At 53.4% G+C, this 57,671-nt stretch carries 34 protein-coding genes (2 of these 34 only partly in view); 22 read left to right on the top strand and 12 right to left on the bottom strand.

All coding sequences use genetic code 11. The annotated features are described in order from the left end of the window. Positions 1-775: the 5' portion of a methionine adenosyltransferase gene (metK, locus tag ACVLVH_RS20105; protein WP_061720231.1), read on the bottom strand. It extends 380 nt beyond the left edge of the window; the window shows 775 of its 1,155 coding nt (coding positions 1-775); its start codon is at positions 773-775; the stop codon falls past the left edge of the window. Between the two features lie 782 nt (positions 776-1,557). On the opposite strand from metK, the gene speA reads away from it, so the two are divergent. The 10 genes from speA (at position 1,558) to ACVLVH_RS20055 (ending at position 32,872) form a co-directional block, all read left to right on the top strand. Beyond that, on the top strand, positions 1,558-3,537 hold the full coding sequence (gene speA / locus ACVLVH_RS20100; protein WP_101761914.1) for a biosynthetic arginine decarboxylase: 1,980 nt from the start codon (positions 1,558-1,560) through the stop codon (positions 3,535-3,537). Between the two features lie 714 nt (positions 3,538-4,251). Further along, positions 4,252-4,941 (top strand): EAL domain-containing protein, encoded by a 690-nt coding sequence (locus tag ACVLVH_RS20095; protein ID WP_222234740.1) that lies wholly within the window; start codon positions 4,252-4,254, stop codon positions 4,939-4,941. Positions 4,942-5,248: 307 nt separating this feature from the next. Further along, positions 5,249-21,343, top strand: coding sequence for an Ig-like domain-containing protein (locus ACVLVH_RS20090; protein ID WP_498949996.1), 16,095 nt, complete (start codon positions 5,249-5,251; stop codon positions 21,341-21,343). 74 nt (positions 21,344-21,417) lie between these two features. After that, positions 21,418-22,869 carry a TolC family outer membrane protein gene (locus ACVLVH_RS20085; RefSeq protein WP_192412061.1) on the top strand — a complete coding sequence of 484 codons (1,452 nt, stop codon included), beginning with the start codon at positions 21,418-21,420 and terminating at the stop codon, positions 22,867-22,869. Next, entirely contained in the window at positions 22,866-25,037 is a 2,172-nt protein-coding gene (locus ACVLVH_RS20080; RefSeq protein WP_192412060.1) for a type I secretion system permease/ATPase, read from the top strand. The genes ACVLVH_RS20085 and ACVLVH_RS20080 overlap by 4 nt, the downstream gene beginning before the upstream one ends. Next, positions 25,034-26,260, top strand: coding sequence for an HlyD family type I secretion periplasmic adaptor subunit (locus ACVLVH_RS20075; RefSeq protein WP_192412059.1), 1,227 nt, complete (start codon positions 25,034-25,036; stop codon positions 26,258-26,260). The genes ACVLVH_RS20080 and ACVLVH_RS20075 overlap by 4 nt, the downstream gene beginning before the upstream one ends. A 490-nt stretch (positions 26,261-26,750) precedes the next feature. Next, positions 26,751-27,899, top strand: a complete 1,149-nt coding sequence (locus tag ACVLVH_RS20070) for a capsule biosynthesis protein (RefSeq protein ID WP_192412058.1) — start codon at positions 26,751-26,753, stop codon at positions 27,897-27,899. Between the two features lie 23 nt (positions 27,900-27,922). Beyond that, positions 27,923-29,599, top strand: a complete 1,677-nt coding sequence (locus ACVLVH_RS20065; protein WP_498949995.1) for a polysaccharide biosynthesis/export family protein — start codon at positions 27,923-27,925, stop codon at positions 29,597-29,599. Between the two features lie 12 nt (positions 29,600-29,611). Beyond that, positions 29,612-31,642, top strand: a complete 2,031-nt coding sequence (locus ACVLVH_RS20060) for a capsule polysaccharide biogenesis protein (protein WP_192412308.1) — start codon at positions 29,612-29,614, stop codon at positions 31,640-31,642. Positions 31,643-31,645: 3 nt separating this feature from the next. After that, positions 31,646-32,872: a capsule polysaccharide biogenesis protein gene (locus tag ACVLVH_RS20055; RefSeq protein ID WP_498949994.1), complete on the top strand. Its 1,227-nt coding sequence runs from the start codon at positions 31,646-31,648 to the stop codon at positions 32,870-32,872. A 98-nt stretch (positions 32,873-32,970) separates the two neighbouring features. On the opposite strand, the gene ACVLVH_RS20050 is transcribed toward ACVLVH_RS20055, so the two are convergent. The 7 genes from ACVLVH_RS20050 to ACVLVH_RS20020 all read right to left on the bottom strand — a co-directional run bounded on the left by ACVLVH_RS20050 (position 32,971) and on the right by ACVLVH_RS20020 (position 39,697). Further along, a complete protein-coding gene (locus ACVLVH_RS20050) occupies positions 32,971-33,612 on the bottom strand; it encodes an acyltransferase (RefSeq protein WP_498949993.1) in 642 nt (213 codons plus the stop codon). A gap of 86 nt (positions 33,613-33,698) precedes the next feature. Continuing rightward, positions 33,699-34,493 (bottom strand): stealth conserved region 3 domain-containing protein, encoded by a 795-nt coding sequence (locus ACVLVH_RS20045; RefSeq protein WP_498949992.1) that lies wholly within the window; start codon positions 34,491-34,493, stop codon positions 33,699-33,701. Beyond that, positions 34,420-34,647, bottom strand: coding sequence for a Stealth CR1 domain-containing protein (locus tag ACVLVH_RS20040; protein WP_498949999.1), 228 nt, complete (start codon positions 34,645-34,647; stop codon positions 34,420-34,422). Before ACVLVH_RS20040 ends, ACVLVH_RS20045 begins: the two co-directional genes overlap by 74 nt. 227 nt (positions 34,648-34,874) lie before the next feature. Continuing rightward, entirely contained in the window at positions 34,875-35,795 is a 921-nt protein-coding gene (locus ACVLVH_RS20035) for a hypothetical protein (RefSeq protein ID WP_498949991.1), read from the bottom strand. Continuing rightward, positions 35,792-38,194: a glycosyltransferase gene (locus ACVLVH_RS20030; protein ID WP_498949990.1), complete on the bottom strand. Its 2,403-nt coding sequence runs from the start codon at positions 38,192-38,194 to the stop codon at positions 35,792-35,794. Before ACVLVH_RS20030 ends, ACVLVH_RS20035 begins: the two co-directional genes overlap by 4 nt. A 46-nt stretch (positions 38,195-38,240) precedes the next feature. Further along, positions 38,241-38,924, bottom strand: coding sequence for an ABC transporter ATP-binding protein (locus tag ACVLVH_RS20025; RefSeq protein WP_309833396.1), 684 nt, complete (start codon positions 38,922-38,924; stop codon positions 38,241-38,243). Then, positions 38,921-39,697 carry an ABC transporter permease gene (locus ACVLVH_RS20020; RefSeq protein ID WP_137386407.1) on the bottom strand — a complete coding sequence of 259 codons (777 nt, stop codon included), beginning with the start codon at positions 39,695-39,697 and terminating at the stop codon, positions 38,921-38,923. The genes ACVLVH_RS20025 and ACVLVH_RS20020 overlap by 4 nt, the downstream gene beginning before the upstream one ends. A 488-nt stretch (positions 39,698-40,185) precedes the next feature. On the opposite strand from ACVLVH_RS20020, the gene speB reads away from it, so the two are divergent. Both speB and ACVLVH_RS20010 read left to right on the top strand, forming a co-directional pair. Next, positions 40,186-41,106: an agmatinase gene (gene speB, locus ACVLVH_RS20015; protein WP_101761932.1), complete on the top strand. Its 921-nt coding sequence runs from the start codon at positions 40,186-40,188 to the stop codon at positions 41,104-41,106. Positions 41,107-41,160: 54 nt separating this feature from the next. Continuing rightward, a complete protein-coding gene (locus ACVLVH_RS20010) occupies positions 41,161-41,565 on the top strand; it encodes a YidB family protein (RefSeq protein ID WP_192236431.1) in 405 nt (134 codons plus the stop codon). A 161-nt stretch (positions 41,566-41,726) separates the two neighbouring features. On the opposite strand, the gene loiP is transcribed toward ACVLVH_RS20010, so the two are convergent. Next, complete coding sequence (gene loiP / locus ACVLVH_RS20005) at positions 41,727-42,479, bottom strand: metalloprotease LoiP (protein ID WP_101761934.1); 753 nt, start codon at positions 42,477-42,479, stop codon at positions 41,727-41,729. Positions 42,480-42,752: 273 nt separating this feature from the next. On the opposite strand from loiP, the gene tkt reads away from it, so the two are divergent. The 6 genes from tkt to argO all read left to right on the top strand — a co-directional run bounded on the left by tkt (position 42,753) and on the right by argO (position 50,322). After that, the gene (tkt, locus tag ACVLVH_RS20000) at positions 42,753-44,744 is read left to right on the top strand and encodes a transketolase (protein ID WP_498949989.1); all 1,992 of its coding nucleotides are present in this window, start codon (positions 42,753-42,755) and stop codon (positions 44,742-44,744) included. A 343-nt stretch (positions 44,745-45,087) separates the two neighbouring features. Then, positions 45,088-46,107 (top strand): erythrose-4-phosphate dehydrogenase, encoded by a 1,020-nt coding sequence (gene epd, locus ACVLVH_RS19995; RefSeq protein ID WP_277974056.1) that lies wholly within the window; start codon positions 45,088-45,090, stop codon positions 46,105-46,107. 51 nt (positions 46,108-46,158) lie between these two features. Continuing rightward, positions 46,159-47,322, top strand: coding sequence for a phosphoglycerate kinase (gene pgk / locus ACVLVH_RS19990; protein ID WP_101761937.1), 1,164 nt, complete (start codon positions 46,159-46,161; stop codon positions 47,320-47,322). 104 nt (positions 47,323-47,426) lie between these two features. After that, positions 47,427-48,506, top strand: coding sequence for a class II fructose-bisphosphate aldolase (gene fbaA / locus ACVLVH_RS19985; RefSeq protein ID WP_110868001.1), 1,080 nt, complete (start codon positions 47,427-47,429; stop codon positions 48,504-48,506). 188 nt (positions 48,507-48,694) lie between these two features. After that, a complete protein-coding gene (gene mscS / locus ACVLVH_RS19980) occupies positions 48,695-49,570 on the top strand; it encodes a small-conductance mechanosensitive channel MscS (protein ID WP_277974055.1) in 876 nt (291 codons plus the stop codon). Between the two features lie 128 nt (positions 49,571-49,698). Continuing rightward, the gene (gene argO / locus ACVLVH_RS19975; protein ID WP_110868000.1) at positions 49,699-50,322 is read left to right on the top strand and encodes an arginine exporter ArgO; all 624 of its coding nucleotides are present in this window, start codon (positions 49,699-49,701) and stop codon (positions 50,320-50,322) included. On the opposite strand, the gene ACVLVH_RS19970 is transcribed toward argO, so the two are convergent. After that, positions 50,319-52,577: an FAD-dependent oxidoreductase gene (locus ACVLVH_RS19970; protein ID WP_498949998.1), complete on the bottom strand. Its 2,259-nt coding sequence runs from the start codon at positions 52,575-52,577 to the stop codon at positions 50,319-50,321. The genes argO and ACVLVH_RS19970 overlap by 4 nt on opposite strands. Before the next feature lie 57 nt (positions 52,578-52,634). Here ACVLVH_RS19970 and ACVLVH_RS19965 point away from each other — a divergent pair, with 57 nt between their 5' ends. Further along, a complete protein-coding gene (locus ACVLVH_RS19965; RefSeq protein WP_101761942.1) occupies positions 52,635-53,333 on the top strand; it encodes an IclR family transcriptional regulator in 699 nt (232 codons plus the stop codon). On the opposite strand, the gene ACVLVH_RS19960 is transcribed toward ACVLVH_RS19965, so the two are convergent. Further along, on the bottom strand, positions 53,320-54,627 hold the full coding sequence (locus ACVLVH_RS19960; RefSeq protein ID WP_280172037.1) for an MFS transporter: 1,308 nt from the start codon (positions 54,625-54,627) through the stop codon (positions 53,320-53,322). The two genes, ACVLVH_RS19965 and ACVLVH_RS19960, sit on opposite strands and share 14 nt — an antisense overlap. 217 nt (positions 54,628-54,844) lie before the next feature. Here ACVLVH_RS19960 and ACVLVH_RS19955 point away from each other — a divergent pair, with 217 nt between their 5' ends. Beyond that, complete coding sequence (locus ACVLVH_RS19955; protein WP_101761944.1) at positions 54,845-55,573, top strand: oxidative stress defense protein; 729 nt, start codon at positions 54,845-54,847, stop codon at positions 55,571-55,573. A gap of 38 nt (positions 55,574-55,611) precedes the next feature. Here ACVLVH_RS19955 and ACVLVH_RS19950 read toward each other — a convergent pair whose 3' ends face one another. Continuing rightward, positions 55,612-56,517 carry a LysR family transcriptional regulator ArgP gene (locus tag ACVLVH_RS19950; protein ID WP_007890292.1) on the bottom strand — a complete coding sequence of 302 codons (906 nt, stop codon included), beginning with the start codon at positions 56,515-56,517 and terminating at the stop codon, positions 55,612-55,614. A gap of 181 nt (positions 56,518-56,698) precedes the next feature. On the opposite strand from ACVLVH_RS19950, the gene rpiA reads away from it, so the two are divergent. Both rpiA and serA read left to right on the top strand, forming a co-directional pair. Continuing rightward, on the top strand, positions 56,699-57,358 hold the full coding sequence (gene rpiA, locus ACVLVH_RS19945) for a ribose-5-phosphate isomerase RpiA (protein WP_280172036.1): 660 nt from the start codon (positions 56,699-56,701) through the stop codon (positions 57,356-57,358). Positions 57,359-57,637: 279 nt separating this feature from the next. After that, positions 57,638-57,671, top strand: the start of a protein-coding gene (gene serA / locus ACVLVH_RS19940; RefSeq protein ID WP_137386397.1) for a phosphoglycerate dehydrogenase. It continues 1,205 nt past the right edge of the window; 34 of the gene's 1,239 nt are visible here — the first part of the coding sequence; its start codon is at positions 57,638-57,640; the stop codon falls past the right edge of the window.

The raw sequence follows: 57,671 nt of genomic DNA, 5'->3' as shown, positions 1-57,671 counted from the left end.
CGTGACGCGCCATGCCGCCGTAGGTATCAACGATGATTTTACGACCGGTCAGACCGCAGTCGCCCATTGGACCACCGATGACAAAACGGCCAGTTGGGTTGATGTGGTATTTGGTGCTGGCGGTGATCCACTCAGTCGGCAGAACCGGCTTGATGATCTCTTCCATCACCGCTTCACGCAGATCGGCGGTGGTCACATCTTCAGCATGCTGGGTCGAGAGTACAACTGCATCGATACCGACAATTTTGCCGTCATCGTACTGGAAGGTGATCTGGCTTTTTGCATCCGGACGCAGCCACGGCAGTGAACCACTTTTACGCACTTCAGCCTGACGCTGCACCAGACGGTGCGCGTAGGTGACCGGCGCTGGCATCAGCACATCGGTTTCGTTGCTGGCGTAGCCGAACATCAGGCCCTGATCGCCCGCGCCTTGTTCCAGCGGATCGGTACGGTCAACGCCCTGATTGATGTCTGGAGATTGCTTACCAATCGCGCTCAGCACTGCGCAAGAGTTCGCATCAAAGCCCATATCGGAATGGACATAGCCGATTTCACGTACGGTATTACGGGTGATCTCTTCGATATCCACCCATGCGCTGGTGGTGATTTCACCGCCAACCAGCACCATACCGGTCTTCACGTAAGTTTCGCAGGCCACGCGCGCTTTAGGATCCTGCTCGAGGATCGCATCCAGCACGGCATCGGAAATTTGGTCAGCGATTTTATCAGGATGTCCTTCTGATACGGACTCAGATGTAAAAAGGTGTTTAGCCATTCTGTTCTTTACCTTAAAAATGGTTTGAATACGACTGCATAGCGTAAGCGGGATCAGACCGACTCGACGCCCCTTCAGGCAAAGCCGCAAGCAGTGGCAGCGAGAGCATTAACTCACACCGCCTGAATGTTAATCAGTTTAGATGGAAAACCATCTGGACGGCTATTCTAGGTTACTCAGTGAGCACTTTTCCAGTGCTTTTTCCGATCCCGCATTTTCCGCAACATCCTAAGTGGAATCATTTCCTGACACCGCGCGCAGTTACTGACAAAGATTTTGCAATTTACCCCGCGTGGCTGTATAAAACGCCGCTGCTGTTGACCACAGCCGCAAAGGATGACGCCGCCGTGCGTCGCGCTGTCAGATGCCATTTAATCTGACCTTCACCCAAGCCGTTTCTCGCATGCTTTAAGCAGGCGATGGAGGTGATTAAAGTAATGAACCACTCTTTCTCTCGCTTTGGTTCACTGCGCTGTTCCGGCGCGCTGGCACTCCTTTCACACTCCAAACCCGTTCTTTTCTCTTATCGACGTTGTGTTCATTCTCCCGACACGCGCGCCGGTTAACATTTCTCTGCATCTATTACTCTATTTCGCTGTCTACTGACCGTGGAAGTCTCAGGCTATTTGCCCCGACTTTGGCGCGGTGTTTTACACTTAGAGTCAGCATTGCACAGTGCAACCTTACAGAGGCAGCAAGCAGGATGAGGCAATTTTTACCTGGCGCCACCATGACAAAACTCGGTAACAAATTCATATTTCAACGGAAAATTGAGGTTCGCGATGTCTGACGACATGAAGAATATCAAGGGTTCGTCAGCTGGCGAACAAGGTGTACTCCGCTCCATGCAGGAGGTGGCGATGAACGATCAGGAAGCGAGCAGAATGCTGCGTACCTACAACATTGCCTGGTGGGGAAACAACTATTACGACGTCAACGAGCTGGGGCACATCAGCGTGTGTCCCGATCCGGATCAGCCGGAAGTGCGCGTTGACTTAGCGAAGCTGGTGAAAGAGCGCGAAGCCGACGGTCAACGTCTGCCGGCGCTGTTCTGCTTCCCGCAGATTCTCCAGCATCGTCTGCGTTCGATTAATGCCGCCTTCAAACGCGCGCGTGAATCTTACGGCTATAAAGGTGATTACTTCCTGGTTTACCCAATCAAGGTGAATCAGCATAAGCGCGTGATTGAGTCGCTGGTCAACTCTGGCGAACCGCTAGGCTTGGAAGCCGGTTCGAAAGCCGAGCTGATGGCTGTGCTGGCCCACGCCGGCAAAACCCGTTCGGTGATTGTCTGCAACGGCTATAAAGACCGCGAATACATTCGTCTGGCGCTGATCGGTGAAAAGCTCGGCCACAAAGTCTATCTGGTGATCGAGAAGATGACCGAGGTGCGTCTGGTGCTGGAAGAGGCCGAGCGTCTGAATGTGATTCCACGTCTCGGTATCCGTGCGCGTCTGGCGTCGCAGGGCTCAGGCAAGTGGCAGTCAAGCGGCGGTGAAAAATCGAAGTTTGGTCTGGCAGCATCGCAGGTGTTACAGCTGGTCGATATCATGCGCAAAGCGGGCCGTCTCGATAGCCTGCAACTGCTGCACTTCCATCTCGGTTCGCAAATGTCCAACATCCGCGACATCGCGACCGGCGTGCGTGAGTCGGCGCGTTTCTACGTGGAGCTGGCGAAGCTGGGCGTTAACATCAAATGCTTCGATGTGGGCGGCGGTTTGGGCGTGGATTATGAAGGAACCCGCTCGCAGTCAGACTGCTCGGTCAACTACGGTCTGAACGAATACGCCAACAACGTGATTTGGGCGATTGGCGATGCCTGTGAAGAGAACGGGCTGGAACATCCAACCGTGATCACCGAGTCAGGTCGTGCGGTGACGGCGCACCACACCGTGCTGGTGTCCAACATCATTGGTGTTGAGCGTAACGAGTTCAGCACGCCGGTGGCACCGGATGCCGATTCACCGCGTCCGATTCAGAGCCTGTGGGATACGTGGCAGGAGATGCACGAACCCGACGTGCGTCGTTCGCTGCGCGAATGGCTGCACGATAGCCAAATGGATCTGTTCGACATCCATACCGGTTATTCATCAGGCACCTACGATCTCGGCCAGCGCGCCTGGGCAGAGCAGCTTTATCTGAGCATCTGCCACTACATTCAGCAGCATCTCGATCCCAGCAACCGCGCGCATCGCCCGATCATTGATGAGCTGCAGGAGCGCATGGCGGATAAGATTTACGTCAACTTCTCGCTGTTCCAGTCAATGCCGGATGCGTGGGGTATCGATCAGCTGTTCCCGGTGCTGCCGCTGGAAGGGCTGAATAAAATGCCGAAGCGTCGCGCGGTGTTGCTCGACATCACCTGTGACTCCGATGGCACCATCGATCACTACGTCGATGGCGATGGCATTGCCACCACCATGCCGATGCCGGAATACGACATCGACAATCCACCGATGCTCGGCTTTTTTATGGTGGGCGCGTATCAGGAAATTCTCGGCAACATGCATAACCTGTTCGGTGATACCGAAGCGGTTGATGTGTTTGCGTTCCCGGATGGCAGCGTGGAAGTTCAGCTGTCGGATGAGGGCGATACCGTAGCGGATATGCTTGAGTACGTGCAGCTGAATCCTAACGATTTGATGACGCTGTTCCGCGATCAGGTAACGCAACAAACGGATATAGATGAAGAGCTGCGCGCGCAATTCTTGTCTGAATTCGAGAGTGGCTTGTACGGTTATACCTATTTAGAAGATGAGTAATTAATTGCTCTTAAACCGAGCTCGCAAGGGCTCGGTTTTCGCTTTTCCTGCTATATCCGCGCCTGGCAACAATAATTTAATTTGATTTGTGAAGACGATCACCTTTGGCTTATTTGTAACCCGCCACGTAAATCCCACATTTACCTCCCCAAATGCTATCTCCTTCTTTTCTCTAATAAAGCGAGTCGGCAACGCTGATTATTTTCTTAATATCCTTACCTTACTTACTGATTCATCATGGATTAAGCAGTTATTCTGTTATGTATTCTTTGCAATGCATAATAAAAATTTAAACATTAAGATTTTAATAGTCACTATGGAAATTAGTGGTTATTGGCGCTTTTTGGAATCATAGATGCCAGATAAAACATTTTGCAATTTGAGTTAAGGAGAGCCATCAAATCGTGCAGAATCTTTTTTTATCATTATTTTTCAATTCGATAATGTTTTTACAGATCTATTAAAGTAAAAGATAAGTTAAATTAGATTAAGAATTTTCTGAGCTTTTGTGAATTTTAGAGAAATTTACTTACGTTATTGATTGATTTAAACGATTGAAGTTACCTAAAGTGTTTACTGAAATCTATTTCTCAAAGTGTAAGTAGTACGTTAACCTTCAGTTAAGACATTAAGTTTTATCAATGTTTACCTTACTTCTTACATGAGAAATCCTGACATTTTAAGGCTATCAGGCAGTTGCAGTAAGGATATGAAATGAGCAATCAACCGAAGACAGTGTTCTTGTTGGAGCCGGTTTACGATTTATCCGGCCAGGTGATTGCCAGGGAATTGTTAACGCGTCTTGCAGACGACGCAGATATCAATAATAAGCGTAACCCTGAAAGGGATGTTGGGTTCTTCAGTCAGCTTTCTGCTGACGTTAAATGGCAGTTATTCCTCCACCAGATCGAAAAACTTATTCAGCTATACCAGAAAGGGTTCGACCAGATTGTCAGTGTCAATGTTGATAGAGATATCGTAGCCAGCATTTTTAAAGATGCTGAAATGCAAGAAAAACTGGCTCAACTGACGCTGTTGCGTCTGGAAATATCAGCATTCTTCACCGCGCGATTTAATAGCGCCGATCTGTTGATTTTAAAAGGTGTCGCGAAAGTGACGCCGGCCCCTTTATGGCTCGATGACTTTGGTCCGGGTTATTCCAACCTTTCCATGTTTGATAGCGGAATATTTGAAATCGTCAAGATTGACAAAGAATTTTTTTGGCAATTTGGCGACGGTCGCACCTTTGACATTCTGCTCGACCATCTCAACGAATTATGCAACGGCGTCATCGTTGAGGGTGTTGAAAATCAACAACAGGTCGACCTGCTGTCGCATAAAGCAATTTATGGCATGCAGGGCTATTTGTGGCAGAGCGTCTATCTCGATGATTTATTAGCTTAATCCTGAAATTATTGAGTTGGTTTCATCCCTCGGGGAAGTGAAAAAATGTCAAAGCCTGGGCTTTATGCGTTTCACGTCATGTGTGCCCGGCCGCTTGAGAACAAATATATTTTTCCCGTGGTGATTTTAAGAAATAAAACCAATCAGTTATCAGGATGGCGGCTAAACAAAACTCAACGCGATTTCATTCTTAGCCTGTATGAAATCGATCAAGAGAAGAAGTGAATAATCGTCGCGATTATTCGCTGTAAAAGCCGGTGTCTGCTGATGCCGGGCGTGATTATGGAAACTGCGGGATCTCGATAACATGAATAATATCTCAGTAACCCCAAAAGGTGGGACCGTTGCTTCTGAGCTGAGTGGAAATCAAGTTAATTTGACCGCTCCGAGTTTGGTGAAGCTGCATCTTAATCAGTCTGATATTAAGTCTTTCACACGCAATGGTAATGATTTAGTCGTCACCACGAAGTCTGGTGAAGTGGTTGTTATTCATAATTTTTACAGCCCGAATGGCGATAGCGATCTGGTTCTGCAGGACGATCGCGGCGCCATGTGGTGGGTTGAAGATCCCGGTACAGAAGGTTTCCAGTACGTTTCAATCGACAGCACCGAAGGGCTGTTAGCGGAAAACACCACCAATAACGGCACCATTGCTGCCTTTGGTATCGGTGGTGCGGCCCTGGCGGGCTTAGGTGCGCTGTTTGCCGGTTCAGGTGGTGGTGGCGGTAATGCCTCGCCGACCAATCCCGATGACGGTAACAACGGCGGCAATCCCACCAACCCAACTAATCCTACCAACCCAACCAATCCCACCGATCCCGGTGAAAACGACACTACGCCGCCAACCGCCATCACGGATTTGGTGATCAACGACGCCGTAGGTCCGTATCAGGGCGCGATTGGCGCGGGTGCCATTACCGATGACAACACACCCACGCTGAGCGGCACCGCTGAAGCGGGCGCGATTGTCAGCATTTACGATGGCAGCACGCTGCTCGGCACTGTCACCGTTGGCGCTGATGGCCGCTGGAGCTTTACCACGCCAGCGCTGGCGGAGGGTCAGCATAGTTTGACCGCTACCGTCACCGACGCGGCGGGGAACACCAGCCCAGCGACCAATCCGGTGGATTTCACCGTGGATACCGTGGCGCCCGCAACGGTTGGCGACCTGAGCGTCATTAACAACAGCGGCTCGACTGCGCAGCCCATCACCAACGGCGGCGCGACCAAAGACACCACGCCAGTGCTGAGCGGAACGGCGGAAGCGGGCTCGATTATCACCATCCGCGATGGCGATACGGTGCTCGGCAGTGTCACCGTGGGCAGCAACGGCACATGGAGCTTTACCAGCCCAACGCTGGGCGAGGGCAGCCATACGTTGAGCATCACCGCCACCGATGCGGCGGGCAATGTCAGCACGCCAGCGACCATCACCTTCACCGTGGATACGCAAGCGCCAGCAGCAGTCATCGACCTGCAGGTTAACGATAATTCAGGCGGCAGCGGCGGCACAGTAAATAACGGTGGGACGACCGATGACAACACGCCGACGCTTACCGGCAGCGGTGAAGTGGGCGCGATTGTCAGCGTTTATGATGGGCAAACGCTGCTGGGTACGGCGGTCGTGGGTTCCGATGGCAGCTGGAGTTACACCACCAGCGCCCTGAGTAACGGCAGCCATAGCCTGACGGTGACCGTGACCGATGCGGCTGGCAACGTCAGCGCGCCATCAGCCCCTTATGAAATCACCGTGCAGGCCGCTATTCCGCCGGCCACAACGTCGCTGGAAATCACCGATGACTCCGGCAACACGCTGGTGCAACTCAGCAACGGCGCCAGCACTCAGGATAACACGCCAACGCTGAGCGGCCTGGCGACGGCGGGTGCGCTGATCACGCTGTATAACGGCACCTCGGTGCTGGGTAGCGTGGTTGCGGGCAGCGATGGTCAGTGGACCTTTACCCCAACTGCGTTGGCTGACGGTGCCTACGCGCTGCACGCCACCGTCGATAACAACGCGGGCAGCGTGACGCAAACGCCAACTATCACCATCACGGTGGATACCGTCGCACCTGCTGCGGCCGGTGGCGTAACGCTGAGCGATAACGATGGCAGCACGCTACAACCGATTGCCGCCGGTGGCGCGACCAATAACACCACGCCGGTGCTGAGCGGCACCGCTGAACCGGGTAGCACCGTCATCGTGCGTGATGGCGATAGCGTGCTCGGCACGGCAATCGTGGGCAGCAATGGGTCATGGAGCTTCACTGCGCCGACCTTAACCGAAGGCGGTCACAGCCTGACCGCCACGGTCACCGACGCGGCAGGTAATGTGGGTCCAACCTCGACGCCGATCGCCTTCACCGTGGATACTCAGGCACCTGCGGGTGCCAGCAATGTGGTGATCAGCGATAACGTCGGTGCTGCAACCGGCCCAATCACCGCGGGCGGCACCACCGACGACAGCACACCCACGCTATCCGGTAACGGTGAAGCCAACGCCATCGTCAAAATTTATGATGGCAGCACGCTGCTCGGCAGCGTCACCGTTGGCAACGACGGCACCTGGAGCTTTACCACGCCAACGTTGAGCAACGGTAGCCATTCGCTCAGCGTAACGGTGACCGATGCGGCAGGTAACGTCAGCCCGGCGACAACCGGTGTTGGCTTCACCGTCAACGCTGGCGTACCGCCAACCACCAGCACGCTGGAAATCACCGATGACAGCGGCAGCACACTTCGCCTGTTGCCAGAAGGTTCCAGCACGCAGGACACCACGCCAACCTTGAGCGGTCTGGCCTCGGCGGGCGCGCTCATCGAGTTATATAACGGCACCACGCTGCTCGGCAGCACCGTCGCGGGTGCGGATGGGCAATGGAGCTTTACGCCAGCTACCGCGCTGGCTGACGGGACTTATGCCTTCCACGCCACGGCCACTGATACCAATGGCAATGTGACTGATTCCGGCACCCTTAACATCACTATTGATAACACCGCGCCGGCAGCGGCTGGCGACTTGCAATTGAGCGATAACAGCGGCAGCACTGTGGTACCCATTGCCTCTGGCGGCACCAGCAATGACAACACGCCAACCTTGAGCGGCACCGCAGAACCGGGCAGCACCGTTACCGTGCTGGATGGCACCAACGTGATCGGCAGCGCAACGGTGGGCAGCGACGGCAGCTGGAGCTTCACCTCGCCAACCCTGAGTGACGGCAACCACAGCTTGACCACCACCGTCACCGATCCGGCTGGCAACACCGGTCCGGCGTCGCCAGCCGTTACTTTAACAGTGGATACCACGCCGCCAGCCGTTATTGCCGATCTGGTGATCGAAGATAGCGTCGGCGCGGTTCAAGGGCCGTTAACGTCCGGCGATACCACCGATGACCGCGCACCAACCCTGAGCGGCACCGGCGAGCCGAATGCCACCATCAGTATTTACGATGGCACCACGCTGCTGGGTAACACCACCGTGGACACCGACGGCACATGGCGTTTCACCACGCCAGCGTTGAGCAATGGCAGCCATACCCTCACCGTCACCGCCACGGACAGCGCCGGTAACGTCGGCCCAGCCAGTCCGCCGATTGTGATCAACGTTGATGCGGCTATTCCGCCAGCCACATCGTCGCTGGAAGTGACGGATGAAAACGGCAATACCGTGGGTCAGCTGACTGACGGCGGCAGCACCAACAATGACAGCCCGGTATTAACCGGTTTGGCGGGGCCCGGCAATATCATAACCCTGTATGACGGCACCACCGTGCTGGGCAGCACCACGGCGGGCAGTAACGGTCAGTGGATTTTCTATGTCACCGGTTTAGGCAATGGTCCGCATGCGTTGCACGGCACCATTACCGATGCCAACGGCAACGTCACTGATACCGCAACCATTAACATCACCGTGGATACCATCGCGCCCGATGCCGCAACCGACGTGGAACTCACCAACGATGCGGGCAGCATTACGCAGCCAGTTACCGCCGGCGGGGCCAGCAATGATGCGACACCAGTCTTAAGCGGCAGCGCGGAAGCGGGCAGCACCGTTACTATCCTTGATGGCACCACCGTGTTGGGTACCGTGACGGTCGGCAGCGACGGTAACTGGAGCTTTACCACACCGAAGCTGGCGGAGGGCAATCACAGCCTGAGCACCACCGTGACCGATGCGGCGGGCAATGTTAGCCCGGCGACCACACCGATCGCCTTCAGCGTAGATACCACCGCGCCAGCGCCGGTCAGCGGTTTGGTGGTCAATGATAACGTCGGCGGCAGCACCGGTCCGTTGACTTCGGGCACCATCACCGACGACAGCACGCCAACCCTGAGCGGCACCGCCGAAGCGGGATCGGTGGTGCGCGTCTATGACGGCACCACGCTACTGGGCTCAGCGACAGCGGGCAGCGACGGCAGCTGGAGCTTCACGCCAGATGCCGCGCTGACTAACGGCCAACACAGCCTGACCACCACCGTCACCGATGCGGCAGGCAATGTTAGCCCGTCGTCGCCGGTATTTACCCTCAATGTCGATGCTGGCGTTCCGGCGACCAGCAGCCTGCTGGTGGTGACCGACGACAGCGGCAGCACGCTGGTTGAACTGCCAAACAACTCCAGCACTAACGACACCACGCCGATTCTTAGCGGCCAGGCGGGCGCGGGCGATCTGATCACGCTGTATAACGGCACCACCCTCATTGGCAGCACGGTCGCGGGTAGCGATGGGCAGTGGAACTTCACACCTGCGGCGCTGGCCGATGCCACTTACGCTTTCCATGCGGTCGCCACTAACGCGACGACCGGCGTGGAGACCGATTCGCCAACCATCAACATCACCATTGATACCGTGGTGCCCACCGCGCCAACCGGCGTGGCGCTGGAAGATGGTGCGGGTGTGCCGATCCCGGAAGGCAGCAGCACCAACACCAACACGCCAACCTTGAGCGGCAGCGGTGAAGCGGGCAGTACGGTCACCATCTCGGATGGCACCACCGTGCTCGGCACCACCACGGTGGGCAACGATGGCAGCTGGAGTTACACCACGCCACCGCTGAGCGATGGTGATCATAGCCTGACCTCAACCGTTACCGATGCCGCTGGCAATACCGGCCCGGCTTCTACGCCGGTGACGGTGACCATCGATACCCAGCCGCCTGCCGCAGCGGGCAATGTGCAGTTCACCAACGACGACGGCACGCCGCTGGCTTCAGGTAGCACCACCGGCGACACCACGCCAACCCTGAACGGCACCGCCGAACCGGGCAGCACCGTGACGGTGAGCGATGGCACTACGGTGCTGGGCACCGCAATCACCGGCATCGACGGCAACTGGAGCTTTACACCAACCGATCCGCTGACTGAAGGGCAGCACAATCTCACCACCACCGTCACCGATACGGCCGGTAACGTCGGCCCTGCGTCGTCGGTGGTGATTGTGATTGTGGATACCACGCCACCGGCAGCGGCGACCGATTTGCAACTGAGCAACGATGGCAGCGGCACGCTGGTGCCGGTCGCGGATGGCGGCACCACCAACGATGTTACGCCAGTGTTGAGTGGTCGTGCGGAACCGGGCAGCGTCGTGACGGTGTCTGATGGCAGCACGGCGTTGGGTTCGGTGACCGTCGGCAACGATGGCAACTGGAGCTTTACCTCTCCGGCGCTCGGCGATGGTTCACACAGCCTGACCACCACCGTGACCGATGCGGCGGGCAATACCGGCGCGGCAAGCACGCCATTGACCTTCACCATTGACACCACGGCACCGCCAGCACCGGGCGGTGTGCAGCTCAGTAACGACAGCAGCGGCACGTCTGTACCTATTCCCTCTGGTGCGGCAACCAACGATGCAACGCCAGTATTGAGCGGCACCGCAGCGGCGGGCAGCACCATTACCGTTTCTGATGGCGCTACCGTACTCGGTACCGTCACCGTCGGCAGCGGCGGAACATGGAGCTTCACCACGCCAGCGCTGAACGAGGGCAATCACAGCCTGACCGCCACCGTTACCAGTCCGGCGGGCAACACCGGTGCGCCCTCTGCGCCCATTGTGGTCACCGTGGATATCACGCCACCTGCGGCGGCAACGGGTCTGCAACTCAGCAACAACGAAGGAGCGACGCCGGTACCGATTGCTGCGGGCGGCACCACTAATGACACCACACCTGCGCTGAGCGGCATCGCAGAAGCGGGCAGCATCGTCACGGTGAGTGATGGCACGACCGTGATCGGCAGCGCAGCCGTTGGCAGTGATGGCAGCTGGAGCGTGATCCCAACCGCACCGTTGACGGCGGGAGAGCACACGCTTACTGCGACCGTCACCGATCCGGCCGGTAACGTTGGCCCGGCATCGGCCCCCATCGTCGTCAATATCGACACCGCCCAACCGCCAGTCGCAGATGATCTTGAGCTGAACAATGACAACGGCGGCACGCCAGTTCCGATTGCGTCCGGCGGCGCGACCAATGACACCACGCCGGTGCTTAGCGGTAGCGCAGCGGCGGGCAGTACCGTCACCGTACTGGACGGCACCACCGTGCTCGGCACCGTTGTGGTTGGCAGCGGCGGCAGCTGGAGCTTCAGCACGCCGGCATTAAGCGAAGGCGCGCACAGCCTGACCACCACCGTCACCAGCGCATCGGGTAACGTTAGCGACCCGTCTGCGCCGATTAACTTCACCGTGGATACGCAGCCACCAGCAACCTCAACCGGTCTGCAACTGAGTAACGACGGCGGTACGGCGATTGCCGCTGGCGGTATCACCAACGACAGCACGCCGGTGTTGCGCGGCAGCGCCGAAGCGGGCAGCACCGTCACGGTACTGGATGGCACTACCGTACTGGGCACCGCCACGGCGGACACCGACGGCAACTGGAGCTTTACGCCAACGATCGCGCTGGGCGAGGGCGCACACAGCCTGACCACCACCGTCACCGATGCGGCGGGCAACAGCAGCGGCGCATCCACGCCGGTTACCTTTACCGTGGATACCACACCGCCAGCCGCCGCCACCGATCTGCAGCTCAGCAATAACAACAGCGGCACGGCGATTCCTGTTGATACCGGCGGTCGCACCAACGACACCACGCCAGTGTTGAGCGGCAGTGCCGAAGCGGGCAGCGTCGTCACGGTGCGTGATGGCACCGAGGTGCTGGGCAGCACCACCGTCGGCACCGATGGCAAATGGAGTTTCACTCCGGCCAATCCGCTGGACGAGGGCGCGCACAGCCTGACCGCTACCGTCACCGATCCGGCCGGTAACGTCGGCCCGGCCTCTACGCCGTACGCGGTCACTATCGATACCACCGCGCCGCCAGCCGTGATTACGGTGGTACTCAGTAACGATCAGGGCAGCACGCCAACGCCAATCGTCTCGGGCGGAGCAACTAACGACACCACGCCGGTGCTGAGCGGTACCGCCGAGGCGGACAACATCATCATCGTGCGTGACGGCACCACCGTGCTGGGCTCGACGATTGTTGGCACCGATGGAACCTGGAGCTTCACTTCACCAGCGCTGAGCCAGGGCGCGCACAGCCTGACGGCAACCGTCACTGACGCCGCAGGCAACAGCAGCGCTCCGTCTACGGCAATCGCCTTTACCGTCGATACCGAGGCACCGAATACGGCGACAGGGCTGCAACTGAGCAATGATTCCGGCCAAACGCCGGTAACGATTGCTGCAGGCGGCGCCACCAACGACACCACACCAGTGTTGAGCGGCAGCGCTGAAGCAGGCAGCATCGTGATTGTTTCTGACGGCAGCAACGTGCTGGGATCTGTTGTGGTCGGCAGCGGCGGCAGCTGGACCTTCACTTCGCCGGAGCTGGGCGAGGGCGATCACAGCCTGACCACCACGGTGACCGATGCCGCAGGTAACGTCAGTTCGCCGTCCGCGGCCCTGAACTTCAGCATTGATACCACGCCGCCAGTGGCGCCGGGCGCGATCGCGCTGAACAACAACAACGGCAGTTCACCGGTTACGATTGCCGCAGGCAGCACCACCAACGATGCCACACCGGCGATCAGCGGTACCGCAGCAGCCGGCAGCACCGTGACCGTGCTGGATGGCGCTACCGTGCTGGGCACCGCGATTGTTGGCAGTAACGGACAGTGGAGCTTCACCACGCCAACGCTGGGTGAAGGTGCGCACAGCCTGACGGCGACCGTCACCGATCCTGCGGGTAACGTCGGCCCTGCCTCCGCAGCCATTGCCTTTAACGTTGATACCGTTGCGCCTGTTGCGGCAACCGGACTGGTGCTGAACAACGACAACGGCGGTTCGCCGGTGCCGATTGCTAACAACGGCACCACCAACGACAACACGCCAGAGTTGAGCGGTACCGCAGAAGCCAACAGCATTGTGATTGTGTCTGACGGCACCACCGTGCTGGGCAGCGCCGTCGCCGATGCGCAGGGCGCCTGGAGCTTCTCACCCAATCTGACCGATGGCACGCACAACCTGAGCGTGACGGTGCGTGACGCCGCAGGTAACACCGGACCGGCAAGCAGCACCATCACCGTCACCGTAGATACCGTGGCACCGCCAGCGGCGACCGGCCTGACGCTGACCAACGATATTGGTACACCCGTTAGTATTCCGAACGGCGGGCTCACCAACGACAGCACACCGGTGCTGAGCGGTTCTGGACAAGCGGGCAGCATCATCACCGTGTCCGATCAGAACGGCGTGTTGGGATCCACCACCGTCGGGGCGGGCGGAACCTGGACCTTCACGCCGGCGAGCGCGCTGGCGGATGGAACCCATACCTTTAGCGTCACGGCCAGCGATGCGGCAGGAAACGTCAGTGCGCCGAGCACCATTGGCGTCGTGATTGATGCCACACCGCCAGCGGCAGCGCTGAACGTGGTGGCCAGTAATGATGAAGGCACGTCGCCGGTGGCTATCACCAACGGCGGCTTCACCAACGACAACACGCCATTCCTCACCGGTACCGCCGAAGCGGGCAGCACGGTGATTATCCGTGACGGCACAACCATCATCGGTAGCGCTTCGGTGGGCAGCAACGGCCAGTGGAGCTTCACCTCACCCACGCTGGATGAGGGCGCGCACAGCCTGAGCACCACCGTAGTGGATGCGGCGGGCAATGTGAGTACAGCGTCAGCGGCGATTGATTTTACCGTCGACAGCGTGGTTCCAGCGCCAGCCACGCTGGTGGTGAACAATGACAACGGCGGGACGCCCGTACTGGTGCCGAACGGCGCCACCACCAGCGACAACACGCCGTTGCTGAGTGGCACAGCGGAAGCGGGCAGCCTGGTCACTCTTTATGATGGCACCACCGTTATCGGCTCGACCACCGCAACGGCGGGCGGAACCTGGAGCTTCAGCTCACCGACCTTAACCGATGGTTCGCATACGCTGACCGCCACCGTAACCGACGAGGTCGGCAACGTCAGTTCGCCATCCTCGACCTTTACCGTGGTGGTGGATGCCAGCGCACCGCAACCGGCTGGCGATCTGCTGCTGCAAAATAACAATGGTGGCTCACCGGTGACCATTGCTGATGGCGGCATTACCAATGACAGCACGCCAGCCATCAGCGGCACGGCGGAAGCCAACGCGATCGTTCGCGTCTATGACGGCACTACCTTAGTGGGTTCAGTCGTGGCAGGCAGCAACGGCGCATGGAGCATCACCACCAGCGCGCTGACGGACGCAATGCATACGCTGAATGTCACCGTGACCGATGCGGCGGGCAACGTGAGCGCCAATGCCTCGGTATCATTGACGGTGGACACCTCTACGCCGGCAGCGGTGTCGAGCTTTGCTATTTACAACAATGCGGCCACTACCACCGTGCAGGTGGCGGATGACGGTGACTCCAACGACAACACGCCTTTGCTAAGCGGAACCGGTGTAGCGGGCACCATCATCAACATCTACGAGGGCAGCGATCTTCTTGGCACCACCACGGTAGGCGACAACGGCGAGTGGCGCTTTGAAACTGCGGCTTTAGATGATGGCCAGCACAGCTTCACCGTTTCAGTCACCAACGCTGCGGGGACGACGGGCCCGGAAGCGATACCGATTACGATTAATATTGATACGGCTGCACCGGCAACGGTCAGCAATCTTGTCGTAACAGACGATGAGGGGGGCAGCACCGGTCCGTTGCTGTCGGGTGACACCACCGATGACAGCACGCCAACGCTGAGCGGCTCCGCTGAAGCGGGCAGCCGAGTGTCGGTTTACGATGGCACCACGCTGCTGGGCACTGTGATCGCTACTGGCGGCATATGGAGCTTCACGCCGGGCAGCGCGCTCTCTAACGGCGAGCATAACTTCACCTTCACAGTGACCGATGTAGCAGGCAACGTCAGCGCGGCAAGCAGCCCGGCGTTTACGCTGAATATCGCAGCGGATCTGCCGCCAGCGGTCAGTACGCTGGTGATCACCGACGATAGCGGCAATTCACTGGTTACCGTGAATGACGGCGCCAATATCAAGGACGGTACGCCGGTATTAACCGGCGCGGCAGATGTGGGGGATGTGATTACCATTCACGATGGTGCAACGGTGTTGGGTAGCGTTACCGTCGGTGCGACCGGACAGTGGACCTTCACGCCAACGCTGAATGATGGACCGCACGGCATCTATGTCACCACGGTCAATTCAGTGGGTAATCCGGGCGCAAACTCGCCAACGGTGAATTTCACTATTGATACCGTGGCACCGCTTGCAGCAACTAACCTCTCTGCCGCTAATAACAACGACGGCGTAACCGTGCCCATTGCTAACAATGGCGCCACCAATGACAGTACCCCGCGGCTCGCAGGTCTCGCGGAAGCCAACGGCATTGTTACGATTTATGACGGCAACACGGTTATCGGCTCAACGGTCGCCAATGGTAGCGGTGAGTGGGACTTCACGTCGCCAACGCTGAGTCAGGGCGGACATGCGCTGAGCGTCACCGTGACGGATGCGGCGGGTAACGTCGGTCCGCGCTCTGATGTCGTGAACCTCACTGTCGATACCGTGGCACCCAACGCCTCGACGCTGGTGGTCACCAACGACGTCACCAGCACGGTGGTGCCAAATGGCGGTTCGACCAACGACAGCACGCCAACGCTGAGCGGTACCGCGGAAGTGGGCAGTGTGATCACCGTTTACGATGGTACGACCTTGCTCGGTTCGGTTGCTGCCGGAACAGGCGGAGCATGGAGCTTTATTTCACCGGTACTGGGCGAAGGCAGCCATTCGCTCACCGTGCGCGTGACAGATGCCGCCGGTAACACTAGCGCGGCATCCAGCACGGCAACGGTGACTGTGGATACCGTCGTACCAACGGCGGTGAGCGGTTTGACTGCTGCCAACAACAACGGCAGTTCGCCGGTGACCATTGCTGCGGGGGGTAGCACCAATGACAACACGCCAGCACTGAGCGGTACGGCAGATGCAGGCAGCGTGGTGGTGATCCGTGATGGCACCGACGTTATCGGTTCTGTCACCGCAGGCAGCAACGGCGCATGGAGCTTCACGTCACCCACGCTGGCTGATGGTCTGCATACCCTGAACGTGACGGCGACCGATCTCGCCGGTAACGTCAGCCCGAATGCGGCGATCAGCTTCACTGTGACCACAGCAGCACCAACGCCAGTCACCGATCTGGTGGTTTCTGACAACGTAGGTGCAACACAAGGGGCACTCACCAGCGGTGCGGCGACCGATGACAACACGCCAACGCTGAGCGGTAATGCTACCGCTGGCAACATCGTGATTATCTCGGAAGGCACCACGGTGCTGGGTTCTGTGGTGGCGGGCAGCAATGGTGCGTGGAGCCTTACCACAGCCGCATTGAGCGACGGATCGCATCCGTTGAGCGTGACGGTACGCGATGCAGCCGGTAACACCAGCGCGGCGACCAACTTCACGGTCAATGTCGATACGGTGGCGCCAGCCAACGCAACCTTGTTAATCACTAATGATCTCACCAGCACCACGGTACCGAATGGTGGTGCAACTAACGACAGCACGCCAACGCTGAGCGGTACGGCGGAAGCCGGCAGCCGCGTGTCGATTTACGATAGCGGCACCCTGCTGGGTACGGCGGTGGCAGGCAGCAACGGCGCATGGACCTTCACCACCGATGTGCTGACGCAAGGCGCTCATCCACTGAGCGTCACGGTTACCGATGCGGCGGGTAACGTCAGCGGCAGCACCTCGGCCACGGTGATTATCGATACCGTCGCGCCGGGGGCGGTAACCGGTCTGGCCGCGGCCAACAACAACGGCAGCACGCCGGTGGCGATTGCCAATAACGGCAGCACCAATGACAACACGCCAGCGCTGAGCGGTACGGCAGAAGCGGGCAGTCTGGTGATTATCCGCGATGGCACCTCGATTATCGGTTCTGTTACCGCAGGCACTAACGGCGCATGGAGCTTCACCACGCCAACGCTGGCGGAGGGGGCGCACACCTTCAACGTCACGGCGACGGATGCAGCGGGCAACGTCAGCCCGAATGCGACGCTTACCCTGACCGTGGATACCGTGGCACCTGCGCCCGTCACTAACCTGGTGATCAACGACGATGTGGGCGGCATTCAGGGGCCGCTGGCGAACGGTGCGGTGACCGATGATGCCACACCAACGCTGAGCGGTACGGCGGAAGCGAATGCGATTGTCACCATTTACGACGGCACCACGGTGCTGGGTTCAGTGGTGGCCGGCGCGGGCGGTGCGTGGAACTTCACCACTGCCACGCTAGGCAACGGTGTGCATCCGCTGAGCGTAACGGTGAAAGATGCAGCGGGTAACACCAGTGCCGCCACCACGCCGGTTTCCATCACGGTAGACACCGTGGCGCCAGCGGCCTCAACGCTGGTGATCACCAATGACATCACCAGTACCACGGTGCCGAGTGGTGGCTTCACCAACGACAACACCCCAACGCTGAGCGGCGTGGCGGAAGCGAGCAGCCGCGTGTCGATTTATGATGGCGCGACGTTGCTGGGGACGGCGATTGCGAATGGCACGGGGGCATGGTCCTTCACCACCGACGTACTCTCCACCGGCACGCATCCACTCAGCGTAACGGTCACTGACGCGGCGGGTAACGTTAGTGGCAGTACCTCGGCCTCGGTAACCATCGATACCACGCCGCCAGCGGCAGTCACCAATCTGGTGGCCGCTAACAATAACGGCAGTACAGCGGTGACCATTCCGAACAACGGCGTGACCAACGACAATACGCCGCTGTTGACCGGATCCGGCGAGATTGGCGCGAAGATCAGCGTTTACGATGGCACCACGCTGCTGGGCACCACCACGGTGGGCAGCGGTGGCACATGGAGCTTCGTCTCGACGGCGCTGAGCAACGGTGTACATACGCTGAACGTCACGGCAACCGATGCGGCGGGCAACGTGAGCCCGAACGCCTCAACCATCCTGACGATTGATACCGTGGCGCCGAATCCGGTGACCAATCTGGTGATCAATGATGACGTCGGCACTCTTCAGGGGCCGCTGGCGAACGGTGCCTTTACCGATGACGCCACGCCAACCCTGAGCGGCACGGCGGAAGCCAACGCGATTGTGACCATCTACGACGGTACCACCGTGATTGGTTCCACCACCGCCAATGGTTCAGGTGCATGGAGCTTCACCACCGCGACCCTGAGCAACGGTAGCCATCCGCTGAGCGTGACGGTGACCGATGCAGCGGGTAACACCAGTGCGGCATCGGCGACGGTTTCCATTACGGTGGATACCGTGGCACCAGCGGCGTCAACGCTGGTGATCACCAATGATGTCACCAGTACCGTGGTACCGAGCGGCGGTGCTACCAACGACACCACGCCAACGCTGAGCGGCGTGGCGGAAGCGGGCAGCCGCGTCTCGATCTACGATGGTGGCACCTTGTTAGGCACGGCGATTGCGGGTAGCACTGGCGCATGGACCTTCACCACCGCCGCGCTCACGCAGGGCACGCATCCATTGAGCGTGACGGTAACGGACACGGCCGGTAACGTCAGCGGGACGACGTCGGCGTCGGTCATTATCGATACCACGCCGCCAGCGGCGGTCACTAACCTGGTTGCCGCCAATAACAACGGCAGCACGGCGGTGACCATCCCGAATAACGGCATTACCAACGACAGCACGCCGCTGTTGACCGGTAACGGCGAAGTCGGGGCACGGATCAGCGTGTACGACGGCACCACACTGCTGGGCACCACCACGGTGGGCAGCGGTGGCACATGGAGCTTCGTCTCAACTGCGCTGAGCAACGGCACCCATACGCTGAACGTGACGGCAACCGATGCGGCGGGCAACGTCAGCCCGAACGCCTCGACCACGCTGCGCATCGACACTGTGGCACCAACGGCCAGTACGCTCACCATTACCGACGACGCCGGCAGCACGCCGGTGACGTTGACCAATGGCGCGTACACCCGTGACACCACGCCGGTGTTGAACGGCACGGCGGAAGTGGGCGCGATTGTCACCATCTACGATGGCACCACCGCGCTGGGTTCAGTAACGGTTGGCGCCGGTGGCAGCTGGACTTACACCCCCAGCGCACTGGCGAACGGTGCGCATCCGTTGAGCGTAACGGTGACTGATTCGGCGGGTAACGTCAGCACCGGTAACACGGCGGTGACGGTGAACGTCGATACTGTGCCGCCTGCGGCGGTAAGTGGCCTGGCAATCAACGGTGCCGGTACCACGGTCACCGGTAGCGGTGAAGTGGGGGCAACGGTAACGGTACGTGATGCGGGCGGTAACGCGCTGGGTACAACGACGGTAGGCAGCGGCGGTTCATGGTCGGTGAGCCTGAGTACGGCGCAAACCACCGGTGCTTCGTTGTCGGTGATTCAGACTGACCGCGCAGGCAACGTATCGACCAGCACCCCGCTGACCGGTGCGATTCAAATCGTGGCAGCGAATGATGTCAACGAAGTGGATTACACCACCCAAATCGGCACCATCACCAATGCCAATACCAGTTCGACCAGCGTCGCATTGCTGAGCGTTAACCTCGGCAGCGTGCTGGGTGTGGGAGTATTGAGCAGCACTAACGCCTATATGTTTAACGTTGGCGCAGGGGATACGCGCACGGTGACATTACACGCCTCGGCCACCAGCCTGGCGGCGCTGACATCGACTTATACCTTGTACCTCTATCAACAGCAGGCGAACGGCACCTGGGCGCTGAAATCCAGCAACGCCAACTACATCACCACGGTTCTGACCATTGGTACACAAACCGGTGGCAACGTGACTTACAGCAACCTCGGTACAGGTAACTATGCCGTGCTGTTGGGCACCAGCAACGGCGTTGGCGTGTTGCCATCGACTACCGTCACCACCACGTCGGATATTACGACGCTGGCGTTGACCGTGGCGGCAACCGTCACCGGCAACCTGTTGACCAACGATACCAGCTCCGTCGCCGGTACGGTGCCGAACGGTACGGTGGTCACCCAGGTGACTGGCAATGCGATTGCGGCCACCGGTAACACGGTGATCACCAGCAGCTACGGTACGTTGACCATCGATTCGCATGGTAACTACACCTATACGCTGAAGGCGGGACTGGATGCCGATCTGGTGCCAGCCACCGACGTCTTCACCTATTCGGTGCGTGATGCCAGCGGCGCGGTGACCTCGGCCAGCTTGACGGTGAACCTGCACAACGGTGCATCCACCAGCACGCTGCTGGCGACCAACAGTCTGGTGGCCGAAGCCACCAATGACCATGACGCCAGCGGCAGCATCTACGGTTCAGCATCGGGCACGCACACCGGAACCTTGAGTATCACTAATGAACACGGCGATATCACTACGGTTCACAGCGTGGGTACGACGTCGATTGCCGGCGACTTTGGTGTGCTGAGTATTGCCGCCAACGGTAACTACACCTATTCACTGAATGCGGGCGTGGATGGACAATCCATTACCCATAAAGAGGTGTTCAGTTACACCCTGGCGGCGAGTGATGGCACCATCACCACGCAGTCGTTCACCATTGAGCTGCATCCAACTATCACAGGAACCACGGGGGCTGACACGCTAACCGGCGGTGCCTACGACGACACCATCACCAGCGGTGCCGGCGCAGATACGTTGGTGTATCACTTACTGGCGAGTGCGGATGCTACCGGCGGTAACGGTCACGATACCTGGACCGACTTCGATGTCGCGCAAGGCGACAAAATTGACGTCAGTAACTTGCTTATCGGCTGGAATGATTCCACAAGTAATATTAATGATTTCGTGAAAGTGGATCATACTTCAGATGGCAATACGGTGCTCTCCATTGACCGTGATGGTACCGGTACGGGTTACAGCACCACTCAGCTGATTACGCTGGAAGGCGTGAACGTTTCTCTGGAGGAGCTGCTGCAACAACCGCACCAAAACCACACGGCGTAATCGCTCTGTGATGCAGGGATGCAGTTAGGGCACAGGGATGTGCCCCTTTCTCTTTATTGACTGGTGGACTATCGATGGAACTGATGCACTCAGGCGCAACTTTTCGCCGTTCGTTTAAGCTCAGCGTTCTCTGTGCGGGCATGGCTTTACTTTACAGTTCTCCACTTTTAGCGGCCAGTGACGCGTTAACCCGGGCGGGGCACATCACCTCAGCAGGTTTAGCGCAACAGCAAGAACTGCCTTCATTAACCGGTGAAGTGGCGGAACCCGCCCTCGCCAACGTCCCCGACTTTCTCACCATCAACCAGGCGGTACAGCGCGCCGTTCAGTGGCATCCCGATATCGCTCAGGCAGTAGGAAAAATGCTGGAGCAGGCCAATCAGGTTGATGTGGCGAAAGCCAAATACTATCCACAAATCAGTACCGGCATGAACAACGGCTACAGCAACGCCTACAGCGAAAAGGGCTTCAGCCCGTCGTTTGTGCTGTCGGTTTCACAGATGTTGTATGACTTCGGCAAGGTCAGCAGTTCGGTGCGTTCCGCCGAAGCGGGCGTGGCGCAGGAGCAGGCCAACGTGCTGGTGAGCATTGATACCGTGGCGCACGATACCGCCGCTGCGCTGGTGGAAGTGCAGGGTTATCAGCAACTGGTCAAAATTGCGCGTGAGCAGCTCACGGCGCTGAGTAAGATTGGCGATCTGGCGCGCCAGCGTAATGAAGAGGGCGCGGCGTCGCTTTCGGATGCCACCCAAACCGATGCGCGTATCGAAGGCGCGCGTACCACCCTAACGCAGTATCAAGCCAACCTCGACCGCTGGCGCGCCACGCTGGCAACCTATCTTGGCTGGCCGCTGGTGAAAAAGGTCAGCGACGATTTTCCCACCAAACTCACCCAGTCCTGTCAGGTGGCGAAAGCCGATGACAAGCTCAATCCGTCGGTGCTGGCGGCCTGGGCGCAGGCCAATCAGGCGCAGGCCAAACTCGATAATGCTAACGCGCAAAACATGCCAACCATCTCGCTGGAACCGCAGGTGACGCATTATCTCAATAATCACTATTCCGGCAGCGAATCGCTGGATCGCACCCAATATTCGGCGTTTGTGAAAGTGGAAATGCCGCTCTATCAGGGCGGCGGCATCACCGCCAGCCGGGACGCGGCCGCCAATGCATTGCAGGCCGCCAATGCGGCCGTCAACTCGGCGCGGCTTAAAGCGCGTCAGCAGCTAAGCGAGTCGCAGAACGCGTCGCAAAGCCTGGCGCTCAGCCTGGCGATCATGGGACGGCAACAGACGCTGGGCGAGAAAACCCAGTCGCTCTATCAGGATCAGTATCTGCAACTCGGCACCCGTCCGCTGCTGGACGTTCTCAACGCCGAGCAGGAAGTGTTCCAGACCCGTTTCACATTGCAGCAAACCATCAGCCAGTTACGCTCACTGCAGCTCGATTGTCTCTACAGCACCGGGCATATGCGGTCGGCGTTTGCTTTGAATAATCAGCGGATCCAGTCCGTGGAGATCCAGCCATGACGCAATTACAGATTCCCGACGCGCCTGATAGCGCGTCCGGGGGAAACGTGCCCTTACACGGATGGGCCACCGCAATCATCCTGATCGCCAGCCATTATCGCTTGCCCTGTTCGCCGGGAATGATCATGGCCGCTGCCGAATGGCAGGGCAAACAGTCACGCGATAAAGCGTTACGCCATCTGGCGCGCCAGGCCGGTTTATCGCTGCAATTATATGAAGAGAATAAGTGGGAGATCACCAGTTGGCGCTTACCGCTGGCGATCGAGCTGGCCGACGGTCAGGTGGGCGTTATCACCCAGTTTGATGGCGACGATGAAGTGCGGGTGCATTTTGCCGGTGATGAACAGCCAGCACCAATTGCGCTGGAGACGTTGCTGCCGGAAATCCGCTTTGCCGCCGCGCTGCGTCCAGTTACCGCTGCCAAAGATAGCCGCGTCGATCGCTATCTCGCCACGGTAAAACCGGATTGGCTGCGCCGTCTGGTGCTGCACGATCTGCGGCCGTACGGCTACGTGATGCTCGGATCCTTCCTGATCAACCTGCTGGCGCTGGTCGGCATTATCTTCTCGATGCAGGTGTACGATCGGGTGATTCCGGCGCAGTCCTATCCCACGCTGTATGTGCTGTATATCGGCGTGATCATCTCGGTGGTGTTCACTTATATTCTGCGCGTTGGGCGCGATCACGTGACCGATCTGCTGGGCAAGCGTGCCGATATGCGCGTCTCCGATCGGGTATTTGGTCACGCGCTGCGGCTGCGTAACAGCGCGGTGCCGCGTTCGACCGGCACCTTTATCTCGCAGCTGCGCGAGCTGGAGGCGATCCGCGAAATGGTCACGTCCACCACGGTCACCTCGATTGTCGATATGCCGTTCTTCCTGCTGTTCATGCTGGTGATGGCGATTATCGCGCCGCAGCTGGCGTGGATTGCGCCGGTGGCGGTGCTGCTGATGATCCTGCCGGGCGTGCTGAGCCAGAAGAAGCTGGCGAAGCTGGCGCAGCAGAACCTGAAAGAGTCGACGCTGCGAAATGCGGTGCTGGTGGAGAGCGTGCAAGGGCTGGAAGATATCAAGCTGATGCAGGCGGAAGATCGCTTCCTGCAACAGTGGAACAGCTACATTCGCATTACCGCGCAATCCGGCGTGGAGATGCGCAAAGTGATGCACTCGCTGATTACCTGGGGCGTGACGGTGCAGGGTTTGGTATACGCCAGCGTGATTGTGATCGGTGCGCCGATGGTAATCAACGGCGATATTACCACCGGTGCGATTGTGGCGGCGTCGCTGCTCTCCTCGCGCATGATTGCGCCGATGGCCACGCTGTGTGGCGTGCTGGCGCGCTGGCAGCAGGTGAAAGCGGCGAAAGGCAGCCTTGATGCGCTGATGAATTTGCCGGTGGAAAACAGCAAAGACGAAACGCGGATCCACACGCCGGTGCTGTTTGGTCACTATCAGTTCACCGATGCAATGTTCCGTTACTACACCGATTCGATGAACATCGCGCTGCGCATTAAAAGCCTGACCATCAAACCGGGCGAGCGCATTGCGGTGCTGGGACGCAACGGTTCGGGTAAATCGACCTTGCTGCAGGCGATGATTGGCGGCATCGATCTGGTCGGCGGTGAACTGCGGCTGGATAACCTCAGCCTGCCGCACATTGATGTGGCGGATGTGCGGCGTAACGTTGGCCTGTTGACGCAAAACGCGCGGCTGTTCCACGGCACGCTACGCGAGAATCTCACTATGGGCGCGGCGCACGCCACCGATGATGCGATCTTTGGCGCGCTCACCGTCAGCGGCGGCGCAGATTTCATTCGTCGTCTGCCGCTCGGCCTCGACCATCCGATCATGGAAGGCGGCGTTGGGCTTTCCGGCGGACAGCGTCAGTCGCTGCTGCTGGCGCGTATGCTGCTGCGCGATCCCAACATCATCCTGCTGGATGAACCGACGGCGGCGCTCGACGATCACACCGAGAAAGAGTTTATCGAACGTCTCGGTCAGTGGCTCAACGGGCGCACCTTGATCGTGGCGACGCACCGTGCGGCGATCCTCGCGCTAGTGGATCGTGTGCTGGTGCTGAAAGAGGGACAACTGGTGATGGACAGCCCGAAAGAGAACGCCTTGCCAACACCGCGTACTAACGGCAGCCTGCCGGAGGCGCAATCATGATCAAACAATTACCGGCAAGACTGCGCTTAGTGACGGCGGCAGAAGTGGATTCCTCCGACGATCTGCTCGGTGAGCTGCGATCCGAAACCCATTACACCGGCGCGGTGCGGCTGATCGTCATCAGCACCGCACTGATCCTCGTTACCGTGATCTGGGCCTGGTTTGGCGTGCTGGATGAAGTCTCAACCGGCACCGGCAAAGTGATTCCCAGCTCGCGCGATCAGGTGCTGCAATCGCTGGAAGGCGGCATCCTCACCGAGCTGTATGTGCACGAAGGCGATCAGGTGCAGGCCGGGCAAGTGGTGGCGCGCCTCGATGCCACGCGCTCGCAATCCAACGTCGGCGAAAGTGCGGCACGCTATCGTGCGGCATTGGCTGCCGCCGCGCGTCTCAATGCGGAAGTGAACGATCAGCCGCTGAGTTTCCCGGCAGAGTTGAATAAGTTCCCCGATCTGATGGCGTCAGAAACGCGGCTGTATAAAACCCGCCGCGCACAGCTCACGGATGCGACTGCGCAGTTTAAAGAGTCGCTGGCGCTGGCTAACCGCGAGCTGGCCATCACGCAGCGTCTGGCCAAAACCGGTGCCGCCAGTAGCGTGGAAGTGCTGCGTTTGCAGCGCGATAAATCAGATCTGGAGCTGAAACTCACCGATATGCGTTCGCAATATTATGTGCAGGCACGTGAGGAGCTGGCGAAAGCCAACGCCGAAGCCGACAGCATGGCGCAAGTGGTGAAAGGGCGTGAAGACACGGTGACGCGACTGACCATCCGTTCGCCGATGCGCGGCATCGTGAAAAACATCAAAGTCTCCACCGTGGGCGGCGTGGTCCCACCGAATGGCGAGCTGATGAACATCGTGCCAATGAACGATCGCCTGCTGATTGAAGCGCGTTTGTCACCGCGCGATATCGCCTTTATCCGTCCCGGCCAGCGGGCGGTGGTGAAGATCTCGGCGTATGACTACGCCATTTATGGCGGCCTGAACGGCGTGGTGGAGAGCATCTCGCCGGATACCATTCAGGATGAGGTGAAACCGGAAATTTACTATTACCGCGTGTTTATCCGCACCGATAACGACTACGTGCAGAATAAAGCCGGTAAGCGCTTCTCAATCAGTCCCGGCATGGTTTCTACCGTGGATATTAAAACCGGTGAGAAGACGGTGATGGATTATCTGATTAAGCCGTTTAACAAAGCGCAAGAGGCGATGCGCGAACGCTAATTGGAACGGTATAACGCGTTAGTTTAAAACCGCTGTTTTCCTCAGGAAACGGCGGTTTTTTATTTGGGTGATTGATGAGGGCACCATGAAGTTTCGGCAGCTATTACACGAACCGTTAAATATTAAATCCCGCACTTATATAATTAATTACAGCAAGAAATGTCTTGAGCTGGCTTGTTATTAGAGAAAAGGGGTTCCCGAAGTGAACGATAACAAGCCGTTTCTCAAAGGCGCTAAGTGCGCTTAACGCTAAGCTGAGCGCTTTGATACGTTACGCACATGAAATTATGAACAAATCAATGTGGTTTTATTTTCGAGCGCGGGAAGACGGACGCGGTACTTTTATTTAATGCGCTGCAATTTGTCACCAAAAAACATCCCGAAATATTGGATTTTCCTCGAGGGGCGGCAGGGTTATTAATGCGCAGAGCCGCAGGCCGAACCTCAATGATGTGCTACGGCACGCTTATGAATATTTGATGATTGCTCCATGTTAATAAAAGAGAATTCCACCTTATCAAAATTTGAAAAAAGATTAGGCGTTGTTTCTTTCGCCAATCTTAAACGGCACCTCGGAAAAGCGATCATTTTTCTCCCAATGACGTTGCTGATTATTTATCTGGCAATATTCAGTCAGCCGCGTTTTGTGAGCGAATCCAAAGTCGCGATTAAACGCTCAGATGATCTTGCCAGCAATAGCGTGAATTTTGGCTTGTTGTTAGGGGCGATTAATCCCAGTTCGGTGGAAGATGCACTCTACTTAAAGGAGTACATCAATTCGCCGGATATGCTGGCAGTGCTAGATAAACAACTTAATTTCCGTCAAGCCTTCAGCCAAAGCGGACTGGATTTCTTGCACCATCTGTCTCCTGATGAAACTGCCGAAAAATTCCTGCGTTATTATCGTGAACGTCTCAGCGTAACGTATGACGATAAAGCGGGATTGCTGGCTATTCGCACGCAAGGCTTTACGCCGGACTTTGCCCTTAACTTTAATAAAGCGGTGCTGAAAGAGTCCGAACGCTTCATTAATGAGTTGTCGCACCGTATTGCGCGTGATCAGCTGACCTTTGCGGAAAAGGAGATGGAAAAGTCCCGCTCACGCCTGAATAACAGTAAATCCGAGCTGCTGGCGTATCAGAACAGCAACAATGTGCTGGATCCTGAAGCGCAAGCGTTAGCAGCCAGTTCACTGGTTAACACGCTGATGGGGCAGAAGATCCAGATGGAAGCGGAGCTGCGTACTCTGCTGACCTATCTGCGTGATGACGCTGCGCAAGTTGTCAGCGTACGTAACGCCATTGCCTCGATGCAGGCGCAGATCGATAACGAGAAAGGCAAAATCACCGCGCCGCAGGGCGACAAACTTAACCGCATGGCGGTGGAGTTTGAAGAGATTAGATCGCGTGTCGCCTTTGATAATGAGCTTTACAAGCTTGCGCTGACCTCTATCGAAAAAACACGCGTGGAAGCCGCTCGTAAACTGAAAGTGCTTTCGGTGATCAGTTCACCGCAGCAGCCGCAAGAGTCCACTTTCCCCAACATTCCGTATTTGATCGCCTGCTGGTTGCTGGTGTGCTGCTTAATGTTTGGCACCCTGAAACTGTTATTGGCGGTGATTGAAGATCATCGGGATTAATGCTGTCGCAGAATGAGTCTGTTATGAAAATTTTAAAATCATTTGTAATGATCGCAGCTTGCTTCACTGCGCAGGCCAGTGCGGCCTTAAATATTAACGCTGATGCAAACTTAACCGGCGTTAAAACACAATCTCTGCTCAATTCGGCACCGGCAAATATCAGCAGCAATAACAGCGGATTTGATGATACGCCTGTGCCAGCTGCGCCTGTGGTACTTAGCCGTATGTTTGGTGCTCAGCTGTTTAATGGCAATAGCGGAGATAACGGGGCAAGCGTAGGTTTCAATCCCGGCTATATCCTGAATCCAGGAGATAGCGTTCAGGTGCGTTTATGGGGCGCATTTACTTTTGACGGCGCGTTGCAGGTTGATCCCAAAGGCAACATTTTCCTGCCAAATGTGGGGCCGGTAAAAGTCGCTGGCATCAGTAACAGCCAGCTAAACGCGTTAATTACCAGCAAAGTGAAGCAGGTCTACCAAGCCAACGTCAGTGTGTATGCATCGCTATTACAGGCACAGCCTGTGAAAGTCTACGTCACCGGTTTTGTTCACAGCCCGGGTTTATATGGCGGCGTGACGTCGGATTCCCTATTGAACTATTTGATTAAAGCGGGCGGCGTTGATCCTGAACGTGGAAGTTACGTCGATATTTTAGTGAAACGTGGCAATAAAGTGCGATCCAATATCAACCTGTATGATTTTTTGCTTAACGGTAAATTGGGATTATCACAATTTGCCGATGGCGACACCATTGTGGTCGGGCCGCGTCAGCATACGTTCAATGTGCAAGGCGATGTATTCAATAGCTATAACTTTGAATTTCGCAACAGCACTATTCCTGTCACCGAAGCTTTGAGCTGGGCGCGAGTCAAACCGGGTGCGACGCATATTACTATTGTGCGCCAGCAAGGTTTAGCAAAGCGCAGCGAATATTATCCAATTCGCGAGGCGAACGGCCGCTTCCTGCAAGATGGTGACAGACTGATTGTGAGCACCGATCGCTATGCCAGCACGATTCAGGTCCGCGTTGAAGGCGCACACTCAGGTGAACACGCGATGGTACTGCCTTACGGATCCAACATGCAGGCGGTGTTGAAGCAGATTCGACCTAATAGTATGTCGCAGATGAGTGCCATCAAGCTGTATCGTCCCTCCGTGGCCTCCCGCCAGAAAGAGATGATGAACCTGGCGTTGCAGAAGTTAGAGGAAGCCTCGCTTTCTGCGCAATCATCCACCAAGGAGGAGGCTGGCCTCCGCTTCCAGGAAGCGCAATTGGTCAGCCGATTTGTGGCGAAAGCGCGTCAGGTCGTGCCAAAAGGTGAAGTCATTCTGAACGAGAAAAACCTCGCGGCCACCCTGCTGGAAGATGGTGATGTGATTAGCATTCCTCAGAAAACCTCACTGGTGCTGGTACATGGTGAAGTGCTGTTCCCGAATGCAGTGAGCTGGGAGCAAGGCTTACGCGCGAAAGATTACATCGCCAAAAGCGGTGGCTTTACGCAGAAGTCCGGTAATGCGCGCGTCATCGTTATTCGCCAGAACGGCGCGGCCGAAGACGCGGAAGATGTCGGTGCGCTGAATCCAGGTGATGAGTTAATGGTGCTGCCGAAGTATGAATCGAAGAGCATCGAAGTGACGCGTGGCATTTCCACCATCCTGTATCAATTAGCCATTGCGGCGAAAGTGGTTCTTACGCTGTAAGGGTGCATCGTGATGATTGGTATATTCTCTTCGGGCATCTGGCGAATTCCATTTTTGCGTAATTTCCTGGCCCAGCCGTGCCAGAAATTATCGCTGCAACGGCCTGTCGCCGATGCCGTGACCACCATTGCAGTGTGGGGATATCGTCCCAACACACGTCAGCCGGTGGCGTGGGCGCGTAGTGTAGGAAAATCAGTGCTGCGACTGGAAGATGGCTATATCCGCTCGCTGGATCTTGGCGTTAATGGCGCGCCACCTTTTTCACTGGTGCTGGATAGATTGGGGATCTATTACGATGCTAACCGGCCCAGCGAGTTAGAGAAGATGATCCAGGAAAGAGAAGTTAATCAACGGCTTGCCGATGACGCCAAACGAGCAATGAGCATCATCGTTGAGCAAGATTTATCGAAATATAATCAAGCTCCGGCTTTTGTTGCAGGAGCATGTGCAACCAGCAATGTAGTATTAGTTATTGACCAAACGCTAGGTGACATGTCCGTAACCTATGGCAATGCGGGGCCGAATAATTTTGTCCTGATGTTAGAGGCGGCGATACGGGAAAATCCTGGTGCCGTGGTGTGGATAAAGGTCCATCCGGACGTACTACAAGGCAAGAAGTCGGGATATTACCACTCCTTTCAATCCACGCATCGTATACATCTCATGGCTGATGATGTGAGCCCACAATCTCTGTTGCGGCATGTCTCACGTGTCTATGTCATGACTTCGCAGTATGGATTTGAAGCATTGATGGCAGGTAAACCGGTGACGTGCTTTGGCCAACCCTGGTATGCCGGTTGGGGATTGACCGACGATCGCCATCCACAAGCTAAGCAGCTAAGTGAACGGCGTGGCAACGCTACGCTTGAGCAACTGTTTGCGGCGGCCTACTTGCGCTATAGCCGCTATATCCACCCGTTGACCGGCGAGCCCGCAACGCTGTTTGATGTTTTGCATTGGATCCAATTGCAACGCAACTATCAGCTACCACGTATCGGACACCTTTGGGCGCCGGGTTTATCGATGTGGAAATACACCATCCTTAAACCGTTTTTGCGTACCGCTACCAATACGCTGAGTTTTTCAAAAAGTAATAAGCTGGCTACCGCGTGTGTGGTATGGGGAATTGCTGGCGAGCAGCGTTGGTTGGAAAAAGCGCAAGCCCAACAATTACCTGTTTGGCGCATGGAAGATGGTTTTTTACGCTCTTCGGGCCTGGGTTCAGATCTTCTGCCGCCGTTGTCCTTGGTATTGGATAAACGTGGTATTTATTACGATGCCACGCGACCCAGTGATTTAGAGATGTTGCTCAATGAAAGTGAATTAACCGATGCTCAATGTTCGCGGGCGAGGAAGGTTCATCATCGGCTCGTAAATAACAGAATCAGTAAATACAATCTTGGCGCTGATTTTACTTTGCCAGCCGATTCAAAAGGTAAACGCGTATTATTGGTGCCAGGCCAGGTAGAAAATGATGCATCTATTCAGACTGGCACCTTTACAATCTGTACTAATCGGGATTTGTTACGAACCGTACGGGAGCGTAATCCTGCGGCATACATTATTTACAAGCCACATCCAGATGTAGTAGTAGGCAACCGCAAAGGGCATATTACTGATAGAGAAATTAATCAATATGCTGATTATCAGGCGCTGGATGCAGACATTATTCAATGTATTCAGGTTTCCAATGAAGTACATACGATGACATCGCTTTCAGGATTCGAAGCTTTATTGCATGGCAAACGCGTGTACTGCTACGGCATGCCATTCTATGCTGGATGGGGATTAACATATGACGAGCATGATTGTTTCCGCCGAGTGAAACAATTAGGCCTTTACGATTTGATCTATCAAGCATTAATTGCCTATCCGACTTACATTCATCCGTTACGACTGGATGCTATTTCAGTAGAAGAAGCCATTGAAATTCTCATCAATACGCCACGAGCAAATATGGTGATTGATAAAAATTGGCGAGACAGACTTATGCGGATGGGAAAAAAGTTATCAATGTTTATTAAGGTGAAGTTAGCATTTTAAACCATGAGTGAAGCTATTAAAAAGCTGCTAAAAGGAAAGCAGTTCCTGTTGTTACAAGGCCCAATGGGGCCTTTCTTTAATGACATGGCTTATTGGCTGGAGTCATTGGGGCGTGAAGCCGTGAATGTCGTATTCAACGGCGGCGACCGCTTCTATTGCCGTAAACGTAAATACCTCACGTTCATGCAAACAGAAAAGGAGTTTTCGGCTTGGCTCAACCGGGTTAAGCGGGATTATGACTTTGATACGATTTTGTGCTTTGGCGATTGCCGGACGCTGCATAAGGTAGCGAAGGGCTGGGCACATACGCAAGGGGTAAGATTTTTTGTATTCGAAGAAGGGTATCTGCGACCAAATTTTATTACGCTCGAGGAGGGCGGTGTCAATGCCAACTCTTCAATGCCGCGCGATGCTGAATTCTATCGCCAACTATTGGCGCAGCCAGCAGCGAAAATAGAGGCATGTTATCCATCTAAAATCCGCAGGATGGCGCATGCCAGCTGGTATTACTTCATTAGCTGGTATTATCGACATACCTTTGACCAATATTGTCACCATAAACCATTTTCACCTTGGCGCGAAGCCACATATTGGTTTCGGGCTGGGTGGCGCAAGACATTATATCAATTTAAGCAGAGGCATATACTTAATAGATTAACGGTTGATTTAGACCAATGCTATTACCTGGCGATTTTACAGGTTTATAATGATAGCCAAATAGAGCATCATAGCCCTTATAATGATGTGCGGGATTATATCCGTGAGGTAATGTGCTCTTTTGTGCAGCATGCACCAGCGGATACTTATCTGGTGATTAAACATCATCCAATGGATTGCGGGCATCGCAATTACGCAGCGCTGATCAATGAGCTCTGCAAGCGTTTAAATATTACAGATAGAGTAGTTTATATTCATGATCTCCCTTTGCGGGAATTAATTTCACATGCTCAAGGTGTGGTTACGATTAACAGCACCGCAGGAATTTTAGCGTTGATGCATGGTAAGCGGTTAAAAGTGATGGGAGAGGCGTTATACGACATTAGAGGAGTAACGTTTCAGTCGGGTTTGGATTTTTTTTGGCGGGATCAGTTTGTTACAGATGATTATTTGTTCAAAAGTTTTATGACACATTTGACCTGCCAGACGCAAGTTAATATCCATTATTACCAATGGAACGTTTTTTCGAGTAAAGTTTGGTGTGAATTAGAAGACGTGCAAAACTTTAAATGAGCTCAATTTCAGCGTTGTTAATTAACGCCATGCTGACACTCAGACGCAGCATGGTTCGTCAATTGCGGGTTCCCATTGAATATTTACTCTACTTTAGTTTAGTAAGGTTCTGCTGGCAGGAAGTTCATAGGAATGAGTGTACGCTGCCACCTGACGTTTTGTCTGATTATTTTTGCAGGAATACCAACGGCTAAACTTCCGGGCGGAATGGTTTTTGTCACTAATGCTCTGGAGCCAATTATGCTATTCTTTCCAATCGTAATGCCTTTTTGAATTGTGACATTCTCACCCAGCCATACTGAATCCTCAATGATGATACATTTGGCAGGATTTATTCTTTCTCCAGTCATATCATCAATGATTGAATGCCAATCTGTCGTAGACATCGTTATGTCAGAGAAAAGGCAATCCCTGCCTATGGTAATTGATGCGCCTTCAGTAGCAACAATAAGTACATGACGATTCATTGCTGTTTGATCTCCGATTTCAATTTTAGACCCAGCACCAATAAAGTAACGTCCGCGAATGTAAGCTTTCTTACCTACTTTCAATTCACCGTTACCATTTTCCATATTAAAAGATACGTTATTTAATATGCATCCTTCGCTGAAAGTAATGCTGGAGTTCTTACCTGATTGGAAATTTAGGTTAAAATCACCTAAAACTTTATCGGGTTTACCTATAACAACATTTCCTGCTGCAATGAAGCTTGCAATCTGTTTCTCATAACTATCATTCATAACAACGTTGATCCTATTAATTTTAAGTGTTTTTCAATTGCAATCGCTATAAAGAAATTTTGCCATTCTTTTTTTACGTCATGACTTTACGAGATAAAAAATGATGATAGAAATTCATTCAATCTTTCACTGTAACCATCATGATTAAATTCATTAGAGCTAAAGTCATTCGCACAAAATGAATGTGGGAGATTATTGTATTTTTTGCCATTCATAAGTGCTCGATAGAAACTGCCTGATGCAGGAGAACGGATATTAAAATAAAAACAGATGTCCAGATTCGGCGCGGATTTACCCAGAATATATTGATGATATGGAACGAGGAAGGTAGCAACATTTAAGTCATTCGTCGCTCTGAATTTGTTTCTGGAAAATGCAGCGATTTCATGTTGAAACATAGACGCACTTTCTTCAAAAACAGATTTAATCAAAGGTACATACGTATGAGTCAGTGTATTGTCAAATCGAACAGCAAAGTTTGATTCGAAGATATCGTTACAATTCTGACATGCTGATAAAGTTGCTGTTGTTCTTTCTTTCCCTGGAGAATATGAAGTGCTTTTGTTACTAACAAATAAACTCGCTATCCCATTTGACTTGAAGAAATGCTCAGGGTTGTTTTTTTGAGCAACAAAGAAGTCATCGTTAAAGTAAATAAAGTGTTCTGATAATCCCTTAATTTTGTATAGGTAAGCTTCAATTACATGTGAGTTAAATGTAGGCAAATATTGTTGTGGAATGATTTCGGAATGGTCAACTAATACCACTCTATCTTTGAGGCTATCTGGAATTAATGGTGTTTGATTGTCAGTGACTATGAATATCCTGTTTACCCACGGTATGTTTTTTTTCAATACTGAGTAGAGAGTAATAGAGTTCATTATGATTACTGAATCTCGATTCTTCAGTTGCATAAAGTGCATATGATATGTCTGGATTGCTGTGCAGCCTTTTTTTTTGCAACCATGCTGAATCATTTGCATCGACCCAGGTGTATACAACATCGATTTTGAAAGCAGGTTTGAAGGAAGTCATTGAGTTTTGTAAAGCACTAACAATAATACCTTCTGTTGCATTGATTATATTGTTATGATTTAAGATTAAAGGGTGTCGTTTTAGTAGGTAGTCTCTCAAAAAGAGTATTGGTGCTCTTTTGAATTTCCTGATTTTTCTAAGAGAAATAGTTAGCATCTTATTGGGTTTCATTTTTAAAATTAATCCACCCTGTAAATTTTGAGAATGGACTAATTTATTTTTTTATTTCAATGACTCAATTCCTGCTTCACGGATAAATAGTGTTCGTCACGTGAAACATGAGGAACAATCGTATCTAAAAACATAGCATAGTCATCGTTTTTATCATTCATCTTGTTGAATGTTACGGCGAGAGGACATCGTTTCGAGCCATGCACAGATTGTATCCAGATGAATTTTTCTTCATATCCTCTATCAAGCAGGGCAAACTGAATGGGTGATTTAATTATACTTTGCTCTCCCTTAGTCATAGTGTTAGAAATGGGTAAGAACTCGAATAAGTAATCGTGTGGGTTACTGACAGACTCAAGTATGTTGTTGTAATGACAAAGTTGCATATTATCAACGCAACAGAATTTTTCAGCGGGTGAAAAATTATAATCAAATTCACAGAAGTGTTCTGCGAAGGTGTTTTTTACTCGGTCGATGTTTCTTTTTTTATTCTTAATAAAAGTATAAGGAATACCCGTTGGAGATATAAAATCTTTATTCGTAACCTTCTTAAGGAATAGAAAGTTCAAATCTATAAATATAAATAATTCTCGTTTTGGACTGATGTTTCTTATCTTATTTTTGAAAGCCTCACTGTAGTTTTTAAAAACACTTATGTCACTGTTGTTGCTTATTATACTTTGGCTAATGTATGAGAGACTTTTAAAATTAGTGTACTTAATAATACTACGATACTGATACCTTACTAAGCTTTCTTTGAATTTTATTTTATCACTTATCGTGTCGATGACTATTAAATGAATGTTTAATTTTTCATTGTCATATTTTAGTAATGGAGGCTCAGTGATTGTTTCAACCGTTGGCGTTGTGTTTACTGCATTAATTATTTCTTTTGATCTTCCAACCAGAATATTCTTAAAAGCATCCTTAACGAAAAGACCGGGGGTATTTAATAATTTTGAAGCTTTAGTCATCATTCACACTCCTTTAATAGCTTATCCATAACTTTAGATATTTCGTATTTTTCAAGATAGGTTTTTCGACTGTTCTCTCCAAGTTGACTGAGTAAGTTCTCATCAGCCATAAGTCTTTCCATGTTCATGGCAAAGTGTTGAGTATCAAAACAGGGAGAAACTAAAGCGTTATATTCATTCACCAGGAAATCTTTAGGACCATAGCCTATATCATAACTAACCACAGGTTTGCTCATGCTAAAGCTTTCAATATAGACCATCCCAAAAGCTTCTTTAGCAGATGTGAGTGCGCAGAATGCACTATTGTAGATCTCTTCATAAACTAATGATGTCGGTGGATGAATGGTAACTTGTGATGTTAAACCTAGCGTTGCAATTTGATTGATAAGGTTTTCTTTTTCATCACCGTCACCAAAAATATCTAAAATCCAATCTGGGAATTTTTTTGCTATTTTTGCAAAAGATTCTATTAATAAATTGAATTGTTTTAACTCAATCAAACGACCAAAAGAAACAATTCTTTTCTTCTGAGTATCCCTACCCGATTGTGAAATTAGTGGAAACTTATCTTCGAGTCCATTTGGAATGGGGGTAACCTTACTAATTCCTTGAGCATTGTACTCTTCTTTTTGAAAAGAGGTGAGAGTAAGTACCTTGTAAGCTTTAGGATAGTTTCTTAACAAAGTTATCTGTATTTCTTTAGAGTGTGAGCTAAATTCACGATGTTCTTGAACAATGACTTTATTCGACTTATGGGCATGCTTGATGATATTCACACATAGGCCTGGGAATGTGCCTATAATTATTGCGTTCTTAATAGTTTTTAAAATGCTTACCAGTTTGAAGTCTGTCAACAAAGATAAGCCATTATAAAGATCTTCTGATTTTTTAAAAATCTTTGAAGAATATTGAGCGAGGTGATTATCCAGCTTTGTGCGGAACTTGCCATTGCTGCGTGCGTCATTGAGATATTCAATACGTACACTGGGATCAAGTTGTAGCTTAGGTGTATCACTGGTGCGCCGCATTGAGATAATGGATACCTGATAGCCAACAGAAACCAGATAATTTGTCTGGTTTATAACTGTTTGTACTGTTCCACCTACGCCATAGATATTATAACAGCAGTAAACAATGTGCTGTTGTTTATTGGCAATCACTTTATCCAGAAATTTATTGGTTTTATTGAAATTTTCATAATCACGGATGACTTTAAGGAAATCCTTTCTGGCTCGATGTTTGATCTTGAAATCAATGCTTTTGTCTGAAAATAGGTCTTCAAGTTCATCAATAGTACGCACGACTGAACCGTTGAATTCATAGGGGGATTTTAAAAAATGACCTCGTTCAAACTTGTAATTATCATAGTCAAATTGTAGGAAAATAACCGGTGTTTTTATCAGGTTAAATTCAAAGGCAATTGATGAGTAATCTGTTATGCAAACAGCAGTATCTTTTAATACTACTGAAAAGTCATCGTGCCCGACAAATGAAATAGCCCCATCAAAGAGTTTTTCTATCATTGGTTTAAGATGGAGTATTTTTTCATGCAAATAAAATGCAATGTTTAAATTTCTTTTATTTGCATAATCTATTATTCCTTGGCTGTTTTTAATCTGCTGGACTATGTCTAAAAATGGATTGTCATCGCCAGGTTTTGTCCACTCTTCACGCCAGGTAAAAAAGAATAATATGTTTTTTTCATTTTTCTTCTTCATTGGTAGTAGCTCATGTCGCGACAAGCCACTATTGATCACTCTTTTGTCGAGGAAACCAATATTCAGTATGAGTTTCTTTAGCGCCTGTAAATCATCTACCTCAACAGAATTTTTGTTAACGTAATATCGCTGGAGTAGCAAGATATAGAAATCTTCCAGGTTATTCCTGGAAAAAAAGTCATCGTAGTGTGGTATTTTGTATTTGATGGCTAATCTTTTTGTTTGGTTAATATCTTTTTGTGTTTGTAGTGTATTGATAACGATATTTTTCTCTGACTTCAACGAAGTGCTAAAATATCTTATTCTACCGTTGTAGTGACCTTTAAATATGAATATTCTCTTGTAAGAGATGATTCCGTGTTGAAGGTATACGATGGGAGCCCAGCCCTTTTCTAATGGTTTTTTATTAAAAGAGGGGAAAGTATCAAGATATCCGTCATTAAGCAGGAGGTAGTCTGCATCATAAAATATCTTATGATGTTTTTTGCTATCCTTAAGTATGATGTTTTTATTAAAAGGTAAAAGTTTTTCTATGTCGACATTCTGTTTGCTATAAATGAAAAAAGTGTTTTTAAATCCTGACTTCATTCTATGCTGAAAATAACAAAAGCCATTATCACGGGCTTGCAGCCCTCCTTTTTCTCCAATGAGTATCAACAAATCTTGATGTTCGATTCCCTTCATTTCTCTTACCTAAAATAGATTGTTGTAAAATGATCAGCGGTGTTATTTATATTGGAATAGTATTTTTGTTATTTTCACTTCTTAAGTAAGCCTCAATAGCATCATTTACCGAGTCATAATAATTGACATGATTATCCCTACCAATGAAAATAGCTGCGTCACAATACTCTTTGAGCGTACTTAAGCTATGCGACACCATCAAAAAACTCGCACTTTTATGTCGTTCCTGGAACATCCTTGAGCATTTTTCTTTAAAGCGCGCATCACCTACCGCGGTGACCTCATCCACAAGATAATAATCAAAATCAAAAGCCATGCTTAAACCAAAACTTAATCTTGATTTCATTCCGGATGAATAAGTTTTGATCGGCATATTGAAGTATTTACCCAATTCAGCAAATGACTCAACAAAATCTATTTTCTCTTTCATCTCACTATGTTTGGCATATAAACGCGCGACGAATTTAACGTTTTCCCTACCGCTAAGACTGCCCTGAAAACCGCCAGTAAGGCCAACCGGCCAGGAAATCGTTTTATTGGTAGTGATTGCGCCGCTATCAGGCCGGTCAATACCACCAATCATGCGCAGTAATGTTGATTTACCTGCGCCATTTCGGCCAACCAACGCCACACTTTTTCCACCTGGCAGAGTGAGGTTCAAATCTTTAAACACGAAGTGCCGGCCTGATGAGGTGCGGTACGACTTTGTGAGATTTTCAATCTTAATCATGAGGTCAGCATTGCCTCTTCACGGGTGCGATAGATGGCAAGCCCCAAAAATAATGTCGTTAGTGTGAGAATGGCGAGATAAACGAGGCTGACGCCTTCGCTACTATAGCCCGGCATCACGGCTGCTCGGCTAAGTTCCACCACATGTAGAATGGGATTCCAGAGTAGAAATGGCCAGTAATCTTTCGGCACTGCGTGCAGTGGAAACATTATTCCCGAGATGAAATAGAGCGGTTTAAGGAGAATTGGCAAAAGCTTCTGCGTTTCTGTGTAGGTTTTACCTATCACCATAAAAATGAGTCCAGCGCCACATGAGAAAATAATCAAAAGACTCCATGCACCCACTAATTGCAGTAGATTTGCCACAGAAAAATACTCCCCGGCAGCCCAAACAATCAACATCAGAAATATATAGACAGTTACGTAGATAATCGTCTCTAACATCGCCCTTGCTAAAACAGTATCGATGGGTTTAACCGGTCGATAATTAAATAAGCCTTGGTTCGCGTCAATTGCTCCAAGTGATCGAGTAGAGATATTAGAAAAAATGAAAAAGGGAATGATCCCATTAAGTAAGAATACAGGGAAGGAAATGTCTGGCATTGTCCTATGCATGATGAAGCCAAAAATGGCCATCAATATTAATAAATGGGCTGATGGTTCTAGTATCGCCCAGAGATACCCCAAACGGAACTTACCGAATCTGGTTCTTATCTCTCTAAAAAACAATGCGTTAATCGTGGCGCTTTGTACATTTAATCCACTTCTTGCCATTTAAAACTCACAGTATTCTTGATTAATAGATATGCTACCGCCCTTGGCTTAACAGTTACCAATGCGCTGAAGATAAGATAATAGATAATAAGCAGACTCGAATGGTCGCGTTGATTTGCCATCTACAGTTAGCTGATTAAATGGGTTGTTATTTGATTTGTATCGTATTTGCTACTTTTCAATCGATGAAATTATTGCCTGCCTTCCTATGAAGATAATTGAGAAAAGGCTCAATTTTCCTTATTCACTTTGCTCAAAACATTCTTGATTAAATTATTATCGTTTGTGGTTTCAAGCTCTCTCCAGCCGAAATGATTGACCTTGATTTTTCTGGAGGCTTACCACGTCAAAGCATTGATTGCACCCAACTTCAATCTTCGTAATAATCACGCCCATCTATCCCTTCCTCGTAGTATTTACGTTGAGGGGATTTTTTTCATCTATACCTAAACAGACCTATCGACTTACGGATCTTAAGAGGACCAGTTATGCATAACACCTTGGGCAATCAGTATGATAACTCATTGGTTTCTAACGCTTTTGGTTTCATGCGCTTCCCCCTCAACTTCCAGCCTTACGACAGTGACGCTGAGTGGGTGATCACCGGTGTTCCTTTCGATGCCGCGACCTCCGGTCGTCCAGGCAGCCGTTTAGGTCCGGGGGCAATCCGCCAGATTTCCACCAACCTGGCGTGGGAAGGCTGTCGCTGGCCGTGGGATTTCGATCTGCGCCAGCGTTTGAACGTGGTGGATTGCGGCGATCTGGTTTATGCCTTTGGCGATTCACAGGATCTCTCTGACAAACTGCAGGCGCACGCCGAGAAACTGCTAGCGAACGGTAAGCGCATGCTGACCTTTGGCGGTGACCACTACGTCACGCTGCCGCTGCTGCGTGCACACGCTAAGCACTTCGGCAAAATGGCGCTGGTGCATTTCGATGCGCACACCGATACCTATTCCAATGGTCCTACTTTCGATCACGGCACCATGTTCTTCACCGCGCCAAAAGAGGGTTTGATCGATCCGCAGCACTCTGTGCAGATCGGTATTCGTACCGAGTTCGATAAGAGCTTGGGCTTTAACGTGCTGGATGCCGCGCAGGTCAACGATCGCAGCGTTGATGACATTCTGGCGGAAGTGAAGCGTACCGTTGGCGATCTGCCGGTGTATCTGACCTTTGATATCGATTGTCTGGATCCCGCCCACGCACCGGGCACCGGCACGCCAGTGATTGGCGGCTTGAGCAGCGATAAAGCCACCAAGCTGATTCGCGGTTTGCAGGGCATGAATATCGTCGGTATGGATTTGGTGGAAGTGGCGCCGGGCTACGATCACGCCGATCTGACCTCGCTGGCCGCAGCCACACTGGCGCTGGACATGCTGCACGTGCAGGCGGCAAATAAAGGTTAATCCTTTCTCCTGCGGCTACACTTATTGGCGGTTAATTAATCTGCGGAGGCGACTATGGGTTTACTGGACGATTTAGTAGGATCGCTAGGAAACAGCAACGGAAGCGGGCAGGGCAACCAGATGCAACAGCTGATGGCTATCTGGAACTGGGTGCAGGAACAGGGCGGCGCTGAAGTGCTGCTGCAGAAGTTTCAACAGGGCGGACTCGGGCAGGTGCTGAATAGCTGGCTTGGCAGCGGCAGTAACATGTCGATTGATGGCGGCGAGATTCAAAATGCGCTTGGCAATGATCAGCTGCAGTCGCTGGCGGATAAGCTCGGCACCGATGTACAGGGTGCGTCCGGTACGCTGGCTGCCTTATTGCCGCAGGTGATTGATAAGCTATCGCCGCAGGGCCACATTAAGACGTCGAATACCCAGGATTTGGGTGCGATGGTGGATGGATTGTTTAAGCGTTGAAGGTTGTTTTTTTTGATCTTTGCTTGCTGTCCCCCATCCCGGCCTTCCCCCATGAATGGGGGAAGGAGACGCAGCTATATGCAGCTTCCTCACTAACATGTGGCAGCGTCTTCCTCCCCCATTCATGGGGGAGGACCGAGGAGGGGGACAGCAAGCACGATCTATTTCCCAGCCGCAATACGCTCACGAATATGCTGGGCGCGGGCTTCCGAATCCGGATGCGAGTCAAACATCGAACTCTGTCTTCCTTGCTCCAGTTTCGCTAGCTTCTCAAAGCTGGTCGCTAATCCCATCGGATCGATGCCGCGCTTTTTCAGCAGGTCGAACGAGTAGTCATCGGCTTGTGTTTCCTGAGTTTGCGAGAATTGCGCATTCACCAGCTTCTCACCCATTTCACCCAATTGTGATTGTGACAGCGAACCAATCACGCCGCCGACGGAAGCCGCAGCGGTGCGCGTTGCGGTGGTCGTCAGCGCCACCTGCATCGCTTTACGCGTATGGCCCAGCGCGACGTGGCCCATTTCATGGCCCAGCACACCTTCGACTTCGTTATCGGTCATCATATCCATCAACCCGCTATAGACGCGGATACAACCGTTCGCCATCGCCCAGGCGTTAACGTCTTTGGTCTGATAAACCTTGTAGTTGGCAGGCACGCCGTTGATGTTGTCGCCTAGCGCCGCCGCGATTTTGTTCAGGCGCTGCTGGTATTCACTGTTAGCGGGCGCAACCTGATTGTCTTTATCCATCTGCGCACAGGATTGATCGCTCAACTCTTTCACCTGCGTATCGTTCAGCGCATAGGCCTGATAAGCCTGCGCACCCGATTGTAGCAGCGCGTTGTTATCAAACCCTTCGCAGCCGCTCAGCAGCGAAGCCATTCCCAGAGCAACAATTGTGGCTCTCATTTTCATATCGGCATCCTTTGGGTAACAAGGTAAGGAAAACAAACACCTGAAACTGGCCCAGGTGTTTAAACGCTTTGGTTATAGCTCGCATGTTGTTCAATGACTAGCAGACAAGCCCGGAAATGCAAACGGTTACCCGTGATTTAGCACCCAGATGCATGTACTTTTGTCCTGATTTTCATGTACATTGATGTGCGACTTTTTTCTCGCTTCGCCTTATAACTGATTAATTACAATAAGTTAAGCGTGGCGGAGCATTAATCCGACCTGGAGTAGAAGATGCCCTCTCGTAAAGAGCTTGCCAACGCCATTCGCGCGTTAAGTATGGATGCAGTACAGAAAGCCAATTCGGGACATCCGGGTGCCCCAATGGGCATGGCGGACATTGCCGAAGTGCTGTGGCGTGACTTCCTGAACCATAACCCTACTAACCCGCTGTGGGCAGACCGCGACCGCTTTGTGCTGTCGAACGGTCACGGCTCAATGCTGATTTACAGCCTGCTGCACCTCACTGGCTACGATCTGCCAATGAGCGAGCTGCAGAACTTCCGTCAGCTGCACTCTAAAACTCCAGGCCACCCGGAATACGGCTACACCGCAGGCGTTGAAACCACCACCGGTCCGCTGGGTCAGGGCCTCGCTAACGCAGTGGGTTTTGCCATTGCCGAGCGCACGCTGGCGGCGCAGTTCAACCGTCCGGGTCATGACATCGTAGACCATAACACCTACGTGCTTATGGGCGACGGCTGCATGATGGAAGGCATCTCACACGAAGTCTGCTCCATCGCCGGTACGCTGAAGCTGGGCAAACTGGTTGCCTTCTATGACGACAACGGCATCTCCATCGACGGTCACGTTGACGGCTGGTTCACCGACGACACCGCCAAACGTTTTGAAGCCTACGGCTGGCACGTGGTGCGCGGCGTGGACGGTCACGATGCCGACGCGATTAAAAAAGCGGTGGAAGAAGCCAAAGCGGTTTCCGACAAGCCTTCACTGCTGATGTGCAAAACCGTTATCGGTTTTGGTTCGCCGAACAAAGCCGGTACGCACGACTCGCACGGCGCGCCGCTGGGTGCCGATGAAATCGCGCTGACCCGCAAGCAGCTCGGCTGGAACCACGGTCCGTTTGAAATCCCTTCAGACATCTACGCGCAGTGGGATGCCAAAGAAGCCGGCCAGGCGAAAGAGTCCGCATGGGACCAGAAGTTTGCCGCCTACGCCGCCGCGCATCCGGAACTGGCTGCCGAGTTCAAACGTCGCGTGAACAATGAGCTGCCGGCGAACTGGGCCAGCGAGTCGCAGAAGTTCATTGAGCAGCTGCAGGCCAGTCCGGCGAAAATTGCCAGCCGTAAAGCCTCGCAGAACGCCATCGAAGCCTTCGGCAAAATCCTGCCGGAATATCTGGGCGGCTCCGCTGACCTGGCGCCGAGTAACCTCACCATATGGTCCGGCTCGAAGCCGATCAACGAAGATGCGGCGGGCAACTATATCCATTACGGCGTGCGCGAGTTCGGTATGACCGCCATCGCCAACGGTATCGCGCTGCACGGCGGCTTCCTGCCGTACACCGCCACCTTCCTGATGTTCGTCGAGTATGCGCGCAACGCCGCACGTATGGCCGCGCTGATGAAAATCCGTCAGATCATGGTTTACACCCACGACTCGATTGGTCTGGGCGAAGATGGCCCGACGCACCAGCCGGTTGAGCAGATGGCCAGCCTGCGCGTGACGCCAAACATGAGCCTGTGGCGCCCGTGCGACCAGGTTGAGTCAGCGGTGGCGTGGAAGTACGCGATTGAGCGCGTTGACGGCCCGTCGGCGCTGATCTTCTCGCGTCAGAACCTGGCGCAGCAGGATCGTAGCGCTGAGCAGCTGGCCAACGTGGCGCGCGGCGGTTACGTGCTGAAGGACAGCCAAGGTACGCCAGAGCTGATCCTGATCGCCACCGGTTCAGAAGTGGAACTGGCAGTGGCTGCGTTTGATCAGCTGACGGCGGAAGGCCGCAAGGTGCGCGTGGTGTCTATGCCATCCACCGACGCCTTCGACAAGCAGGACGCGGCGTACCGTGAATCCGTGCTGCCAAAAGCGGTTGCCGCACGCGTGGCGATTGAAGCGGGTATCGCGGATTACTGGTTCAAATACACCGGCCTAAACGGCGCGATCGTCGGTATGACCACCTTCGGTGAGTCAGCGCCTGCGGATCAGCTGTTCAAAGAGTTTGGTTTTACGGTTGAGAACGTGGTGAAAACGGCGAAATCGATTCTGTAACTTTGCGCAGTAAATTGCGCCGCTACCGGTTAAGCACAGCCTGTAGCGGCGCGATTCATCGCGCGCACCTGCAATGCAGGCGTATCTAACCTGAAACGGTTCAATTATTCCTGCAGTAATAATCCGTCAGTGGAAAATTTGTGACGTAGATCCAATATTCAGCCACTCACTTGATCGCAATCATTCCCGTTATTCCTCTCTTGCATTACTCTAGCTGAACCGTTTCAGTTGTGAGCGAAATCGTGCATCTCACTCATGTGGGTAAGCAATAATTCCCTGTACAAACCGGTGTGAAACGCTCAGGCTAATCGGCACGTTTTTTCGGGTGTGGTTGAAGGTAGAGATGACCGTTCGCGTAGCAATAAATGGTTTTGGTCGTATCGGGCGTAATGTGTTGCGTGCCCTGTATGAAACCGGTCGCCGGGCTGAGATCACCGTGGTCGCCATTAATGAGTTGGCAGACGCCGCCGGCATGGCGCATCTGCTGAAGTACGACACCAGCCACGGCCGTTTTGCCTTTGATGTGCGCCAGGAGCGCGATCAGCTGTTTGTCGGTGACGACACCATTCGCATCCTGCATCTGGCCGAAATAGATGTGCTGCCGTGGCGCGAGCTGAGTGTCGATATCGTGCTGGATTGCACCGGTGTGTATGGCAGCCGTGATGATGGCGAAGCCCATTTACAGGCGGGCGCGAAGAAAGTGTTGTTCTCGCATCCGGGCGGCAACGATCTCGATGCCACTGTCGTGTTCGGTGTCAACGAACAAGCTCTTAAACAAACTGACCGCATTGTCTCCAACGCATCCTGCACCACCAACTGCATTATTCCGGTGATCAAGTTGCTGGATGACGCCTTTGGCATTGAGTCGGGCACCGTGACCACCATTCACTCGGCGATGCACGATCAGCAGGTGATCGACGCCTATCACAGCGATCTGCGTCGTACCCGCGCCGCCAGCCAATCGATCATTCCGGTAGATACGCGTCTCGCTGCTGGCATTACCCGTATTTTTCCGAAATTTAACGATCGCTTTGAGGCGATTGCCGTGCGCGTGCCCACCATCAACGTGACAGCCATTGATCTGAGCGTGTCGGTGCGCGAAGCGGTGAAGGCGTGTGAGGTCAACGCGTTGCTGCAAAACGCGTCAGAAGGGGCGTTTCGTGGTATAGTTGACTATACGGAATTACCGTTAGTCTCAGTAGATTTTAACCATGATCCGCACAGTGCCATAGTCGATGGCACGCAAACGCGGGTCAGTGGTCATCACCTTATCAAAACGCTGGTTTGGTGTGACAACGAATGGGGCTTTGCTAACCGCATGATCGACACCACGTTAGCAATGGCCGCAAGCGGTTTCAGGTAAGACGCGGACTGCGTCTGGCAAAACTTATGAGAATCAACGAGAGGGTTCACCATGTCTGTAATTAAGATGACCGATCTGGATCTTGCTGGTAAACGCGTTCTGATCCGTGCCGATCTCAACGTGCCAGTGAAAGAAGGGAAAGTGACGTCAGATGCACGTATTCGTGCTTCTCTGCCTACCATCGAAGCGGCGTTGAAACAGGGCGCGAAAGTGATGGTTACCTCTCACCTGGGTCGTCCGACCGAAGGTGAATACAACGAAGAGTTTTCCCTGCTGCCGGTTGTTAACTACCTGAAAGATAAACTGAACGGCACCAACGTTACCCTGGCAAAAGATTACCTCGACGGCGTTGAAGTCGGCGCGGGCGAATTGGTTGTGCTGGAAAACGTGCGCTTTAATAAAGGTGAGAAAAAAGACGAAGAAGGGCTGTCGAAGAAATATGCCGCACTGTGCGACGTGTTCGTGATGGATGCCTTCGGTACCGCGCACCGCGCACAGGCTTCTACCCACGGCGTGGGCAAATTTGCCCCAATCGCATGTGCCGGTCCGCTGCTGTCAGCTGAGCTGGAAGCGCTGGGCAAAGTGATGAGTAATCCAGAGCGTCCGCTGGTTGCTGTGGTTGGCGGTTCTAAAGTGTCGACCAAATTTGATGTGCTGCAGTCGCTGGTGAAGATTGCTGACACCGTGATTGTCGGCGGCGGTATCGCGAATACCTTCGTGGCTATCGATAACAACGTCGGTAAATCTCTGTATGAGCCAGACTTCGTCGAAGCAGCAAAAGGTCTGCGTGATCAGTTTGGTATCCCGGTTCCTACTGATTCTCGCGTAGGCACGGAATTCTCTGAAACTGCCCCGGCAACCGTGAAAAAGGTTTCCGAAGTGGCGGATAACGAAGAGATTATGGACTTCGGCGACGAAACCGCACAGGCGATGGCCGCTATTCTGAAAGGCGCGAAAACCATTCTGTGGAACGGTCCGGTTGGCGTGTTCGAGTTCCCGAACTTCCGTAAAGGTACCGAAATCGTGGCAAATGCAATCGCCGATAGCGATGCATTCTCAGTGGCAGGCGGCGGCGATACGCTGGCTGCAATCGATCTGTTCGGTATCGAAGATAAGATCTCTTACATCTCTACCGGCGGCGGCGCATTCCTCGAGTTCGTGGAAGGTAAAAAACTGCCAGCAGTTGCTATGCTGGAAGAGCGCGCGAAGCAGTAACTCTTTGGGGGCGACGCTTGGGCGTCGCCTGAAGGCTAGCCCTTTATGGGGCACACAAATCGCAATCCCTTCGGGGATGAACGGTAACGAAACGGGACACAAACATGTCTAAAATTTTTGATTTCGTAAAACCCGGCGTTGTCACTGGTGACGACGTTCAGAAAATTTTCCAGGTAGCGAAAGAGAACAAATTCGCTCTGCCAGCAGTTAACTGCGTCGGCACGGATTCTATTAACGCGGTATTGGAAGCTGCGGCCAAAGTGAAAGCGCCGGTCATCGTTCAGTTCTCCAATGGTGGTGCTGCCTTCATCGCCGGTAAAGGTTTCAAAACCGACAAGCCGCAGGGCGCGGCTATCTTCGGCGCTATCGCGGGTGCATACCATGTGCATCTGATGGCTGAACAGTACGGTGTGCCAGTAATCCTGCATACCGACCACTGCGCCAAGAAACTGCTGCCGTGGATCGACGGTCTGCTGGACGCGGGTGAAGAGCACTTCAAGAAAACCGGTAAGCCGCTGTTCTCTTCTCACATGATCGACCTGTCTGAAGAGTCACTGGAAGAGAACATCGAGATCTCTTCTAAGTATCTGGCGCGCATGGCCAAACTGGATATGACCCTGGAAATCGAACTGGGTTGTACCGGTGGCGAAGAAGACGGCGTGGACAATAGCCACATGGACGCTTCTGCGCTGTACACTCAGCCAGAAGACGTTGATTACGCTTACACCGAGCTGAGCAAAATCAGCCCACGTTTCACCATAGCCGCTTCATTCGGTAACGTGCACGGCGTGTACAAGCCAGGCAACGTGAAACTGACGCCAACTATCCTGCGTGATTCTCAGGAATACGTGACTAAAAAACACAACTTGCCGCATAACGCGCTCGACTTCGTGTTCCACGGCGGTTCTGGTTCATCTCCAGAAGAAATCAAAGAATCAATTGGTTACGGCGTAATTAAAATGAACATCGATACCGATACCCAGTGGGCAACATGGGACGGTATTCTGAAGTTCTACAAAGAAAACGAAGCATATCTGCAAGGCCAATTGGGCAACCCTAAAGGCGTGGATAGCCCGAACAAGAAATACTATGATCCACGCGTATGGCTGCGCTCAGCGCAGGCTTCCATGGTGACTCGCCTGGAGCAGGCTTTCAAAGAGCTTAACGCTGTCGACGTACTGTAATTTTTCCGTACAGTACAAAAAAGGCCCGCAAGGGCCTTTTTTTATGCGTCTCATCCAGAAAATCCCACGAATTCAGGCCATTTTTGGCGCTTCGCCTTATTTTTGTTTACCCTTGTATTCGGAGTGTCGGAGTCAATCTGGCAGTTTTTGGCAATTTCCCGCGGGAAACTCAACAACAGGGCTAACAAATGGAAGATTTACATGTCGTTGATGGCATTAATAGTGCTGGTGGATGGCTGATACGTAATCAGGCGTTGATCCTGAGCTATGCGGTCAATATTGTGGCGGCGATTATTACCATCATCATTGGTATGTTCATTGCGCGCATCGTCTCCAATGCGATTAACCGCGTTCTGCTAGCGCGTCATATTGATGCCACTGTGGCAGATTTCCTTTCTGCAATGGTGCGATACGGAATTATCGCTTTTACCGTCATTGCTGCACTGGGACGCGTTGGCGTACAAACCGCCTCAGTGATTGCCGTACTGGGTGCTGCTGGCTTGGCTGTGGGTTTGGCGCTGCAAGGTTCGCTGTCCAACCTGGCTGCTGGCGTGCTGTTGGTGACCTTCCGCCCGTTCAAAACCGGTGAGTTTGTCGATCTCGGCGGCGTGATGGGTACCGTACAGAACGTGCAGATTTTCTCCACTACGCTGAAAAGCGCTGATGGCAAAATCGTGGTGGTACCTAACGGTAAAATTATCGCCGGCAATATCGTTAACTATTCACGTGAACCGATCCGTCGCAACGAGTTCATTATTGGTGTGGCTTACGATGCGGATGTCGATCAGGTTATTAGCCTGTTACGTGAAGTGGTTGATGCGGACGAGCGCGTACTGCAAGACCTCGGCGTACAGATCGGCCTAAATGAACTGGCGGCTTCATCGCTCAATTTTGTGGTGCGTTGCTGGAGTAAAAGCAGCGATCTGCAAAACGTCTATTGGGATCTGATGAAGAACTTCAAACGTACGCTGGACGCGAACGGCATCGGCATTCCTTACCCGCAGATGGATGTGCATCTGCATCAGGTGAAGAGCGAGCAACAACAGCCTTCACGCAGCGAATAATAGAGAAGGGCACCTGCGGGTGCCTTTTTTATTACACATTCTAATAGCCTATTAAATATTTCAATTTCCTCTAATATCTTCGCGTCACTATACTGCATCGCATCTCCTCAGTTATTAAGGTTATTTCCGTGTTATCTGTTTATTTACAAGGGCTTGCCCTTGGTGCTGCGCTGATTTTGCCGTTAGGCCCGCAAAATGCTTTTGTGATGAATCAGGGCATTAAGCGCCATTACCACTTGATGACCGCATCGCTGTGTACCCTTAGCGATATTGCGCTGATCTGTGGTGGGATTTTTGGCGGCAGCGCGTTGCTGAATCAATCGCCTCTCTTACTGATGCTGATCACTTGGGCGGGCGTGGCGTTTTTGCTGTGGTACGGTTGGGGCGCGCTGCGCGCTGCATGGCAAGGTGATGTGTCGCTGGCATCTGATGCGGAGATAAAGCAAGGTCGCTGGCGCATCATCGCTACTATTCTGGCGGTGACCTGGCTCAATCCGCACGTCTATCTCGACACCTTTGTGGTGCTCGGCAGCCTCGGTAGCCAGCTTCCGTCTGAAGACGCGCGTCGTTGGTTTGCATTTGGCACCGTGAGTGCCTCAATTATTTGGTTCTTCGGCCTGGCGCTGCTGGCCGCGTGGCTGTCGCCGCGGCTGCGCACCGTGCGGGCGCAGCGCATTATCAATTTGCTGGTCGGCGGCGTGATGTGGTTTATCGCCATTCAGCTGGCGCGTCAGGGCATTGCTGCACTCTAATGCAGATGTAATCCGTACAGTGCGGGCAGCGCGCCCGCACTGGCGAGCAACTCAAGTCGAATCTGGCTAAAACTCACGCCTTCTGGTACCAAGTGATGACACAGCGAGTGATGATTTTCCGTCACGTCTGCCAAAAGCATCTCATCCAGCCATACGCGATAATGCGTGGTGCAGTGCGGCGTCACAGCCAGCGCGTGGCCCATTTGCACCGTTTCCATCGCATGGTCGAAGTCGTTGTCAAACAGCAAGGTAATGTGTTTCGCCTGCTGCGGTTCATTCCAATGCCAGCTGACGTTGGGATGCGTGTCATCCTGCGCCGGCACCCAGCAGTTAGTGTGCTGTTCCGGCCGCAGCTTGCCGTTGAGCAGATAGTCGCGGTGCCAAAGCTGCAGCGGCGTTTCCAGCGCAAAGGCCAGCAGGATTTGCTGTGGAGCCCGGCGCGGCAGCCAGAAATCAAACTCATCAACGCCGTAATCGCCATCGTTAATCTGGCGTGTGCGTTTCGCCACGCGCGGATTGAGACTGTTGAACACCATCATCACGCCCGGCAAACGCTGGCTGGTTAATGCAACCTCAATCGCAGCGTTCTCCTCAAAGGCGATAAACAGATAGCGATCGCAATCGGCGCGATAATCAAAGCTCAGTCGATAAGTGCCTTGCTCAGTAACCGTGATGCTTTGCGTGCTCAGTTGGCAGTCGCCGCAGGTATTGGCCGGATTAGCGCTGGTGAGCAGCGATACCTGTAATTTTTGCGCGTTGGCGGCGCGCAGCTGCACACTGATTGCCGGCAAGCGTTCGCCCGCTTTGAGCGGCAGCAGCAACGCACAGCGAGATTGCAGCGGCTGCCAATCGGCATCGGCGGGCAGGGCGCGCAACTCTAAGGTGCTGCTCACCGTGACATGCGCCTGGCGCGCTGGGTTGGCCAACGGATGTCGCGGGATAAACGCACCCTGACGCAGCAGATGCTGCTGCAGCTGCCCAACGCGCTCAGGCTGCGCCAGTTCGGCGGGCGTGATCTGCTGTTGCTGGCACAGCGCCGCCGCGCGGCCCACCACTTCGCCCAGCACGCCGCAGGTGCACATGACGCGTGCGCTGCCAAAGGCGACGTGCGTAGCGGAGATCAATCGGCCGGTGAGCAGCAGATTGTCCAGCGACTGGCTGTAGAGCGCGCGGAAGGGAATGGTGTAAGTCCCTTTGCTGTGGAACTGACGACAGCCATCGTGTTCGCTGTAGACGCCGTCGGCCGGATGCAGATCAATCGACCAGCCACCATACGCCACTGCATCATAGTGGTCGCGTTGTTCGATGATGTCCTGTTGGCACAGCATCGTCTCGCCGAGAAAACGCCGGCTCTCGCGCTTGCCGGGAATCAGGCCCACCCATTCGATGGTGAGGTTATCGGCATCGGGAAATTCACCGGAGTTTTTGATGTAATCCCACACGCCCCAGACAATTTTCCACAGTTCCCACTTGATGGTTTCGCTCTCATGCACGGTATCGAGCCGTCCGCCCCACTCCAGCCACCATAAATCGCAGCCGTTCAGCTCTGAACTCAGCCGTTTATAGCGCGGAATGGCGGTGATCTCTTTTAGTGCGAAAGAGGGCGCAACGAAGCGTACCGGTTGTGCCGTGCGCTTGGTGTAGAAGTAAATCGAATGTCCGAGCTTATGGCCGAAATTCTCGCCCGGCGCCATCTTCTCGCCAAACTCCTCCACGGATTCCGCGCCCACGCGATGCGCTGCACCGGCCAGATAGCCCAATACGCCATCGCCGCTGGCATCGATAAATTGTGTAGCCGAAACCCGATAACGCGTTTGATTAATGGCATTGAACGCCTGCACTGACAGCAAACGGCGGCCAGATTTTTCGATATCGGTCACCACCGTATTGAGCAGCAAAGTCACGCCGGGCTGCGCCTGTACGATGTCCAGCAGCACCATATCGAACAGTACCGGATTGCCCTCTTTATTGCGCCACAGGTTCTCCTCCATGATCTCGCCCATGATGCCGCCTTCGCGCGCCCAACGATTGTTATTGCCCATGTGTGAGGTCGCACCGTTGGCCCACAAGCGCACTTCGCTGGAAGCGTTGCCGCCCAGCACCGGGCGATCCTGAATCAGCACCACATCAAGGCCATCGCGTGCGGCGGCCAGCGCGGCACACACGCCCGCCAGTCCACCGCCGACGATCAGTAACTCCGCTTGTAGTCGTTGTTGCGGAAAGTGGCGCTCATTTTGCGTAGAGAAAGTCTGCATCATTTCATTCCTCTGACTCTAAGGCTAAGATTGGAGTTTGCCCGCCGCAGGTGATCTATGTCTTCTCAACCGAACCAAAGCCTGATTGACGGTATTCGCTGTCTGCAATATCTGGTGTCCAGTGATAAGGCCGTGGGTTGCCGTGAACTGGCGCGCCAGATGGGGATGAACAGCACGCGTGTGAATCGACTGCTGATGACCATGGCGTCGATTGGACTGACGACGCAGGATGAGCATCGACGCTATCTGCCTGGCCCCGGTATTCACGCGCTGGCGGCACAGGCGATTCGCGGATCTTCGCTGTTCGCGCAGGCGTTGCCGCAGCTGGAACGTCACGCGCCGCGCGATATCGTGGTGGCGCTGGGCGTGCTGTGGGAGGATCAGGTGATCTATATCTGGCACTCGGAACCCGGTGAACGCATCAACGCCAGCCAGGCGCTGGCCGGTTTCCGCATGCTGCCCGCGTGGCAATCGGTGATTGGCGTGTCGTTGCTGGCGGCGGAAAGTGACGAGGCGCTGCGCCCGCGTTTTAGCGAAGAACAGTGGCTGCAAATCGCGCCGCTGCTGGCGCGTAAGCGTGCTGAGGGTTACCTGATCTGGCACCGCGATGATGGCGAAATCAGTATGGCGCAGCCGATTGATCACAATCGCGCGGCATTGGCGTTCGCCAAAATCTGGCAGGACGATGAGGCGCACCTCGCGCAGCGCCTGCAACAGTTGCAATCGCTGGCGCAAACCGTGTTCACCCCGCGTTAACATGATCGATTTTCCCGACAATAAACAGGTAACTGCAGATGCCAATCGCGGCCAGCACGGCAATAAATGCCAGGGCTGGCGCGAAGTTATCGCCGTCGATTAACGCACCAATGGCAATCGGTACCACGATGGATGACAGCGCACCGGTAAAGTTAAATACCCCGCCCGCCAGACCAATCAAGTGGCGCGGCGCCAGCGCCGTGACAAACACCCAGGTAATGGTCGCCAGGCCGTTGCCGAAGAACGCCAGCGACATAAACAGAATAATCAGCGTGGAATCGTTGGTGTAATTGGCGCCAAGGATAAACAGCGTCAGGAACAGGCCAAGGATCACCGGTAGCTTGCGCGCCACGCTAGCGGAGATACCGCGACGTATCATGCGATCTGAGGCAAATCCGGCCAGCAGCACGCCACAGAAGGCGGCGAAGTAGGGCACCGAAGCAACGTAGCCGCTTTTGATGAAGCCCATGTGACGATACTCCACCAGATACGTCGGGAACCAGGTGAGGAAGAACCAGAAGGTGGCGGAAATGGTGAACTGGCCAATATAGATGCCGACCAATTTACGACTGCGGAACATCTGCGCCAAATCGCCCCAGCGCGCTATGGGCTGCTGCGAATGTTGTCGACTCTCCAGCAGCGCACCGTTGTCACGCAGATAGCTGAGCTCAGCTTTTGACACGCCTTGATGTTGATTCGGCTCGCGGTAGAGCCAATACCACACCAGCGCCCAAATCATCCCCGCAAGTCCGGTGATCAAAAACAGTCCGCGCCAGCCAAAAGCATCCTGCAGATGAAACAGCAGCGGCGTCATACACGCCAGGCCGACAAACTGCGCTGAGGAGTAAATGCCGATGGCACTGGCGCGCTCTTGCTCCGGAAACCAGCTGGAGATCACCCGGTTGTTGGAGGGCATCACCGGCGCTTCAAAAGCACCGACGCCGAGCCGCAGACCAAATAGCGCGCCAAAGCTGTTGGCAAGCGCGTGCAGCGCGGTGATCAGCGACCAGGCAAATAAACCGACGCCATAAACCACGCGCGCGCCAAGGCGATCGATGAGGAAGCCGCCGGGGATCTGTAGCGCAGCGTAGATCCAGCCAAAGGCGGAAAAGATCAATCCCATCTCCATGGGCGAGAAGCGCAATTCGCCAGCCATTGCCGTAGCGGCAACCGACAGGTTAGTGCGATCCATATAGTTGATAATGATGTTAATAAACACCAGACCGAGCATCAGAAAGCGCGTGCGTCCCGCGCGAGCGCTGGCAACGGTTTGGCTAAGTGGCTGTTCTGTCATTGGCAACTCTCCCGAACTCAGAGGTGTTTCTTTAATAGAAACGAATAAGTGTTTTATTGGCGAATCCGTACAGCTAAATTTGCGATCGCGGCTACGTTAAAAAGGAGATTGCTCGAACTTTTGAGCCGTTTACTAATCAGATAAGCACACATGTTAATGTGTTTTGGGTTTAGCCATAATGGCGACCTGCAAATTGAATCCCTCAAGGAGGACTTTCGTGAAACTGAAAGCACTGGCGCTGGCCGCCGTAATGAGCACGGGCGCACTGTCCGGTTTAGTTCAGGCAGGCGAATTGCCGAATGGACCGCATGTGGTGACTTCTGGACAGGCAAGCGTTGATGCCACGCCAGATCTCGCGACGCTCGCGATTGTGGTGAATGTTTCGTCGAAAGACGCGGCAGAAGCGAAGAAACAAGCTGATGACCGCGTGGCGCAATATTTCGATTTCCTGCAAAAGAACGGTATCGAGAAAAAAGATATTGATGCGGCAAACCTCAGCACGCAGCCAGAGTACGATTACACCAAAGAAGGTAAGTCGGTACTGAAAGGCTATCGTGCCGAGCGTCAGGTACAGGTAACGCTGCGCCAGCTGGACAAACTCAACGAGCTGTTGGATGGCGCGTTAAAATCTGGCCTGAATGAAATTCGTTCGGTCGAGTTAGGTGTGGCGAATCCGGACAGCTATAAAGAGAAGGCGCGTAAAGTGGCCATCGCTAATGCTACGCAGCAGGCTAACGCGCTGGCAGAAGGGTTTAACGCTAAGTTAGGTTCGGTTTACAGCATCCGCTATCACGTTGCGAACTATCAACCGATGCCGATGGCGCGCATGTATAAGGCCGCCGCAGTACAAGCTGATACCACCGCGCAGCAAACTTACGAGCAGCAGAGCATTCACTTTGACGACCAGGTAGATGTCGTCTTTGAAATCAAACCAAACACGCCGTAAGGTTTGATATCAGGTCGCCATGAAGGGCGACCTGATCTTTACGCTGGCAACACATCCTGACGCAGCACGCGATGTCCGTGCGCAATCAGCGCGTCGGTCACGCTGCGCATCAAACGACTTTCCGGCGCAAACCGGTGCCAGTACAGCATACGACGCTGATACAGGCCTGGCGTCAAATCCACCAGTTCACCTTGCGCTAACTCGCGCTCAATCTGCAGATGCGGAATCATACAGCACACCGAACCCTGACGCGCCAGCTGCACAAAGGCTTCTGACGAGTTAACGATGTGGCAAGGCACGCTGCCCGGCGACAGGTCAAAGTTCTGCTGTAAAAACGCCTGATGCATATCGTCCAGATGATCAAATGCCACCGCCGGCGCTTTCAGCAGCGCAGAGCGTGTTACGCCGTTCGGGAAATAGCGAGCAGCAAAATCAGGTGAGGCGCAGAACAGATAATCGAGCGCACCCAGTTGATCCACCAGACAGCTTGGCAGCGGCTGCGGCTGAATACTCACCGCGCCGACCACTTCACCGCGACGTAGACGTTCCTGCGTGCGGGTTTCATCTTCTACCTGCAAATTCAGGCGCACTGGCGAATCGGCCAGCACGTCTTTCAGCGCGGGCAGCAGCCAGGTGGCCAGGCTGTCGGCGTTGACCGCCAGCGACAGCAACAGCGGCGTGGTTCCACCGTTATCATCACCCAGCCACTCCTCTTCCAGCAGTTCAACCTGATGCAACAACGCCAGTAACTTTTGTCCCTGCTCGGTCGGACGCGGCGGCACGGTGCGCACCAGCAGCGGCTGACCAAATAAATTTTCCAGCTGTTTAATACGCTGCGAAACCGCCGATTGGGTAATGCAGAGTTTTTGTGCCGCACGCTCAAAGCCGCGCTCGCGAATCACAGCATCCAGCGCCTGAAGCGTTCGATAATCCGGGCGTTTCATTGTTGTTCTCTCTCGTTCAGGGTGGACATTACTATGCCATAAAACTGTCAAATTGTGCTGCGGCGCATTTTTGCGGGCTGGCTTCCAAAGCGTTAAATCGGCTGTCTAACAGTCGCGCTTTTTTACAGCGCCTTGTTTTATACTACGCGCACTTCGATGTCGCACAGGTTTTAAACATACCATGACCCAGGATGAACTGAAAAAAGCGGTAGGTTGGGCAGCTCTGCAGTACGTAGAGCCCGGCTCCATTGTCGGCGTAGGCACGGGTTCAACAGCGGCGCATTTTATTGATGCACTCGGCACCATGAAGAATCAGATTGAAGGTGCGGTTTCCAGCTCGGAAGCCTCAACCGAGAAACTGAAAGCGCTGGGTATTCACATCTTCGATCTCAACGAAATTGATGAACTGTCGGTGTATGTTGATGGCGCCGATGAGATCAATCCGCAGATGCAGATGATCAAAGGCGGTGGCGCAGCGCTGACGCGTGAGAAAATCGTTGCGGCGGTGGCGAAGAAATTTGTCTGCATTGCCGATGCATCGAAAGAAGTTGATGTGCTGGGCCGTTTCCCGCTGCCGGTTGAAGTGATTCCGATGGCGCGTTCGTATGTGGCGCGTGAACTGGTCAAACTCGGCGGCTTGCCGGAGTATCGCCAGAACGTCATTACCGACAACGGCAACATTATTCTCGACGTGCATAATCTGCGTATTCTCGATCCCATCGAACTGGAAAAAACCATTAATGCGCTGCCGGGCGTAGTGACCGTTGGCCTGTTTGCGGGACGTGGTGCGGATGTCGCACTGATTGGTACCGCAGAAGGCGTGAAAACCATCGTAAAATGATCTGTCCGGCGCGCGTAATGCGCCGGTTATTTCCATCCGCAAAACATCTTTTCTCACCAGGCTGAAATTTGGTGACTTATGTCACAAAAGATTCATCAGCAGTAAGTTCGTACTTCGTCCATTAAGGATGTCACGATTTTGTACGGCATTGTGCTGTCTCCGCGTGGGCGCGTGCTGGCTCCCAGGCAATCGTTTGTATTGCTGCGCACGAAATTTTTGATATTTTGACAGAAGGCTACCTTATGGTAGTCCTCATTGAATTCTGAATAGGGTCGGGAAATGGCAAAGGTATCACTGGAAAAAGACAAGATTA

The sequence above is a fragment of the Kluyvera sp. 1366 genome (genome assembly GCF_054823405.1).
The sequence above is the reverse complement of the archived record's forward strand: the minus strand, read 5'-3'. Positions and strand labels throughout refer to the sequence as shown.

What these genes read in the sequence shown, in the direction of transcription:
- ACVLVH_RS20040 (WP_498949999.1), bottom strand. Translation starts at nt 34,647, where the DNA reads ATGACTTCCTTCAAACCTGCTTTCAAAATCGATGTTGTATACACCTGG.
- ACVLVH_RS20060 (WP_192412308.1), top strand. Translation starts at nt 29,612, where the DNA reads ATGATTGGTATATTCTCTTCGGGCATCTGGCGAATTCCATTTTTGCGT.
- ACVLVH_RS19970 (WP_498949998.1), bottom strand. Translation starts at nt 52,577, where the DNA reads ATGCAGACTTTCTCTACGCAAAATGAGCGCCACTTTCCGCAACAACGA.
- ACVLVH_RS19950 (WP_007890292.1), bottom strand. Translation starts at nt 56,517, where the DNA reads ATGAAACGCCCGGATTATCGAACGCTTCAGGCGCTGGATGCTGTGATT.
- ACVLVH_RS20025 (WP_309833396.1), bottom strand. Translation starts at nt 38,924, where the DNA reads ATGATTAAGATTGAAAATCTCACAAAGTCGTACCGCACCTCATCAGGC.
- ACVLVH_RS20045 (WP_498949992.1), bottom strand. Translation starts at nt 34,493, where the DNA reads ATGAACTCTATTACTCTCTACTCAGTATTGAAAAAAAACATACCGTGG.
- ACVLVH_RS19965 (WP_101761942.1), top strand. Translation starts at nt 52,635, where the DNA reads ATGTCTTCTCAACCGAACCAAAGCCTGATTGACGGTATTCGCTGTCTG.
- ACVLVH_RS20075 (WP_192412059.1), top strand. Translation starts at nt 25,034, where the DNA reads ATGATCAAACAATTACCGGCAAGACTGCGCTTAGTGACGGCGGCAGAA.
- ACVLVH_RS20035 (WP_498949991.1), bottom strand. Translation starts at nt 35,795, where the DNA reads ATGATGACTAAAGCTTCAAAATTATTAAATACCCCCGGTCTTTTCGTT.
- ACVLVH_RS20030 (WP_498949990.1), bottom strand. Translation starts at nt 38,194, where the DNA reads ATGAAGGGAATCGAACATCAAGATTTGTTGATACTCATTGGAGAAAAA.
- pgk (WP_101761937.1), top strand. Translation starts at nt 46,159, where the DNA reads ATGTCTGTAATTAAGATGACCGATCTGGATCTTGCTGGTAAACGCGTT.
- mscS (WP_277974055.1), top strand. Translation starts at nt 48,695, where the DNA reads ATGGAAGATTTACATGTCGTTGATGGCATTAATAGTGCTGGTGGATGG.
- ACVLVH_RS20065 (WP_498949995.1), top strand. Translation starts at nt 27,923, where the DNA reads ATGAAAATTTTAAAATCATTTGTAATGATCGCAGCTTGCTTCACTGCG.
- loiP (WP_101761934.1), bottom strand. Translation starts at nt 42,479, where the DNA reads ATGAAAATGAGAGCCACAATTGTTGCTCTGGGAATGGCTTCGCTGCTG.
- rpiA (WP_280172036.1), top strand. Translation starts at nt 56,699, where the DNA reads ATGACCCAGGATGAACTGAAAAAAGCGGTAGGTTGGGCAGCTCTGCAG.
- ACVLVH_RS20085 (WP_192412061.1), top strand. Translation starts at nt 21,418, where the DNA reads ATGGAACTGATGCACTCAGGCGCAACTTTTCGCCGTTCGTTTAAGCTC.
- ACVLVH_RS19960 (WP_280172037.1), bottom strand. Translation starts at nt 54,627, where the DNA reads ATGACAGAACAGCCACTTAGCCAAACCGTTGCCAGCGCTCGCGCGGGA.
- epd (WP_277974056.1), top strand. Translation starts at nt 45,088, where the DNA reads ATGACCGTTCGCGTAGCAATAAATGGTTTTGGTCGTATCGGGCGTAAT.
- speB (WP_101761932.1), top strand. Translation starts at nt 40,186, where the DNA reads ATGCATAACACCTTGGGCAATCAGTATGATAACTCATTGGTTTCTAAC.
- fbaA (WP_110868001.1), top strand. Translation starts at nt 47,427, where the DNA reads ATGTCTAAAATTTTTGATTTCGTAAAACCCGGCGTTGTCACTGGTGAC.
- ACVLVH_RS20010 (WP_192236431.1), top strand. Translation starts at nt 41,161, where the DNA reads ATGGGTTTACTGGACGATTTAGTAGGATCGCTAGGAAACAGCAACGGA.
- ACVLVH_RS20055 (WP_498949994.1), top strand. Translation starts at nt 31,646, where the DNA reads ATGAGTGAAGCTATTAAAAAGCTGCTAAAAGGAAAGCAGTTCCTGTTG.
- ACVLVH_RS20090 (WP_498949996.1), top strand. Translation starts at nt 5,249, where the DNA reads ATGAATAATATCTCAGTAACCCCAAAAGGTGGGACCGTTGCTTCTGAG.
- tkt (WP_498949989.1), top strand. Translation starts at nt 42,753, where the DNA reads ATGCCCTCTCGTAAAGAGCTTGCCAACGCCATTCGCGCGTTAAGTATG.
- ACVLVH_RS20020 (WP_137386407.1), bottom strand. Translation starts at nt 39,697, where the DNA reads ATGGCAAGAAGTGGATTAAATGTACAAAGCGCCACGATTAACGCATTG.
- speA (WP_101761914.1), top strand. Translation starts at nt 1,558, where the DNA reads ATGTCTGACGACATGAAGAATATCAAGGGTTCGTCAGCTGGCGAACAA.
- ACVLVH_RS20095 (WP_222234740.1), top strand. Translation starts at nt 4,252, where the DNA reads ATGAGCAATCAACCGAAGACAGTGTTCTTGTTGGAGCCGGTTTACGAT.
- ACVLVH_RS20050 (WP_498949993.1), bottom strand. Translation starts at nt 33,612, where the DNA reads ATGAATGATAGTTATGAGAAACAGATTGCAAGCTTCATTGCAGCAGGA.
- ACVLVH_RS20080 (WP_192412060.1), top strand. Translation starts at nt 22,866, where the DNA reads ATGACGCAATTACAGATTCCCGACGCGCCTGATAGCGCGTCCGGGGGA.
- ACVLVH_RS20070 (WP_192412058.1), top strand. Translation starts at nt 26,751, where the DNA reads ATGTTAATAAAAGAGAATTCCACCTTATCAAAATTTGAAAAAAGATTA.